Source organism: Erwinia sp. 198 (genome assembly GCF_003937915.1).
Lineage (GTDB): Bacteria > Pseudomonadota > Gammaproteobacteria > Enterobacterales > Enterobacteriaceae > Erwinia > Erwinia aeris.
The window spans coordinates 1-41,913 of the sequence record NZ_RHUM01000005.1 but is presented as its reverse complement, the minus strand read 5'-3'; the positions used below and the strand labels follow the sequence as shown (position 1 = coordinate 41,913).

Below are 41,913 nucleotides of genomic sequence, written 5' to 3'. Positions count from 1 at the left end.
CCGGTCTTGAAAACCGGCGACGGGAAACCGTTCGAGAGTTCGAATCTCTCCTCCTCCGCCATCAAATTTAACGGGTCGGCAATTGCCGGCCCGTTTTGCTTCCTGCTTCCTGAGCCTGTTCTGCCGGACAATTATCAGACTTACGAAAAACATCCCGTTTCTTTTCAATCTCCTGATGCGCCGTAACGGCAAAGACGTTAGTCTGCTATATTCTCAACACGAATAATGCCCGGTCCCGGCCCCATTTTGCCGTGCGGCGGCGAGCTTTCCGACGTCCGCCTTTTGCCGCACGTATCGCTTTGCTGGCCGGGTGATTTACCCTTGGATCAATGGAAAAAACACATGATTAAAAAGTATAGTCTTTGCGCGCTGGCGGTCTGCTCGGCTCTGACCAGCCTCTCCGCTTTCGCCGCCGACGATAACTATCAGCTTGAACAGGTGTTAATGATGAGCCGCCATAATCTTCGGGCGCCGCTGGCCGACAACGGCAGCGTGCTGGCGCAGTCGACGAAGAAGAAGTGGCCGCAGTGGGACGTACCGGGCGGCCAGCTCACGACGAAAGGTGGCGTGCTGGAAGTTTATATGGGACGCTATACCCGCGAATGGCTGGCTCAGCAAGGGTTGATCAAAGAGGACCAGTGTCCGGGCAGCGATGAAATATACGCCTATGCCAATAGCCTGCAGCGTACTGTTGCTACGGCGCAGTACTTTATTACCGGCGCTTTCCCCGGCTGCGACGTCGCGGTTTCCCATCAGGATGAAATGGGAACCATGGATCCCGTCTTCAATCCGATTATTACCGACGGCAGCGAAGCCTTTAACCAGCAGGCGCTGACCGCGATGAACAGCACGGCCGAAAAGCTGACGCTGAAGCCAGCGTTCCAGCGGCTGGAGAAAATCATTGATTACAAAAACTCGCCGGCCTGCGATGGCAAAAAACAGTGCGATCTGAGCAGCACCAACCAGAACAAATTTTTTGCGGAAAACGGTAAAGAGCCAACGGTAAGCGGCCCGTTAAAGGTGGGCAACTCGCTGGTTGACGCCTTTACCCTGCAATATTATGAAGGTCTGCCGACCGACCAGGTCGCCTGGGGACAGATTAAAACCCCTGAGCAGTGGAAAGAGCTGTCGGCGATCAAAAATGGCTATCAGGATACGCTGTTTACCTCGCCGCAGGTGGCGCGCGACGTAGCGGCGCCGCTGGTCGATTATATTCGCAGCCTGCTGGTGGATGAAGATAAAGCCAGCGCGCCGAAGGTCACGCTGATGGTGGGGCACGATTCCAACATCGCCTCGCTGCTGAGCGCGCTGGATTTTAAAGCCTACACGCTGCCAGGCCAGTTCGAACGTACGCCAATCGGCGGCATGATCCAGTTCCAGCGCTGGCACGACAAGAAAAACAATCAGGAGCTGGTGAAGGTGGAATACGTTTACCAGAGCAGCGACCAGCTGCGCGACGCGACGCCGCTTTCTCTGGATACGCCGCCAAAACGCGTGACGCTTGAGATGAACGGCTGTAAGACCGACGCCAACGGCTTTTGCTCATGGGATCAGTTTACTCAGGTATTGAATAAAGCCATTGCCGGTACGCCAATGGCGGCAGCCCAGGCGACAGCCGCCAGTGATAAGGCCGCGGCCGATAAAGCGGCGCAGGCCAAAGTCTCTGCGGATAAAGCGGCAGCGGACAAAGCCGAAGCGGATAAAGCGGCAGCCGAAAAAGTAGCGAAAGAAAAAGCCGCACAGGAGAAAGCCGCCGGCGACAAAGCGACCGCCGATAAGGCCGCCGCCGATAAAGCGGCAGCGGACAAAGCCGCGAAAGCGAAAGCCTCGGCGGAGAAAGCCGCAGCGGATAAAGCGGCCGCCGATAAAGCCGCTGCTGATAAAGCGGCAGCAAAGCAGGCGTCTGACAAAGCTGCAGCGGACAGTGCCGCGGCAAAACAGGCCGCTGAGGAGAAAGCTGCGAACAATAAAGCCGCCGCGGATAAAGCTGATGCGGAAAAGGCGTCAGCCAACGCCGCGCCGGTGGATAACAACGCGGCCGATACCGCCAGCAAGCCTGCGGACGACAAAGCGGCTCCGGCAGCGCAGACGGAAAATAAATCTTCCTGATGGCGGGCGAAAAAAAGACCGGCTGATTGCCGGTCTTATCGTACTCTGTCAAAACAGAATGATTTCAGGCCGACGCTGTCGGCCTTTTTTACGTCTGGCGATCAGCCTTTGCTGACCACCACCAGTTTCTGGTTTACAAACTCTTTGATACCCAGATCGGACAGCTCGCGGCCGTAGCCTGAGCGTTTCACGCCGCCAAAAGGTAATTCTGGCGCGGTATCGCTGGCGGAGTTGATATAAACCATACCGGTTTCAATACGCGAGGCCAGGGTTTTGCCGCGTTCGATGTTGCTGGTAAAGACCGAGCCGCCAAGACCGTAATGCGAATCGTTGGCCAGCTTCACCACTTCCTCATCATCTTTTACGACGTAGATTTGCGCCACCGGGCCAAAAAACTCTTCAAAGTAAGCCGGATTATCGCGGGTAATGCCGGAAAGAATTGTCGGCTCATAGAAACAGCCTTCGCCTTCTACCGCCTTGCCGCCCAGATGCAGCTTCGCGCCTTTAGCTACCGCATTTTCTACCTGCTTAACCAGCGTATCGCGCGCGCTGGCGGAAGAGAGTGGGCCAAGCGTGGTGCTTTTATCCAGCGGATCGCCGATCTTCACTTCGCGGAACGCCTGAGTGAATTTTTCGATAAAGGCATCGGCCACTTTTTCCTGCACGATAAAGCGTTTAGCGGCGGTGCAAACCTGGCCGCAGTTGCTCAGACGCGCGCCGACGCCAGCCTTCACTGCTTTATCCAGATCGCAGTCGTCCAGCACGACGAAGACGTCGTTACCGCCCAGCTCCAGCGTGGTTTTTTTCAGGTATTTACCGGCCTGCTGTGCGACGGCGCTGCCCGCGCGCTCGGAACCGGTCAGGGCCGCACCCTGCACGCGATCGTCAGCAATCAGCGAGGCGATCTGATCGTTGCTGACGAAAAGATTAGTCCAGGCGCCTTTTGGCGCGCCGGCTTCCGTTACCAGCTCTTCAAACAGCGTGGCGCAGTGCGGCACGTTAGCGGCATGTTTCGCCAGCACCGGGTTGCCGGCAGCAAGGTTAGGCGCCAGCACGCGCATCAGCTGGTAGTAAGGGAAGTTCCACGGCTCTACGGCCACCAGCACGCCGATGGGGTGATTTTCCACCCAGGCTTCGCCCAAATCGGTAGGATAAGAAGTTGGGGCAAGGAAACGCTCGGCGTTTTCCGCATAGTAACGAGCAATCTTCGCGCAAAGTTGCACTTCGCCACGGCTTTGCTCAATCAGTTTGCCCATTTCGATACTGGCGGTTTTTGCCAGTTCGTCCACGCGGCTGTCGATCAGGTCGGCCAGCTTCGCCAGCACCTGAAGGCGCGGCTGGATTGGGCCTTTGGACCAGGATGAATGATAAAGGTCGTCGGCGGTTTTCAGCGCGGCTTCCACCTGCCGATCGTCATGCTCCGGCCAGGATTTAATCAGTTCGTTATTGGCAGGATTGATGGTTTTATAGGACATGGTGGCTCCTTCTCAAGGCCGTCAGGCTAAATGGTGAGAATAAGCGTAGTAGAGGATTTATTGATTTAACAAGGCGGAAGGGTGTCAGTTTGTGCTGTGCAACGCGACGAAACAGCAGAATGCACTGCTGTTTCGCCGCAGTGGAGGTTAGACGTTTTTACGCTCGACCGGGACGTTATCCCAGGTCAGCACGTCCTGATCGGTTTTTTCAAACGCGCGCATCAGAACTTCATCATTACCCTGTTGCTCCCAAATTCCCTCGGCGAGCTTCTCATCGTAGTTCGCCACTTCAAAAATGGCTTCGGCAATTTCAGGCGAGGTGGAACGAATACTTGCCCATTCTCCCACTCGATGTTCTTTAGATTGTTGCGTAGCCATACTGTTCTCCTGTGAGTTGAGGTTATCCGTTCAGTTTTACCGCCAGTCCGGCGACATATTCACCCTGATAGCGGGCAATATTCAGTTCATCTTCGCTGGGCTGACGCGAGCCATCACCGCCAGCGAACGTGGTAGCGCCGTAAGGCGTGCCGCCACGAACCTGTGAAATATCAAACAGCTCTTTCGTACCGTACCCAACAGGTACGATAACCATGCCGTGATGAGCAAGTGTAGTCCAGGTTGAGGTAATCGTCTGTTCCTGGCCGCCGCCGGTGCCGGTAGAAGCGAAAACGCTGGCGATTTTGCCGTACAGGGCGCCGGATGCCCAAAGGCCGCCGGTGCGGTCAAGGAAGGTGCGCATTTGTCCGGACATATTGCCAAAGCGTGTCGGCGTGCCGAACAGAATAGCGTCGTACTGCGGTAGCTCATCCGGCGTGGCTTCGACCGCATCCTGATCGGTTTTGCCGCCGACCTGCGCAAAACGCTCAGCGTTCATGGTTTCAGGCACGCGTTTCAGGGTCACTTCCGCGCCGCTGACGCGTCGTGCGCCTTCCGCTACCGCTTTCGCCATAGTTTCCACATGTCCGTACATCGAATGGTAAAGCACTAAAATTTTGGCCATCGTTCACTCCCTGAGTAGGTGGTTTTAAACAGCGTTCGGTAAAAAAGTATAGATGAAGCTGCTGCAGCCTGCCGAAACGCAAAATGCGAGGGATAAAAACCGGTACATTCCAGAAAGTGCTCTAAATAAATATTAGATTTAATAATATGATTTTCAGCAATTTTTAGCCGTAAAAACGCCTGGTAAACCTGCTTTTTGATAAAATAATTCGCGCTTCGCGTCGATAATCTATGCTTAATAACGGGACGGTGAACAGAAAGAACGGCCACCGTTGCCCGGGTGAAGCCACAGGCTCACCGTGTGAATGCAGTATGATGGCTTAACTATTCGGAGGTAAGAAATGGCAGAACATCGTGGTGGATCTGGAAATTTCGCTGAAGACCGTAAAAGAGCATCAGAAGCAGGCCGTAAAGGCGGCAAGGCCAGCGGCGGCAATTTTAAAAATGACCCGCAGCGCGCTTCACAGGCCGGGGAAAAAGGAGGACGCAACAGCCGGGGCAGTCGCGACAAGACCTCCGGTTAGTCCATCCTTACGTCGCCGGGGCGACCCGGCGGCGTGATCGTCGTTTAACTTTTTCTGATTGATTCCGACAGCAACCCTTGCCACACTGCGCCAAAAATTTATACGAGCGCGCTATGTCTTTCCTTTCCCGCTACAAATTTTCCCTCAGCTCGCAGGAGCTGGTGCTGATGCTGATTACCATGGTCTGGGGCGGTACCTTTTTGGCCGTGCACCATGCCATGACCGTCAGCGGCCCTTTCTTTTTCGTTGGCCTGCGTTTTGCCACGGCGGCGGCGCTGTTGGCCCTGGTCGCGCGAAAGTCGCTGCGTGGCCTGACGCTGGCGGAATGCAAGGCCGGAGCGGCCATCGGCGTCGCTATCAGCGGCGGCTACGGCCTGCAAACCTGGGGAATGCAAACCATTGAGAGCAGCCAGTCCGCCTTTATCACCGCCCTGTATGTGCCGCTGGTGCCGCTGCTACAGTGGTTTTTCCTGCGGCGCATGCCGGGCGTGATGGCCTGGATCGGTATCGTGCTGGCGTTTAGCGGTCTGATGCTGCTTGCCGGGCCGAAAAGCGGATCGCTTTCGTTCAGCGCCGGGGAAACGGCGACGCTGCTCAGCACGCTGGCTATCGCAGGCGAGATCATTTTAATCAGCGCCAGCGCGGGCAAAGTCGACGTCAAAAGAGTTACCGTTGTGCAGCTGGCAGCGGCCTCGCTTTGCTCTTTTATGCTGATGGTGCCCAACGGCGAAACGGTACCGCCTTCTTCACCTTATTTATGGTATAGCGCGCTGGGGCTGGGTGCGGCCAGTGCATTGATTCAGGTCACCATGAACTGGGCGCAGCGCAGCGTATCGCCTACCCGGGCGACGGTTATCTATGCGGGCGAACCGGTTTGGGCTGGTATTGTTGGAAGGGTGGCGGGCGAGCGGCTGCCTGGCGTTGCGCTATTCGGCGGCGCGCTGATTGTCGCTGGCGTGTTGATTAGCGAACTCAAGCTAAAAAAGCGGGCGAAGCGGCCTTCACCCACTGAGAGACAAAACTAGCTTTGTTGCCTTGCCACATCGTTCAGCGCGGCGGCGCGGCGGCGGCTGAGTATGGCGTTAAGGATAATCGCGCCGAAGGTCGCCGTGCCGATCCCGCCCATGGTAAAGCTGCCGATCTTCAGCGCAAAATCGCCTGCGCCCAGCACCAGCGTAACGGCAACCATAATCAGATTGCCGTTCTGGCCTAAATCGACGTTATTCTGCACCCAGATACGCGCGCCGGCCACGGCAATCAGGCCGAATACCACGATAGAGGCGCCGCCGATGACGGGCGCGGGAATGGTATGGATCAGCGCGCCGAACTTGGGTGAAAAACCCAGCAGAATGGCGATAACCGCCGCCGCCACAAACACCAACGTCGAATAGACTTTCGTCACCGCCATCACGCCGATATTTTCGGCATAGGTGGTCACGCCGCTGCCGCCCAGGCCACCTGAAAGCATGGTCGCCAGCCCGTCACCGACAAAGGCTCTGCCCATCCACGGATCGAGGTTTTTACCGGTCATACCCGCGACTGCTTTAAGATGCCCCAGGTTTTCCGCTACCAGAATGATCGCCACCGGCGCGATGGTAAACATCGCCTGGCTGTTAAAAATCGGCGCGGTCGTGGTTGGCAGGCCAAACCAGGGCGCGCTGGCAATAAGGCCGAAGTCCACCGGTTTGCCCAGGCCGAAGCCGTTGGTCAGCAGCGCATAAAGTGCCCAGGCCGCCATCAGCCCCACCAGCAGCAGCAGCCGCTGCACCATGCCGCGCGTAAAGACGGCCGTCAGACCAATGCAGATCACGGTCATCACGGCGATCCAGCTGTCGAACATGGAAGAGGAGACGCTGCGAACCGCAATCGGCGCCAGGTTCAGGCCGATCGCCATCACCACCGCGCCCGTCACCACCGGCGGCATGAGTTTTTCAATCCAGCGCGTGCCCGCCTTCATCACCACCACGCCGATAAGCGTATACAGCAGGCCGCAGGCGATAATACCGCCCAGCGCGACGCCAAGATGCTGATTGACACCCTGGCCGTTAAAGCCGGTGACCGCAATCACTACGCCGACAAAAGCCGCGCTGGAGCCAAGATAGCTGGGCACGCGCCCGCCGGTAATCAGAAAGAACAGCAGGGTGCCGACGCCGGACATCATGACCGAAAGATTGGGATCGAGCCCCATCAGCAGCGGCATCAGCACGGTGGCGCCGAACATCGCGACCGCGTGCTGTAGTCCCATAATAATTGTCTGGCCCGGCGGTAGCGTTTCATCAGGGGCCACAAGGCCCGTGGCGGACACCGACTGCCGCCATCGGGGAAACCAGGAATCAGCCATCGTCTTCTCCAGAGAAGTGAATCAGTAGCCGCCGGAGCGGGGATCAGGCATCCCGCCGCGCCAGGTGGTGGTAGCCGCGATCGAACCAGATCAGGCCGTGAGTCTGGTCGTTGCAGACCAGCGCGTGGATTTCACAGATCAACACGTCATGCGTACCGACGCTGGCGACTTGCGTAACGTGACAGTCAAACGATGCCACCGCGCCCGCAAGCACCGGTGAACCCGTGCTCAGCGTTGTCCAGTCGGAAGCCTGAAAGCGCGCCTCCATCGGGGTTTTGCCGCCAAACAGAGCGGAGAGTTCCTCGTGTCCGGCTGCCAGCGTATTGACACAAAGCTGGCGGTTCGCATTGAACACTTCATAAACGGACGCGGCGCGATTCAGACAAACCAGCAGCGTCGGCGGCGAATCGGTCACGCTGCAAACGGCGGAAGCGGTAAAACCGGCGCGTCCCGCAGGGCCGTCGGTGGTAATGATGTTTACCGCCGCGCCCAGGCGCGCCATCGCGTTGCGAAACGACTGTTTTTCCACGCCCGACACGACTTCAGGCATTAACGTATCCACAGACATAACTCCCCCTTATACAAGCGTGCAGGCATCGGCAAAAGACAGCCTTGGCAGCCGCGCATAGACTTTGCTCGCGTCGCCATAGCCAATATTGACTAATAAATTACTTTTCCAGCCGCTGTCGGCGAAGAAGGCGGTATCGACCATCGTCCGGTCAAAGCCGGACATCGGGCCGGTATCCAGGCCAAGCGCGCGGCAGGCGCTAATCAGATAGGCCGCCTGAAGCGAACTGTTGCGAAAGGCCGTCTCTTCCGCCAGCGCCGGGCTGCTGGTAAACCAGGCTTTGGCGTCGGCATGAGGAAACAGCATGGGTAGCTGCTCGTAAAAAGCCGGATCCCAGGCGACGATAGCCGTCACCGGCGCGGTCAGGGTTTTTTCCAGATTGCCGCTGGAAAGAGCAGGCTTCAGCTTCGCTTTGCCTTCCGCGCTACGCACAAAACAGAAGCGGGCCGGGCTGCAGTTGGCCGAGGTTGGCCCCATTCTGATCAAATCATAAATTTCAGCAAGCTGCTGGTCGCTGACGGGACGATCCTGCCAGCCATTGTAAGTGCGCGCGGCGGTGAACAGCGTCGCCAGCGCGGTCGAATTCAGGGCTTCTGCCATAGCGGCTCCGGGGAAAAGTGGGCGGGCGCAGTTTCGTCCAGCCAGGTCAGTAAAAGGGTGTTAAAGGCGGCGCTTTCCGTCACGCTCATGGCATGACCGCCGCCAGGCATCGTCTCCAGCGTGGCGTTCGGCAGCGCCTCGTACAGTTTTTGCGAACAGATTGACGGCACCAGCAGATCATCCTGCGAACAGATCACCAGCGTCGGCTGGGTAATCTGCCCGGCCTGTTGCGTAAAGTCGCAGCTCATCAACGCCTGCAGGCGGCGAAGCAAATTTTCGGTACCCTGAAAATGCGCGTTATGCAGCGCGTCTTCCGCTTCGATACGCGCTTCGTTTTCCGCCAGCCAGGCGGCAGGATAGAGAAACAGCGGCTGTGCGCGAACGTAAGCCTCCACGCCGACGTTCAGCAGCAGATCCTGACGAACCTGAAAACAGCGGCGGGTATGGGCGTCAAGCCGCAGCCAGCCGTTAACGATCGCCAGCCGCGCTACGCGTTCGGGATAGTCGAGCGCCAGCTGCATCGCCACCATGCCGCCCAGCGCGTGACCGATAATATCGAAGCGGACGATGTCACGCGCCGCCAGCGCCGAGAGCAGCTCTTCGGCCATATCGCGCATGCTGTAGCCAGCGGGCAGCGTATCCGGACTGCGCCCGGTGCCGCGCTGATCGTAAGTGACCACGCGGTACGCCTTGCGCAGTTCGGCGAGCTGTGGCTGCCAGAAGCTGCCCAGGCCGCCCAGGCCGGCAGAGAGCACCAGCGTGGGTGCAGAAGGCTGCGTCAGGCCGGAAATTTCAAGATGCATGGCGCCTCCGTTAGCTGCCGATATGCGCGATTGACGCGATTTCCACCAGCGCGTCCGGCTTTACCAGCCCGCACTGAATACAGAAGCGCGCGGGTTTTTCGCCGGGGAAATAGTCGGCGTAAACCCGGTTGATCTCGCCATAGTTGCTCCAGTCGGTCAGGAAGATGGAGTTAAACGTGACGTCAGCCAGGGTGCCGCCCGCGGTTTCGATAACGCTTTTGATCGTCTCCAGCACGTGCCGCGTTTGTGCCGCCGCATCGCCGACGTGCACCACGTTGTTGTCACCATCGAAAGGCAAGGTGCCGGAGACATAGACCACGCCGTCGGCCAGCGTGCCGGGCACGAAAGGCGCAATGGGCACGCCGGTGCCCGGCGGAGTAATAATCGTTTTTGGCATCGTTTTCTCCCGCCTCAGGCCGTTTGTTTTTGCGCAACGCTGGCGGTTTGCAGCGCGGTGCAGAAAGTTTCTACGTTGCTTACCCAGCCAAAAAAGGTTTCGATGTTAAAAATGGCGGCCTGCTGGGCGAAAAGCGGGCCGGCCTGATAGGTGGCGTCTTCCAGCACCACACCGAAATATTCCAGGAAAAACCCATCACGCAGCGTCGATTCCACGCAGACATTCGTGGCAATGCCGCTAAAGATCAGATGGCGAATGCCGCGGCTGCGCAGCATGCTGTCCAGCGGCGTATTAAAGAAGCCGCTGTAGCGCGGTTTCGGCAGCACGATATCGCCGGGCTGCGGCTGAAGCTGGTCGACCAGCTCATAGTCCCAGCTGCCTTTCGCCAGCAGCGTACCCGCCAGCTCGGGCCGGTTGCGCATCGTTTTCAGCGCGTTGGATTTATGCCAGTTTGGCGAGCCAGGGCCGCCTGCCTCCACGTACTGGTCGTCCCAGCCGTTCTGAAACCAGATAATCTGGATCCCGGCATCCCGCGCCGCCTTCACGGCGACGGCGATTTTTTCAATAACCGGCGCGGTGGCGGAAACGTCAAACCCGGCCAGATCCAGATAGCCGCCGGTGGTGGCATAGGCATTTTGCATATCCACCACGATCAGCGCGGTCTGCTCAGGCGGGAAAGCGATGGCTTCCGGACGCGCGGGCAGGGTAACGCTGTTTTTCGTGGCGGCGGTGGTGCAGATCACGGTTTCTTGCAGGCTCATCAGGCTACCTCTTTAGCGGACAGCGCAATATGGCTGCGGCAGGACATCAGCGGCTGAATACGCTCGCCGAAATTTTCAATTCCCTGCAGGAAATCATCGAAGGTCAGCAGCACGCCCTGGGTACCGGGCACGGTAGCCACCTCGTCCAACATGCGCGCCACGTTGGCGTAAGAACCAACCAGCGTGCCCATATTGATATTGACCGCTGAGGTAGGATCGGCCATCTGACGCACGTTGGTATCGCTGCCGGAGCGCTTGTCCTGCTGGCTTTGCGTGGTAAGCCAGGCCAGCGCCTCTTCATCTGCGCCGTCTTTGTAGCGATCCCATTTCTCGCGGGCAGCCTCGTCGGTTTCATCGGCGATGACCATAAACAGCACGTAGGAGCCGACATCGCGACCGGCAAGGTCCGCAGCGCTTTTCATACGGGCGGCGGTTGGGGCAAAGGCAGTCGGCGTATTGACGCCTTTGCCGAAGCAGAAGTTGTAATCGGCATGCTGCGCGGAGAAAGCCATGCCGGCGTCACTCTGGCCTGCGCAAATCACCTTCATCGAGCTTTGCGGCTGCGGGCTGACGCGACAGTCGTTCATGGTAAAGAATTCGCCTTTCAGGTCAGATTTGCCGGTGCCCCATAAATCGCGCAACACGGTGACGTATTCGGTCAGGTAGTCGTAGCGACGCGCGAAGTAGTCATCGCCGGGCCAGATGCCCATCTGCTCATATTCAGGCTTCTGCCAGCCGGTCACCAGATTGACGCCGAAGCGGCCGCCGGAAATCGAATCCACGGTCGCGGCCATTCTTGCTACTATGGCTGGCGGCAGCGTCAGCGTGGCTGCAGTAGCATAAATTTCGATGCGGGAAGTCACGGCGGCCAGGCCAGCCATCAGGGTGAAGGATTCCAGGTTATGATCCCAGAACTCGGTTTTGCCGCCAAAGCCGCGCAGTTTGATCATCGACAGCGCGAAATCAAACTGATAATGCTCCGCCTTGAGAACGATAGCCTTGTTCAGTTCAAAAGTCGGCTTGTACTGCGGAGCCGTGGTAGAGATCAACCAGCCGTTGTTGCCGATAGGGATAAAAACACCAACTTTCATGGGAATACCTCATAGTTAACGGTGACGGTCCGCGCTGCGTTGCTTCCCTGCTCCCTGTTGAGCGGCGCAGGCAAAGAATTGCAAAGGCTGTGCCACTTTACAAAAAAGGCTATGATTCAATCAGTTGGAAAATTTGTGTTAAAGTATTGTGGAGCATTTGGTCCGAAACAGACCATTTGGTAAAAATTTATGCACAAAAAGCAGGCGGACGTGAGCGAAAAAAGTGCACGGTGGCAAGACGCCCGCCGATTAAAGGATGGAGTTACGGTGAATTCTGCAAAATCCCCCGCGCCGACCCGGCGTTCTAAAGCCGTTGCCGCCAAGCGGGCGGCTATCCTGGCGGCGGCGCTTGAGCTGTTTTCTCTTTATGGTCTGCACGGCACTAGTCTGGACAAGGTGGCGGAGGGAGCGGATGTTTCAAAAACCAATCTGCTTTACTACTTTCCTTCAAAAGAAGCGCTCTATATTGCGGTGCTTAAGGAGATCCTGGACGTCTGGCTGGCGCCGCTGCGCGCGCTGCGCAGCGAGCAGGAGCCGCTGGTGGCTATACGTGACTATATCCGGCTGAAGCTGGAAGTCTCGCGTGATCATCCGCAGGCCTCGCGGCTGTTTTGTCTGGAGATGCTACAGGGCGCACCGCTGCTGAAAGCGGAGCTGGAAGGCGACCTGAAAGTGCTGGTAGAGGAGAAATCACAAATCGTGAAAGGCTGGATAGAAGCGGGCAGGCTGGCGGCGGTAGAGCCGCATCATTTGATTTTTATGCTGTGGGCAACCACGCAGCACTATGCGGATTTCGCCAGCCAGGTCGAGGCCGTTACGGGACGCACGCTCAACGACGAGGCTTTTTTCCTGGAAACGGTAGAAAACGTGCAGCGCATGGTGATTGAAGGCATCCGCGTCCGCTAAAAAAAACGGGCCGTAGAGGCCCGTTCTGACTGTTAACGCTGTTTGCGTTGACGTAGCCACCAGCCGATGCCGAGCATCACAAACCACAGCGGCGTTACCATCAGCGCCTGGCGGGTATCTTCCTGTAGCGACAGCAGCACCAGCACAAAGGCGAAGAAGGCCAGACAGACCCAGCACATCACCTTGCCAAGCGGCATCTTATAGACGGATTCGGCATGCAGCTGCGGGCGCTGCTTGCGGTAGGCCAGGTAAGAGCAAAGGATAATTGACCAGACGAACATAAACAGGATTGCGGAGACGGTGGTCACCAGCGTAAAGACCTTCATCACGTTCGGGATCAGGTAAATCAGCGCTACGCCGCCCAGCAGGCAGAAGCAGGAGAAGAAAAGGCCGGTAGTCGGCACCGCGCGTCGCGACAGCTTGCCGAAGCGTGGATGGGCGACGCCCTGCTGCGCCAGACCGTAGAGCATACGGCTGGTGGAGAAAATACCGCTGTTAGCCGAAGAAGCGGCGGAGGTCAGCACCACAAAGTTAACGATGCTGGCTGCCGCCGGCAGGCCAATCAGCATAAACATTTCCACAAACGGACTGCGGTCGGCCACGACCTGCGTCCACGGCGTAACGGCCATGATCACCAGCAGCGCAAAGACATAAAACATAATGATGCGCAGCGGGATAGCGTTAATCGCGCGCGGCAGGACTTTCTTCGGATCGTGTGTTTCCGCAGCGGCCGTGCCTACCAGCTCAATACCGACAAAGGCGAACACCGCAATCTGGAAGCCGGCAAAAAAGCCGCTCATACCTTTCGGAAACAGGCCGCCATGATCCCAGATATTGCTCAGTGCCGCCGTGCCGCCGCCCGGTGAAGGGTAGTGCATAGCGACCAGCACAATGCCGGTAACGATCAGCGCGACAATAGCCACTATCTTGATGATGGCAAACCAGAACTCCAGCTCGCCGAACAGTTTCACCGTGGCGATATTCAGCGTCAGGAAAACGGCGATGCAGAGCAGGGCGCTCATGCCGACCGAGAAGCTGGGGAACCATAGCTGGAAATAAGAGCTGATAGCGACCACGTCCGCAATACCGGTAACCACCCAGCAGAACCAGTAGGTCCAGCCGGTAAAATAACCCGCCCAGGGGCCCAACAGATCGGCGGCAAAATCGCCGAAAGATTTATATTCAAGGTTGGAGAGCAGCAGTTCGCCCATCGCCCGCATCACGAAAAACAGCATAAAGCCGATGATCATATAGACGAAAACAATCGACGGGCCGGCAAGACTGATGGTTTTACCGGAGCCCATAAACAGGCCGGTGCCGATAGCGCCGCCGATTGCAATAAGCTGAATATGCCGGTTATGTAAGTTGCGCCGCAGCTCGCCGGGCGCCTCCTCCTGAAGAGGCTTTTTCAATTGGTCAACCATAACGAGAAGTTATCCTGTAGATGTTGTGTCAGCTCTGAGGGCTGTTATTCAGTCAATATGCGTCGGCAAGCTGTTGTATTACCGCGCTCTTTGAAAAATGCGGCATGAAACCGCCATCGTTTTTCCGTTTAGGGGCGCAAATCTTAACGTAAAAGCGCGTGGCTGGCAGGTAAAGTTATTCACAGTTGGTTCGATCGCACAAAAACGCCGCTACACTCATTATTCGGCAAAATGGGGCCGATGGAGCGGCAAGAAGGGAGGAGATGATGAAAGCACTGATTGGCGCAGGCATCATTATTCTGCTGACGTTGCTGATAACGCCGTGGCTGCAAAAAAATCTGCCGTCGGCCTGGAACCCCTTTACGCCGCTGAACGTCACCGACGCGCCGGGCTGGATCACCCGCTATAAGTTAAAGCGGCTGCAAAACGATCCCGAAGCCTGTATGGCGGCACTACAGCGAGCGAAGGAAGGCGGCTATATCCGTTTCAGCCGTGTCCGGCCCGTTGAGGGAAATTGTCCGCTTGCGGATCCGGTGCGCGTACAGGGTTTCGGCGATGTGCGCCTCAGCGCCTCATTTCTGGCCAGCTGCTCGCTGGCGCTCTCTACCACGATGTTTATCACGGCGGCAAAACCACTGGCGGCTGCGCAGCTCGGCTCACCGCTGACGCGTGTCGATCATGTCGGCAGCTACGCCTGTAGAAATATTTATCACCGTGCCACAGGCAGGCTAAGCGAACATGCCACGGCGGAAGCGCTGGACGTGGCCGGTTTTCGTTTACAGGACGGCAGACAAATTACCGTGCAGAAGACGTGGGGGCAGCAGCGCCCCGAGGCGATATGGCTACGACAAGTTTTTCAGCAAAGCTGCGCCTGGTATGGTAATTCACTGGGCCCGGATTACAACCGCGCCCACGCCTCGCATTTTCATTTGGGTATGCGAGGATTTGGCGTCTGTCGGTGACCGGCCGATGCCGTATTTCCAAATCAGGTAAAAGCACGTTCTCGCCATTTGAGGGCAAAAAAAGACGTACTACAACCGTAATTAATAATTATCCTAAAGACAAATTTCCGTTTTCTATGCTTTAATTTGCTTTAAATCAAAAGGTTATAATAATTATTGCCGCCGTATCAAATTATTTTCCTACAGGCATCTCTTTTAAGCAGTAGATCTTCAGCAGGATTTAAAATCGACCCATAAAAGCGCATGATTGAATATTTCCAGGAAAAATCTTATTCTTGTTTCTTAAAAGAGGCATTGGGCGGGTATAAGGTAACTTTCTGGCTGATGGCTGATGGCTGATGGCTGATGGCTGATGGCTGATGGCTGATGGCTGATGGTGGATGGTGGATAGCTACGGCTGCCGGCGTCACCAGACGCAACTACGCAGCATTTTTTAATTTAAAAGGTTACCGCTATGCCTGCGATTTTCAGACAATCAGGAACACCTTTTCTTGTTATTATCCCGCAACGTAAGCATAAATAGTGGGCATTAATTCTTGCCCTATATGACCTGGTATTCAGAATTGACCCTAAATTTACAGCAGGATGTGGACTGATGCCTCATCCATCCGAGGCAGCAATGGCTACTGGAAACTATTTCAGCTGGTGTAAGGAAACCGAAGCGGCTTTCCTTGAGGTCACAGATACGACTGAAATAATGCGACTGCTTGCCCAACACACGCTGGATCTGGGGCTAAATTTCTATGCGCTATATATACGCCACCCTGTTCCTTTTACTCGCCCTAAAATATTTGTTTTTTCCAACTATCCTGAAAGGTGGGTGCGCAAATGGCAGGAAGAAAATTTTTCGGAAATTGATCCGATCATTCGCTATTGCCAGGTACCGGGCACTTTGCTGCTGTGGAACGATCCGGTGGTCAAGGAAGGACGAAAAGTGTTCGATGCCGCTAAAGAGTTTGGTATTCGTTCCGGGTTTTCCTGCTCCAGGATAGCCAGAAATCGGGTCGTCGGCATTTTGTCGATGGCGTCAGGTAAATCTTTTAAAAAGTCAGCGCTATGCGCTGAAAAACAACTTAAGCTCCAGTTTTTGTCGGACCGGATACTTGATGCTTTACAGCGCGTAAAGGATCGTTCGCTCAGCGTAATGACGATGCCTTTAAGCCAGCGGGAACGAGAAATACTCAAATGGACAGCAGAAGGCAAAACCGCAGCGGAGATCTCACTGATCCTGTCCATTTCAACACATACTGTGAATTTTCATCAAAAAAATATGCAAAGAAAGTTCAATGCGCCAAATAAAACGCAGGTGGCTTCTTACGCCGCCGCGATTGGTCTACTTTAAACGAATCATAGCTACCAATTTTAGTAGTTTCGTATTGCCGGTCGGTTGTCTACCCTGCGCCTGGGGTTGCCAGTCCTGAGCCACATGGAAAGGCATTCAGCGGTGAATGCAACAGAGGATTAATGATGAAGATTATCCAGACCAAGCTAAGGGACATGCCCTCGTCTTTGCTGGCAGAATTAGGAAGTTATCGCTACAGCGTTTTCGCTCGGGGCGAAGGATGGTCGATTCCATCGCGTTTAAGCACGCCTGGCCAGGAGTACGATCGCTTTGACCGCTCGGATGTGGTCTGGTTAATCGCCTGGACCGCACAGCAGGGTATTTGCGGCTGCGCTCGCCTGATGGAATGGAAGGACAGGGAAAACGGCGAGAAGCGCCAGCAGGCTATCTGGGAAATGTCGCGTTTTTCCGCCCGTCTGGATGTTGACCCTGAGCTACCCTTGAGCATTCTCTGGCACAGCGTGCAGCTGGCCGAACAGTCGGGCGTTGAATACCTTTATAGCGCGGCTACGCCAATGCTGGAAAGAATGTTCGAGCAGCATCTGGTGATCTATGAACCCTTAACGGCAGGCGTCATTCAGTCTGAAGATAATCTTTTCGCCGTTCGGATCCCGGTAAACCAGCCTAATCTGGCGGAAAAATTCCGTGGCGCGCGTCGTTTCAGCCCTGAAGAGGTGCTGCCGACGCTGGGCGTATCCGTCAGCTGGAGCGGAAGAGGGCGTCAGGCTTAAGCCTGACTGCGCGCCCACAGCGTAATCAGCAGCCACGCGGCCAGACACCAGCACCCCACGGCGCCGCCAAGCGCCAGGGGAAGCCGCATCATGCCGACAAAATACCAGAGCGTCAGCAGATAGATAAAATAGGGAATGATGGCCCACATACCAAAGATAATGGTAGTGCGCAGGGCCTCAATGCCGCGTTCGCTGGCTACGATATAATGGGCAATCAGAGCGAAAGTAGGGAAGAGCGGCAGCAGGCCGGCCAGATAATAGCTGCGCGTTTTAGATAAAATACCGATCAAAACGACAACCAGCGCGCCTAAAACAGCTTTAAGAATTAAGCCCATTGTTCCCTTAAGTCACTGGTGAGTTAAACGAGCCCCACGCTGACGGGCAAACAATGGGCTACATTGCCGCAGGCAATTATTGGCGGTAAGCCTGCTTAATTTGACTAATCGTGCTACTGAATACGTCCGCCTGCTGGCGATCCGTCAGCTGAGCAATATATTTTTCCATGTTAATAATTACCTTACCGGCATCGGCTTGGCCCATACCTTTCAACATAAATGTAACCAGCGCTTTCATGCAGGCCATCTCTTCGGCCAAAGTTTGCGTATCTTTACTGGTTGAAAAATCAGTGTCGCTCATGTTTTCTCCTGGTTTTTTTATTAACGGATCGGCTGCGCGATTTTTGGTGTTGATAATACATTTAAGTAACGAGTATATCATATTTACCCCATCTATACAGGCACCTGGCGACCACGGCGCGGAATATGACCCGGGGGTACAGGCGTTTATTTATGTTCTAACGGCAATCAAAAAGAGGTAAAATCGACCATCTGTAACTGATTCATTCCCCGGTTAATACCCATTTGGAGAGGCCTTTTGATACGCGTTCTTCTTGTTGACGACCATGAGCTGGTGCGGGCTGGTATTCGGCGCATACTGGAAGACATCAAAGGTTTCCAGGTCGTTGGCGAAGCCTGCTGCGGCGAGGAAGCAGTGAAATGGTGCCGCAGCAATGATGTTGACGTCGTTCTGATGGATATGAACATGCCCGGTATTGGCGGGCTTGAGGCAACGCGAAAAATTGTGCGCTACAGCCCGGATGTGAAAATCATTATGCTGACCATTCATACCGAAAACCCGCTGCCCGCCAGGGTAATGCAGGCGGGGGCGGCCGGCTATCTCAGCAAGGGCGCTGCGCCGCAGGAAGTGGTCAGCGCGATACGGCAGGTTAACGCCGGACAACGCTATATCGCCTCGGATATCGCCCAGCAGATGGCCCTCAGCCAGATCGAGCCGCAAAAAACGGAGTCGCCTTTTGATTGTTTGTCGGAACGCGAATTACAGATTATGCTGATGATCACCAGGGGCCAGAAAGTGGCAGATATTTCCGAACAGCTTAGCCTGAGTCCGAAGACCGTTAACAGCTATCGCTACCGTATGTTCAGCAAGCTGAACATCAGCGGCGACGTCGAGTTAACGCATCTGGCTATCCGGCACGGGCTGTTCAATGCGGAGTCGTTAACCAGTAGTGAATGATGTTTTTGATGCCAAATCTTTCCTGAAAACGGTCACCAGCCAGCCAGGCGTCTATCGCATGTATGATGCTGGCGGCACGGTTATCTACGTCGGTAAAGCCAAAGATTTAAAAAAACGCCTGTCCAGCTACTTTCGCGGCAATCTGGGCAGCCGAAAAACCGAAGCGCTGGTCGCCAGCATTCATCAGATAGACGTGACGGTCACCCATACCGAAACCGAAGCGCTGCTGCTTGAACATAACTACATCAAGCTGTATCAGCCGCGCTATAACGTCCTGCTGCGTGATGACAAATCCTATCCCTATATTTTCCTCAGCGCGGATGAACATCCTCGGCTGGCCAGCCATCGCGGCGCCAAGCACGCCAAAGGCGAATATTTTGGGCCTTTCCCTAACGGCTATGCGGTGCGGGAAACGCTGTCGCTGCTGCAGAAAATATTCCCGATCCGCCAGTGCGAAAACAGCGTATATCGCAACCGCTCCCGTCCGTGCCTGCAATATCAGATCGGGCGCTGCCTTGGGCCGTGCGTGGCGGGGTTGGTTAGCGAAGAAGAGTATGCGCAACAGACCGACTATGTACGGCTGTTCCTCTCCGGCAAAGACGATCAGGTGCTTAAACAGCTGATTAGCCGTATGGAGGACGCCAGCCAGGCGCTGAAATTTGAGGAAGCAGGGCGGCTGCGCGACCAGATCCAGGCGGTACGGCGCGTAACCGAACGGCAGTTCGTTTCCAATAACGGCGACGATCTGGATGTTATTGGCGTCGCTTTCGATGCCGGGATGGCCTGTCTGCACGTACTGTTTATCCGCCAGGGCAAAGTGCTGGGCAGCCGCAGCTACTTCCCTAAAGTGCCGGGCGGTACCGATATCGCCGAAGTGGTGCAGACGTTTGTCGGGCAGTTCTACCTACAGGGCAGCCAGGCGCGCACGCTGCCTGCTGATATTCTGCTGGACTTCGCGCTGCCGGAAAAAGATCTGTTAGCGGCATCGCTGAGCGAAATGGCCGGCAGAAAAGTTTCTATTCAGAGTAATCCGCGCGGCGATCGCGCTCGCTACCTGAAGCTGGCAAGAACTAATGCCAGCTCCGCGCTGGTTAGCCGTCTTTCGCAGCAGTCCACTATTCACCAGCGCTTACAGGCGTTAAGCGAAGTACTGGATCTGCCGGAGATCAAACGGATGGAATGCTTTGATATCAGCCATACCATGGGTGAGCAGACGGTCGCTTCCTGTGTGGTTTTCGACAGCAATGGCCCGCTACGCTCTGAATATCGGCGCTATAACATCACCGGCATTACGCCGGGCGATGATTATGCGGCCATGAATCAGGTGCTGCGCCGTCGCTATGGCAAAGAGCTGGAAGAGAGTAAAATTCCAGACCTGATCCTGATCGATGGCGGTAAAGGCCAGCTGGCGCAGGCGAAAGCCGTGTTTGCGGAACTGGAGGTCGGCTGGGATAAAGATCGGCCGATCCTGCTGGGCGTGGCCAAAGGCAGCGATCGCAAAGCCGGGCTGGAAACGCTGTTCTTCGAGCCGGAAGGGGAGGGGTTCTCTCTGCCGCCCGACTCGCCAGCGCTGCATGTCATCCAGCATATTCGTGACGACTCTCACAATCATGCAATTACCGGTCATCGCAATAAACGGGCGAAAGTTAAAAATACCAGCGCGCTGGAAAGCATTGAGGGCATAGGGCCTAAACGTCGTCAAATGCTGCTTAAATACATGGGCGGTCTGCAGCCGCTGATGAACGCTTCGGTCGAGGAGATTGCTCGGGTGCCTGGCATTTCGCAGGCGCTGGCGGAGAAAATCTTTTATTCGCTGAAACACTAAGCATTGCGTTGGCTAAGGCATTGTAGGAACATAGGGACAAATTCTACTCTGCCCAGACAGTTAGCGTACCTATGCATTTTAATATTCCGACCTTACTTACTCTGCTTCGTGTCGCGTTGATCCCTTTCTTTGTATTGGCTTTTTATCTGCCGTTTGAATGGGCGCCGCTGGTTTGCGCACTGATCTTTATCGTGGCGGCGATCACCGACTGGTTCGACGGCTGGCTGGCGCGTCGCTGGAAACAAACCACGCGTTTTGGCGCGTTTCTCGATCCGGTTGCGGACAAAGTGATGGTGGCTATTGCGCTGGTTCTGGTGGCCGGGCATTTCCATGAATGGTGGATTACGCTACCGGCGGCTACGATGATCGCGCGGGAAATTATTATCTCGGCGCTGCGCGAGTGGATGGCGGAAATCGGCAAACGCAGCAGCGTGGCCGTCTCGTGGATCGGCAAAGTGAAAACGACGGCGCAGATGCTGGCGCTTTTTGCGCTGCTGTGGCGTCCGGATCGCGTGGTAGAAGGCATCGGCGTGGCGGCGCTCTACGTAGCCGCCGTCCTCACTTTCTGGTCGATGTATCAGTATTTGAGCGCGGCACGCGGCGATCTGCTCGAACGGTGATCAATGCGATTTAAAAAGCAGCAAACGAGAAAAAAGTGCGGATATTTGTGTTGACTCATTTCGTCCAGTCAGTAGAATGCAACGCATCGAAAGGCAGCTGAGTCGCCAGAAGATAAAGTAAATCAGCAAGTTCTGTTAAGAACGCTGAAAAATGCGGGAATAGCTCAGTTGGTAGAGCACGACCTTGCCAAGGTCGGGGTCGCGAGTTCGAGTCTCGTTTCCCGCTCCAGATTTAGCAGCCAGCGTAGCGCTGGCAGCAAAGCAGAATAAAGGCGCGTTGGCAGAGTGGCCATGCAGCGGATTGCAAATCCGCCTACCTCGGTTCGACTCCGGGACGCGCCTCCACTTTACACCCATGCCCGGGTGGTGAAATCGGTAGACACAAGGGATTTAAAATCCCTCGGCTTATGGCTGTGCGGGTTCAAGTCCCGCCCCGGGCACCACGCTTTGACTACCGATTAAAACAAATAAAAACAAGCACTTTGTGCAATGTCGTGAAGCCGCCGCAAGGCGGTTTTTTTGTGCCTGAAAAACTCGCCTGGCATCATTTTTTGTGGGTGAATGGCTATTTATTTTTCCCGATCCCCCGGCACGTTACTATTCGCGTTTTTCTGTCATAGCGGTCGGTCCGGGTGATTTATCTCCTTGCCATGCTGATTTTTTCCTGGCGATTTCATCCCATCGCGACAAGCAGACGGCTTGCCGTGCGGGCGTAGCGCCTGTTTTGCGATAATTTTCCCATGACCACGGCAAACCGCTTTCTGTCGACTATGATCCTTGATTATAATCATGCTCTGTTTTTTGTTAGCAACCTAATTATCAGGCTTCTATATATTGAATATTCAGGATCTCACCTTTTCCCGGCTGCTTCACCTGACCGCTCAGGCCTGGCGGCAGGCCATCGATCGTCGCGTGAAAGAAGATGGTTTAACCACCAGCAGCTGGATGGCGATAGCGACGCTGGCGACGCAAACTGCGCCCGTCAGCCAAAAAGAGCTGGCGCTGGCGCTGGGCCTGGAAGAGGCGACAATTGTTCCGCTGGTCGATCGGCTGGTTAAACAACAGCTGGTGGTGCGAACGCAGCCGCCGGAAGATCGCCGCAAACGTCTGGTCGCCATTACACCAGCGGGAACGACCCTGCATCAGCAGCTGGCGGGCGAGATAGAAAAGCTGCGTAACGAGCTGCTGGCGACCATCAGCCGCGACGAATTAATTGTCGCACAGCGAGTGCTGCAAAAACTGTTGAAAGCGACCGAGGCGAAATAGCGTGCGCGGTAACCGTCCCGATCCTTTCGCTCCGCGCGAATGGGCGCCAGGCGAAAAGCCGATGCTGCCCGGATCGCCCTCAACGCCTCTCCATCCCACGCCAAAACGTATCGCTTTTGGTCTGATCGGACTGCTGATTTCCGTTACCGGCGCCCTGAGTAATGCGCTGGTAACGGCGAACCTGAGCAATTTACAGGGCGTGTTCGGCGCCTACAGCAATGAAATAGCCTGGCTGCCTTCGGTTTACGTGATGGGCAATATTTCCATTAACCTGTTGCTGGTGAAATTCCGCCAGCAGTATGGCCTGCGCGCCTTTACCGAAGCCTTTCTGGTGCTATACGCGCTGGTGTCTTTTTTCCATCTACTGGTTAACGATCTCAGCTCGGCGATTATTGTGCGCGCCGCCCATGGCATGGTAGGCGCGGCCCTTAGCTCGCTGGGCATTTATTATCAGGTGCAGGCCTGGCCGGCAAAGCATCGCTTAAAAGCGATGGCTATCGGCCTGGGCGCTTCACAGCTGGCTATCCCGCTGGCGCGCCTCTTTTCCAGCGAGCTGCTGCAGCTGGAACAGTGGCGTGGTCTTTACCTGTTTGAGCTGGGACTGGCGATGATCTGCCTGGGGGCGGTGCTGATCCTGAAGCTGCCGCCTGGCGATCGTATGAAGGTATTTGAAAAGAAGGATTTTTTGACGTTTATGCTGATGGCACCGGGTATGGCGCTGTTTTGCGCGGTGCTGTCGCTGGGGCGCATTGAGTGGTGGACCAGCACGCCGTGGCTGGGCGTGTGTCTTGCGCTCGGACTGGTGCTGGTGATTGCCGCCGTGGTGCTTGAACATAATCGGAGCAATCCCTTAATCAATACGCGCTGGCTACGTACCGGCGCCATTTTCCGTCTTGGCATCGTGATGGTAATGCTGCGCGTGACGCTGGCTGAGCAGAATACCGGCGCTATTGGCTATTTACAGCAGATCGGTCTGCTGAACGATCAGATGCAGGGCCTGGCGCTGGCTATCCTGCTGGGGGTGATTGCCGGGATCGTCACCAGCGCGCTGACCATCAATGTTAAGCATCTTAGCTGGCCGATCGTGGTGTCGCTGCTGTTGATTATCGTAGCTTCGTTGATGGACGCACAGTCCAGCCCTTTGACCCGCGGCAACAATATGTATTTCAGCCAGTTCCTGCTGGGCTTCAGCAGCACCTTCTTTATTGCGCCGGCGCTGCTGCTGAATATCGGCAGCGTAGTGACCCAGCCGAAAAACCTGGTCAGTCTGGTGGTGCTGTTCGGCATGAGCCAAAATCTGGGCGGCCTGATCGGATCGGCGCTGCTGGGAACGTTTCAGGTATGGCGGGAAAAATATCATTCCAGCCTGCTGGGCGATCGGCTCTCCCTGCTGGATCCCAACGTCACCGAGCGGCTGTCGCAATATTCAGGGTTATTCAACAGCCTGATCGGCGATCCCGTTCAGCTCAGCGCGCAGGGCACGGCGCAGCTACAGACGGTAGCTACGCTGCAGGCAAACGTGCTGGCTTACAACGATACCTATCTTCTTACGGCCGGTATGGCCTTTGTCACATTAATCTGGGTACTGTGGCGTCTGTCGCGGCTGCGCTATCTCAACTGGCAGCAGGCCAAACGCGAAGCGGAAGCGGAAAGGCAGATGTTGCAGGCTAATAAAATGATGAGGAATGAATGAGTCAGCAGGAACAGAGCCAGCTCGCCGAGCGTGAACGCAATAACAGGCTACGGATCATCTCTATAGTGACGGGCGCTGGTATTGCTCTGGTCGGGGTACTGGCGATCCTTTATGCCTGGCAGCTGCCGCCTTTCACCAGCTCAGTTCAGTCTACGGAAAACGCCTACGTGCGCGGCCAGGTCACCTTTATCAGTCCGCAGGTCAGCGGCTACGTCACTGCCGTCAACGTGCTGGATTATCAGCCGGTGCGTAAGGGCGAGGTGATGATGACCATTGACGATCGTATTTACCGGCAGCGGGTGCATCAGGCGCAGGCGCAGCTGGCGATCAAAAAGGCGGCGCTGGAGAACAACGTTCAGCAGCGTCGCAGCGCGCAGGCGGTGATCGCCCGTAACCAGGCCGCGTTGGAAAACGCCAAAGCTCAGGCGCTTAAAAGCGGGCTGGATTTAAAGCGCGTCGAGAATCTGGTGTCTGACGGCTCGCTGTCCGTTCGCGAGCGCGATGCCTCCCGCGCCAGCAATGCCCAGACGCTGGCCGAAGTACAGCAGGCGAAAGCCACGCTGGAAGTTTCCCGTCAGGATCTGCAAACCGCGATTGTTAACCATGCCTCAATGGAGGCGGACCTGGCGAACGCGCAGGCGGCACTGGAGCTGGCGCAGATCGATCTGGACAACACCCGCATTATCGCGCCGCGCGACGGTCAGCTGGGACAGATAGCCGTTCGCCTGGGCGCTTACGTGGCGGCAGGCACCCGGCTTACCTCGCTGGTGCCGCCGCAGATGTGGGTAGTCGCCAATATGAAAGAGACGCAGATGGCGCATATCCGGCCTGGCCTGCCCGTGACCTTTACCGTCGACGCGCTGAACGGCGAAACGTATCAGGGCAAAGTCGAATATATTTCGCCTGCGGCCGGTTCGGAGTTCAGCGCGATTTCGCCGGATAACGCCACCGGTAATTTTGTCAAAATCGCCCAGCGTATTCCGGTACGGATAGCCATTACCAGCGAAAAAGTAGAGCGTCTGCGTCCCGGCATGTCTGTGGAGGTGAATATCGATACCGCTGCCGGAGAGTCGAAATGAGGCCTGAGGCGCTGGCGCTGCTGATCGTTATCCTGCTGCCCGTCGGCTGCGCCACCAAAGTCGAAAAGGCGCCGGGAGCGCTGCCCGTTCCGACGCAGTGGCGCCATCAGGCCGGACCTTCCTCGCCCGTAGAAGCCGGATGGTGGCGCGCCTTTGGCGATCGCCATCTGAACGTGCTGGTTGAGCAGGCGCTGAAGCATAATCTGGATATCCTTACCGCTCGCTCCCGCGTCGATCAGTACCGTGCTGAGCTGCGGGCGGCCGAGGGGGATAGCTTTCCCACGCTGAGCGCAGGCGGCTCCGCCAGCCACGCCAGAGCGCTCTCGTCGGTCAGCGGCCAGCCCCATGAATCCGCCGTATTTCAAGGGTTGCTTCAGGCCAATTATGAGGTGGATTTGTGGGGGGCGCGCAGCAGTAACATTGCGGCCGCTGAGTCCTCGCTGGCGGCTATCCAGGCCGCGTCTTCCGCCGCAGAGTTGACCGTAGCCAGCTCGGTGGCATCAGGCTATATGACGCTGCTGGCGCTGGATGAACAGCTGCGCGTAACGGAGGCGACGCTCGCCACGCGTGAGAATTCGCTGCGGCTGGCGCAACGGCAGTTTGAAACCGGCTATACCTCCAGACTGGAATGGGTGCAGTCGCAGTCGGAATACCAGACGGCAAAAGCGCAGATCCCGGTGCTGCGGCATCAGATTGCGCAGCAGGAGAATGCGCTCAGCATTCTGGTGGGGATGAATCCTCGCGAAATCGCCCGACAGGGGCGCTTTAAGCAGGTTGCCCCGCAGCAGCTGCCTTCTCTGCTGCCTTCCGAACTTTTACAGCGGCGTCCGGATATTGTTCAGGCCCAGCGCCTGCTGCTGGCGGCTGACGCCACGCTGGCCTCCTCGAAAGCGCGCCTGCTGCCTTCGCTGAATTTGACGGCCAGCGGCACGCTGCAAAGTGCCGAGGTGCATCAGCTGGCGGATAATCCGTTCCGGCTCTGGAGCATCGGCGGCAGCGTGCTGGCGCCCATCCTCAACCGCGAGGCGCTGACGGCGCAGGTCGATGTCTCTATGGCGGCCCGCAATCAGGCGCTGTTTAACTATGAGAAGGTTGTGCGCAACGCTTTCAGCGAGGTGAATAACGATCTGGATGCTATCGCTCGCTATCAGGAGCAGCTGGCGGAGCTGCAAACCCAGGAGCAGATAGTGAGCGAGGCGCTGCATATTGCCAATAATCGTTATCAGAACGGTTACGCATCCTATCTGGAGGCGCTGGACGCGCAGCGAACGCTGTTCAGCACCCAGCTGAACCTGGTGCAGGTAAAAAATAATTTGCTGCAGGCGCAGATAGATCTTTATCGGGCGCTGGGCGGCGGCTGGCAGGCAGGAGAAACCGGCAGCGGATAAAACCCGGCGCAACGGGTTACTATTCTGACGGTGGCGGTAAGAGTGGCGCTTATCGCTTGTTTTCCCGGCAGGCATAAAGATAATCGCCATCCGAATGATAATGGTTATCAGTCAGGTTGCTGTCATGGAACCGCCAGCCCATACAGGCCGGTTTCACCGTTACTTCAGTCATACGCTGGTGCGACGTTTGTCGCGTCTGCCGGCGCACCAGCTATGTCGGCAGAAACGCCTGCCGTCGCAAAAACGCATTCCGGGTCGCACTATGCCCACGCCCCCATGCCCAAAAGCTGAACAGCTACACCACGCCGGACGCAGGGCTGCGCTGGCGCATAAGCGTGCAGCAGAACGCAATGACCTGGCGTCCGGGCGTGGGAAACGTACCAACAGGAAGTACTGGTCGGGCGTGGAAAGCTATGGCTCTTATATCTGTCAGGGAAACCCCCGGCAGCTTAAGCTTTCAATGGCCTACGATTTCTGATTATTTCCTGCTAAATCCGCGAATCGTTCGTTGTAAAAAAGGGACGAGAGTCTCGCCTTAAACCGTCTCAATTTTTGCCGGCAGTCCGGCTAAATTTTCCAGATTAATCTGTAATTTATTGTTCTTACTGGTAATATTAAGAAACATTACTCTACATTTACATTTGTCTAACAAAGGTACGTTAAGCTTTAGTCAGGCTGAATAATCATCAGGCTCCGTAACGTCTTTTAGCGCCATATAAAGCTAAAGCTTGTTCTGTTTTACTGTCAGGACCCTACGTTATCTCTTTTCCTTCCACGCAACTCAATGGTGAACAATGTGCTGATTAAGAAAAAGAAGGTCAGGTCCCACACGGAAGACCGTTACCTGGCATTAGTATTGGCCACCACGGCAGGGATTTTGAACGCTATGGCGCTGGGCGCGTTTGGTTTTTTCCCCTCGCATATGACAGGAAATACCTCGCAGATCTCCTCAGAGGTTTTCAGCGCCGATACGCAAGGCCTGATTTTTCTGGCGGTGCTGATCGCGGCTTTTGTCATTGGCTCCGTCTGTGCACGATTTATGGTATTGGCGGGTCTAAAAAAGAATCTCAGAACCATTTTCTGTCTGATTATCCTGGCTGAAAGCGTGGTGCTCTCTCTGATATCCGTCTTTGAGCTGGCTTTCTATTCGCCTGGCAATAACAAGGAAATATCGGTGCTGCTGGGCTTCCTGATGGGTATCCATAACTCGACGTCCACGCAGCTTTCCAACGGGCGGGTCAGGGCGACGCACATTACCGGCACGCTGACGGATGCGGGTATCGCCTTAGGCTCGTTCGTCTCTTCCTTTATCAGCCATGTATCCTACAGCGAGCGCCGTTTTCAGCAGAAGCAGCTTTATACCCATCTGACGACCGTCTTTTCCTTTTTGACCGGCTGTATCGTCGGCCTGCTGCTGTTCAGGTTCGCCGGCTTTGTGGCGATGCTGGGGCTGGGCGTGTTTCTGGCGGCCGTGGCGCTTTGGGCAATCGCCGCCACGCTGCACAGAGCTAAAAAAAACGTTTACGGACTAAATAAGATACGTCTGTCTTAAACTTTATTCTTTGGCCGGCAGGGAGGCCGGCCCTCCTCATTTTAAACGCCCGTCTTATTTCCTTTCTGTTTTGCTTAAGATTATTCTTAGCTTTTCATGCGGCAATACTTTATTATCCTTTATGAGTCTACGCTGTTGCTCTGAGAGGTAAAACATGACTTTAATAAGGGGTTCCGTCCTGAAAAAAGCCGTGCAGGATGGAGTGCTCCATCGCGGTACGCTAAGGATATGTCACTTTAGTAGATCACTGGATAATGACATTGATGTCTCGCCTGCGGGCGGATTTATTGATTTTCTTAAGGGTATGGATGTAATAAAAGAAGAGTATGCAAAGAAAGGATTTGTTAAAAAAAACCGCGCGCTTTTTCTTTATAATGAAGGACTGGTTGATAAAAATAGTACGCTATTGCTCGCTCGTAAAGGCGATCGGGTGTTGGGCACGATCGGCGTTCTCAGAGAGAAGAATAATAAACTGCCGTGCAGTAAGCTTTTTGCCGAAGAGCTGCTGGCGCTCGATCTTCAGCATCGAAAGGTGACGGAAATCGGCGCGCTCTCTATTAAGAGCGATGCGGGCACGGAAAACCTGGTCTTTATGCTTTATCTGAAGACAATGATGTACGCTATTTTTGTGGATAAAGTAGACGACATCGTGGTGCAGGTCAGAGAAAAAATGGCCGCTTTTTATATCAGAAACTTGCTGTTTGAACAGATTGGCGCAACGAAAATTCATCCTGAATACGGCAATATACATACCTGTCTTCTGCGGGTTGATGTTAAGGCCATCCGGGAAAAAATTTACGAAAAGCCGCGATACGGTACCAGAGGCTGGATAAGGATATTACACGAGCTGGGCCTGCTGGCCGAATACAAGAAAACCTGCCATCAGAGCTGGCTGTGTAACAAATTTACCCTGGATAAAAAGGACGCTGAGCTTTATCACTACCTTTGCCATCTATAAATTATTCCAGTAGTAATGAATTTGCAATAATAGCTACGTATCCGCTATGCGTTTGCATTTATGGCGCTGTTGCCACTCAGGGAAAATATAGGCTCTGTTTGTTAATACGCATTGTCGCTGCTATTAATTTCTATTAAAAATAAACTCAGGTCTCAATGCTTTTAACGGCGACATATCGCGTGCCTGCTATTGTTAAAAGATCATAAAACTATCGTACGGATTGCATTATAAGCGAGCTTAATTATCGATAAATAAAAATCGAGATTTAAAATTGAGACGGCAGTAGCATTAAATAAGGCGGGTTATCTTTGCATTTCCAGGCAGGGAGTATGATACACTCCTTTTTTATGCGCGGCAGATGTACGATACCTGAAGGAATCAGCGACGCTAAAGCGTAAATTTTATTTATGCGCTGCCTTGTCAGAACGATAACGCTTTGCCCGGAGTGCCTTGCGTATTTAACAGAGCAGGGCTGGCAGCGTGTCAGGCCAGCCGACAGTGATTAACATGACAGAACCAACGCAAGAAAGTCTTTCCGGCGAGTCGCGTCACCAGCTTGACGATGCTCATTTTGCTATCGTGGTGCTTGCAGTCGCTTCCTTTACGCTGATAATCTTTGTCCTGCTGGTTACGTTATTAATGACGTAATGGTTGCCAGAACGGAGGTAAAAGAGTATGGACACTCGCGAAGATCGCCTGCTGGCGCTCACAGGATTGCTGGCCGCCGGGCTGATCGCCGTGGCGGTTATCTTTGTGCTCACCTGGCTGTCAGACGTGCGGCGCACGCCGGTGCCTTATCCGCTGCAGGAGTGCGCGCCACCCTCGTCCGTCATCCCCCTAAAGACTTCATCCTGATATGCTGGCTGCGCAGCTCCAGCGCATAGGGCTCGCAAACCGTACGGTTGCCATTGGCATCAGGCAGGCCAAACAGCCCGCCCGGCGAGCGCCGATCGTCGGCCCATGAAGGGTAGTCCACCACCGGAAAAATCGAAACGCCCTCCACATCTGCGCCCTGTTCCCTGGCCTGCATGACCTGTTCTACGACGGTTCGCAGCCAGGGCGCGCGCTTATCGCCTTCCGCGCCCGTTTCCGCTATCAGCAGCGGACGTTGATATCGCTGCCAGACTTCCAGCAGCAGGCTGGACAGCTCGCGGTATTCAGCCCGTTCGGGCGTAAGCGGATCGCCGTTTAAATACCACTGGTTATCGGGATAGTAATTAAGGCCAATAATATCCAGCAGCGAAGGATCCCCGCCCAGCTCGGGCATCAGCCGCCCGCTTAGCATATCCCAGGCCTCAAACTGCGCGTCGTGCTGGCGCAGAGCCTCTTCGCGAGCGGCCGCTGACGTTTCCTGCGTGGCGATATGTACCAACGGATCGGTCAGCACAAATCTTGCGCCCGGCAGCTCTTCGCGGATCGCGCGCATCGCGGCAAGCGAAGCCCTGACCAGCTGTTGCTTCAGCGCCTTGCCACGGCCCGTCACGCCAGGATTAAACAGCGCGGCTTCGGCGCCTGCCCATGCCCAGAACGAGATCTGGTTAACCGGGGTGAAAAAAGGTGTCTCGTAGCCTTCATCCCGCATCAGACAAGCCATAGCGCGGGCAAAGGCGGCAAAGCGTTCGACAAAGGCTGGCTGCCAGATGTCCAGGCCGTCGGGCCAGCCAAAGTGCGCCAGCTCCCAGATAATTTCCAGCCCGTTGTTTTCCGCGGCGTGCAGCATAGGTAGAAAGGTCGACCAGTCATAGTGGCCCGGCGTCTTTTCAATCAAATACCAGCGGGCGCTGTCGCGCGCCGTGAGCAGCTGGTTAGCCGCCAGCTGCGCATAGTCTTTCTCCAGCAGCATATCGTGGCCGCTGTTGATCACCAGATCCACTCTTTTTCCCTCGCCTCGACAGGCGGTGGAGCAGGCGAAACTGCCCTGGAAAAAGCTTTTGAACAGCGGCTGGTCGCGCCTCTGAGACGGCAGCGGATGCGTTACTCTCATGACGTTTTCCTCATAGCAAAACCTGCGCGATATGCGCTAAGTCTAGACCAATTGGTATTAACGACTATGTTTATCACTGCTGCCGCACCGCTATCAGAACAGTCGCATGACAATCTGCCATAACTGGAACAATAATAGAGAGTGCCTGGATTGTTTCTCACCGCCTGTATATCGGTAAGTTAAAATAAGGAAGAACCGTGGTTGAAGCTTTTGCGCCAGAAGATGAGCCAGCCGCACGCGCGTCGCTGACGAGTGCCGTTTCCTCTCTGGTAGAGAGTCACCCTGAACACAGCGGCATTTATCCGCTGGAAGAGGGCCTGGACGCCTTTGCTGCCCGCTATCAGCTGATGGCTAACGCCGAACGCACGCTGGATATTCAGTACTATATCTGGCAGGACGATATGTCCGGCCGCCTGCTGTTCAGCGCCGTGTTGGCGGCGGCAGATCGCGGCGTGCAGGTGCGACTGCTGCTGGATGACAACAACACGATGGGGCTGGACCACACGCTAAGCGAGCTGAGCCGCCATAAAAATATTCAGGTCCGGCTGTTTAATGCTTTCTCATTTCGTACGCTGCGCGCGCTGGGCTATCTCACCGATTTCGCCCGGCTTAACCGACGTATGCACAACAAAAGTTTTACCGTCGATCGGGAAGTTACTATTGTGGGTGGCCGTAACGTAGGCGATGAATACTTCGGCGCAGGCGACGAACCGCTTTTTTCCGATCTGGATGTGATGGCTATCGGCCCGGTAGTGAACGAGGTGACGGATGATTTTGAACGTTACTGGCAAAGCCATGCCGTGCAGCCCTTCAGTAAAGTGGTGGATGTTGAGCATGAAGCTGAACGCGCGGCGGCATCGCTGCCCGCCGAGTGGCTGAACAACCCGCAGGTGAAACGCTATTTGCAACGCATTAAAGCCTCCTCCTTTACCACGCAGCTGGCTGCGGGCGATCTGCCGCTTACCTGGGCCAAAACGCGCCTGCTTAGCGACGATCCTCGTAAGGGACTGGGCCGTGCCAAACAGTCAACGCTGCTGCCGCAGCGTATGTTAGAAGTGATCGGCCAGCCCCAGCGGCAGTTCGATATTATCTCCGCCTACTTTGTGCCTACTCGCGCGGGCGTGGCGCAGCTGTTGGGGCTGGTCAGAAAAGGCGTGAAAATAGCGATTTTGACCAATTCGCTGGCGGCAAACGATGTGTCGGTGGTGCATGCAGGCTATGCCAAGTGGCGCAAAAAGCTGCTGCGGCACGGCATCACGCTTTATGAGCTGAAACCTAACACCGGGCTACGTGAAAAGCCGCACGATCGCGGTCTGACCGGGAACTCCGGTTCCAGCCTGCACGCCAAAACTTTTAGCGTCGACAGTGAAAAAGTGTTTATCGGCTCGTTTAATTTCGATCCGCGCTCGGCCATGCTCAATACCGAAATGGGTTTTGTGATTGAAAGCAAACCGTTAGCCACCAGCATCCATCAGCGTTTTATCAGCCGGATGCGCGATCGCGCCTGGACACTGAGACTGGATAAATGGGGCAGGGTAAACTGGGTGGAATATCCCGGAGAAGGCGATAAAGAGATCGTTCATCGTCACGAGCCGGGCACGCGTTTTATTCAGCGGCTGCTGGTGCGGCTGGTCTGGCGTTTGCCTATAGAGTGGCTGTTATAAAAGGCCCGGCGTCGCCGGGCCAGTTTTCAGGCGTTATTTTTGCGGCAGCTTGCCCGAAAAGAGGAAGCGCAGCAGCGGGATGCGCAAATGGATCTCGTAAAGCATAAACGCGATACCGAAGACGAACACCAGACCGGCGAAAAAGCCCAGCGTATTGCTGCCGATATGCGGCACCAGGAAAATACCGTAAAGGATAGTCAGCGGGTGGTGCACCAGGTAGATAAACAGCGAGGCGTTTACCAGATAGGTCACGCGAGGCGAATGGCTGTTCAGCAGGCGATGCCCCAACGAAAACACCACGTTAACCATCCACAGACCCATCATCATTGATACCACGGCGTCAATCTCATAGAGCCAGCCTTCGCCTTTACTCCATGTCTGATTAGCAATATAGGCGACAAACGCGAGCGCGGAACCGATAAACGTCCAGGGCACAGGTTTAATTAAAAGGGCCTTAATCGCCGGATATTTCCACGCCATCGCGCCCAATATAAAGAAGGGCAGGAAGAACAAGGTTTGCATAACCACAAAATTAAACAGGGCATTGCTTAACAGCTGTGGCTCAAAAATAAACAGCAATCGCCGGATCGCTCCCCAGATGACGCTGCAAAGCAGGATCGCCAGGGTAAGACGTGTCCAGTTCAGCTCGGAATAGTCCGTTAATTGCCTGCCGTCACGCAGTTTTTTAAACAGCCATGCGCCGGTTATGGTCAGCATAACCAACACCAGCAAAAACCACAGATGCGAGATAAGATCCCAGCTAAGCGCATTAAATTTTTGATAAAACGTTAGCTGGCTCCAGTCGCCAATTTTCGCGGTCCAGGCCTTCAGCATAAAAAACTGCGGCAGCGTCAGCAGCGGTACGGCCGCCAGCATCGGAATGCCTACACGCTCCAGACGCACCTTCAGCCAGTACTGCGGGCTGTAGCGTAAAAAGAGCATATAAGAGAAATAACCTGAAATAACGAAGAACACCTGCATCCTGAAAGCATGAATAAAATCATTCAGCAGCGTAAGCCATTCGGAAGCGTGCGGACTATTTACTGACCAGCTTTGGCTGGAATAAATCAACGAGACGTGAAAAGGTACGCCTAAAAGCATCAGGTAGGCTCTTATCGAGTCAAAAAAATATTCTCGCTGCCCGGATTGTTTTGTCATATTCGTCCCATATTCAACACGTTACAGCGTTTGCTCACCCTGAGCCACGCTAAAGCTTACCGCTTACTCTAGTGGAGAAAACACAGGTATACTATCAGGGGAATCCGTATCCGCTAAGCAGTTGAGAACAGGGCGCTAAAAGCAACAAATGCGAGGAACAAAAATGTTGTTGAGCTGTCGGAATTGCGAATTATCCATTAAGATGGATGGGATTGATTTAAGCACACGAAAGGGGGGGGATGTGCTGATTAAAATGAAAAATAAGCCAAAACTGATGAAATTGCGTTTGATTGGCGCAACGGTTTTGCTGTCAATGTATGCCAGCTCCGGCTGGGCTTTCAGCATTGATGATGTAGCAAAACAGGCGAAAGATTTGGCCGGGAAAGGGTATGAAGCGCCCAAAAGCAATTTACCTTCCCAACTGCGCGAGATGAAATATGCTGACTATCAGCAGATCCAGTTCAATCGCGATAAAGCCTGGTGGAGCAAGCTGAAAACCCCGTTCAAGCTGGAGTTCTATCACCAGGGCATGTACTTCGACACGCCGGTGCAAATTAATGAAGTGACGGCGTCTACCGTTCACGAGATTAAATATTCACCGGACTATTTTAATTTCGGCAATGTTAAGCACGATCCTGAAACCGTCAAAAACCTCGGATTCGCCGGATTCAAAGTGCTTTATCCGCTTAACAGTAAAAATAAAAAAGACGATGAGATCACCAGTTTCCTGGGCGCCAGCTATTTCCGCGTTATTGGCGCTGGTCAGGTTTACGGTCTTTCGTCGCGCGGGCTGGCTATTGATACCGCGCTGCCTTCCGGTGAGGAATTCCCGCGTTTTAAAACGTTTTGGGTAGAACGGCCAAAACCGACCGACAAGCATCTGGTGATCTACGCGCTGCTTGATTCGCCACGCGCGACCGGCGCCTATCGCTTCCTTATCACGCCAGGTAAAGAGACCACTGTCGACGTACAGTCGAAAGTTTATCTGCGCGATAAAGTCGGCAAGCTGGGCGTAGCGCCGCTGACCAGTATGTATCTGTTCGGAGCTAACCAGCCTTCTTCGCAGGTTAACTATCGTCCTGCTCTGCATGATTCTGACGGCCTGTCGATCCATGCCGGCAACGGCGAATGGATCTGGCGCCCGCTGAATAACCCTAAACACCTCGCGGTCAGCACCTTCACCGTAGAGAATCCAAAAGGCTTCGGCCTGCTGCAGCGCGGCCGCGATTTCTCTCAGTATCAGGATCTGGACGACCGTTACGATCTGCGCCCAAGCGGCTGGATTGAACCGCAGGGCGACTGGGGTAAAGGACGTGTGGAACTGGTAGAGATCCCGACGGCCGATGAAACCAACGACAACGTCGTGGCCTACTGGACGCCGGAAAGCCTGCCGGAACCGGGCAAAGAGATGAACTTCAAGTATCGTCTGCACTTTACCCGCGACGAAAGCCAGCTGCACTCGCCAGATATGGCGTTTGTAAAAGATACGCTGCGCTCAACCGGCGATGTGAAGCAGTCTAACCTTGTTCGTCAGCCGGACGGCACGGTCGCCTTTATCGTTGACTTTGCCGGTCAGGATATGAGCAAGCTGCCGGCTGATACGCCAGTGGCGCCTCAGGTCAGCATCGGTAATAACGGCGAGCTGGTGGAAAACAGCGTTCGCTACAATCCGGTCACCAAAGGCTGGCGTCTGGTGATCCGTCTACGCGTTAAGGACAACAAACAGCCTACAGAGATGCGTGCTGCGCTGGTTAACGGTGACAAGACGCTGACCGAAACCTGGAGCTATCAGTTGCCTGCCAATGAATAAGACTAACGCTGATTATATTGATGCGCTGCCTCTGCCCGCGGAGCGGAAAGAGGCGCTGCTGAACGCGCTGCCCGAACAGTCTGATGCGGCTTTTAGCCAGCTGCATCAGACGCTGGGCGAGCCGCCAATGCCGGAGCGCGCGGACGACGCGCCGCTGGCTTCGGTGAAATCGCGGATTGAGATGACGTGGCCGGATGCCGTGGGTAAAGGCGAGCAGTTTGCCGAAGATGCATTGCATCGCACCACGCTGAAGGCGATGCCGCCCCATACGCGTTCTTCTATGTATCCGGAAGCCTGGCGTACTAACCCGGTGTCACGCGCCTGGGATTCTCTGCGCGGGCATAAAACCAAGCCGCGCTATGCCAATGCCGAAGAGCAGCGTGCAGAAGATAAATGGCGTCATGTCGGATCGATTCGCCGCTATATTCTGCTGCTGCTGACCATCGCGCAAACGGTGATCGCCACCTGGTATATGAAAACCATTCTGCCTTATCAGGGCTGGGCGCTGATCGATCCTATGGAGATGATCAACCAGAACTGGCAGCAGTCGGTGCTGCAAATTCTGCCGTACGTGCTGCAAACCGGGATCCTGTTCCTGTTTGCCGTGCTGTTCTGCTGGGTTTCCGCCGGCTTCTGGACGGCGCTGATGGGCTTTTTACAGCTGCTGATCGGCAAAGACAAATACAGTATCTCGTACAACAGCAACGATAACGATCCCATTAACCCGGAGCATCGTACCGCGCTGATTATGCCGATCTGTAATGAGGACGTGGAACGCGTTTTCGCTGGCCTGCGGGCTACCTGGGAGTCCGTGGTCAGAACGGGCGAACAGCAGCATTTCGATGTTTATATCCTCAGCGACAGCTACAACCCGGACATCGCGATGGCCGAGCAGAAAGCGTGGATGGAGCTGGTACGCGACGTGGGTGGGGAAGGACGCATTTTTTATCGCCGCCGCCGCCGCCGCGTTAAGCGTAAAAGCGGCAACATCGACGACTTCTGCCGTCGCTGGGGCAGCCAGTACAGCTACATGGTGGTACTGGATGCGGACAGCGTCATGAGCGGTGAATGTCTGACCGGCCTGGTGCGTATGATGGAGGCTAACCCGAACGCGGGTATCATCCAGTCTTCGCCGAAAGCTTCCGGCATGGACACGCTCTATGCACGCTGCCAGCAGTTCGCTACGCGCGTCTACGGGCCGCTATTCACTGCCGGTCTGCACTTCTGGCAGCTGGGCGAGTCGCATTATTGGGGCCATAACGCCATTATCCGCGTAAAGCCGTTTATCGAGCATTGCGCGCTGGCACCGCTGCCTGGCGAAGGCTCATTTGCCGGTTCTATCCTGTCGCATGACTTTGTGGAAGCCGCGCTGATGCGCCGTGCCGGCTGGGGCGTGTGGATTGCTTACGATCTGCCCGGCTCCTATGAGGAGCTGCCGCCAAACCTGCTGGACGAGCTGAAGCGCGATCGCCGCTGGTGTCACGGCAACCTGATGAACTTCCGCCTGTTCCTGGTTAAAGGGATGCATCCGGTACACCGTGCGGTGTTCCTGACTGGCGTCATGTCCTATCTGTCGGCTCCGCTGTGGTTCCTGTTCCTGGCGTTGTCAACGGCGCTTCAGGTGGTGCATACGCTGATGGAGCCGCAGTACTTCCTGCAGCCAAGACAGCTTTTTCCGGTCTGGCCGCAGTGGCGTCCCGAACTGGCGATAGCGCTGTTCTCCACCACTATGGTGCTCTTGTTCCTGCCAAAGCTGCTCAGTATTATCCTGGTGTGGTTCAAGGGAGCGAAGCCTTATGGCGGCGTGGTGCGCGTAACCGTTTCGCTGTTCCTGGAAGTGCTGTTCTCCGTCCTGCTGGCGCCGGTGCGTATGCTGTTCCATACGGTGTTCGTGGTCAGCGCCTTCCTGGGCTGGGAAGTGGTCTGGAACTCGCCGCAGCGCGATGACGACGCGACCCCATGGAGCGAGGCGTTTAAACGTCACGGTTCACAGATGGCGCTTGGCATCGTCTGGGCGGCAGGAATGGGCTGGCTGGATCTGAACTTCCTGTGGTGGCTGGCACCGATCGTCTTCTCGCTGATCCTCTCGCCTTTCGTGTCGGTGTATTCAAGCCGATCTACGACCGGACTGGCGTCGAAACGCGCTAATCTGTTCCTGATCCCGGAAGAGTTTGAGCCGCCGAGAGAGCTGGTCGACACCGATCGCTACAACGCGCTGAACCGTGAACGTGCGCTGAAAGATGGCTTTATGCACGCGCTGTTCAACCCGTCGTTCAACGCGCTGGCCAGCGCGATGGCTACTTCGCGCCACCTGAAAAGCGATATTCTGGAATTCGCCCGCGACCGCCGTGTCGAGCAGGCGCTAAGCGAGTCTCCGGCGAAGCTGGATCGCGACCGTCGTCTGGCGCTGATCAGCGACCCGGTCACGCTTTCCAGAATGCACTATCGTCTGTGGCAGAACGCCGATAAGTATCACGACTGGTTCGATTACTATCAGTCGCTGCGCATAAATCCGCTGGCTATTCAGCCGACGAAAATCTGAGGCAGGCATAAATAAAAAATCCGGGAACGCAGGTTCCCGGATTTTTTTTGCCTTAAGGAAAAGGCGTTACTTTTTCGCTTCTACGCCCGGTGCGGCGTCGCGCGTCATAAACTGCTCGGTGACGTCCGGCAGATGATTCAGCGCCCAGTCGGCCATTGCCACTTCCTGCTCGCGGATCTGCGCGAAAATTCTTGCGCCTTCGGTATCGCCAACCAGTTCAGCCGCCGCAATCAGCGAGGTATAGCTGGCAATTTCCAGGTTCTCGAATACATAGCTGCTGATTGCGCCTTTCACGACTTCATCATCCGCCATCATGCCGCCCATCGCCTGACCAAAAGCGGTCAGTTTGCCCATGGTATCTTTAAAAACGGAATTTGAAGTATCGTAGCGGTCAATAACCGACTGTACCAGCGCCTGCTGCTGACGAGTTTCTTCAATATGCTGCACGATGCGGGCTTTCAGATCGGGATAGTGCTCAAGACGTTCTGCCTGTTTTTCCAGCATGCTTTCCGCCTGTTTTTCCATCGCGTGCGCATCTTTTACCCAGGCTAAATAGTTCTCTTCATGCGTTGTCATGGTGTACCTCTTGATTGAGTCGTTTTCCGGGGCCAGCTTCTGGCGTTACTGCTGCTCGGCGATGACGGTAAGTTTCTCGTCGGTGGCCTTCTCTTCTTCCAGCGTCTCGCCCAGCAGGCGGGCAGCCTCTTTATAGCCCAGCTTTAACGCCAGCGCGCGCAGCGTGCCGTAAGTGGCGATCTCATAGTGCTCGACTTTTTGTGCCGCGCCGATCAGGCCAGCGTCACGAACCGGGCCAGCCTCCACGGAATCAATAATTTCCTGTGCTTCTTCTACCAGGCCTTCAAGCGCGTGGCATTTCATTCGCTTAATGCGTACGCCATCGGTGCTTTCCACCAGCTGGTCCAGACGCTCTATCTGGCCCTGAGTCTCTTCAAGATGCTGTTTGAAAGCGGCTACCAGTTTTTCATCGGTAGCGGCACGTGCCATTTTGGGCAGGGCGCGAGAGATTTGTTTTTCTGCGCTATACACATCCGACAGGTCATGAATAAATAAATCTTCCAGCGTCTTGATGGTCATATTTCACTCCGTTTCAATAACAGGAAAGAAAGTGTAAATTCACACTCTGTAAAGCTACAGGAATAAGGTTAGCCTGGTCTCAGTATTTCGGGAGACAAGAAGGGGAGAATTTCCTTTTCAAGGAGTATTCTGAGATAACTATCACAGACAGACGATAAAAATTTTTATTAACAATAAGTTAACTTTCAGTCGCGAGGGGGCGGTGCGTACGGGTGAGCGGCTAAAAGCTCCCCGGGGGTAAAGCGTTTGGAAACTTCAGGTTTCTAAAGATAGCGGCGGTGGTTTACGCACGGCCGGTTCGTTTTGCCCGCCAACAAATACTGTGGCGGGCTAAAGATGACTTAGAGCGTAGCCTGCGCGCTGGCCATTCCCGGCACCAGGATGATCTTACGACAGTCTTCCTGACGCTTTTCAAAGATCTCATAGCCGCGTGCCGCCTCTTCCAGCGGCATATGGTGGGTAACGATCTCCTCAGGTTTCAGATGTCCCTGCTCGATCAGTTTCAACAGATCGGGAAGGTAAGCGTGAACGTGTGTCTGACCCATTTTAAAGGTCAGCCCTTTATCAAAAGCGTCGCCAAACAGGAAGCCATGAATAAAGCCCGCATAAACGCCCGGTACGCTGACAATGCCGCCACGGCGCACGGCCGCGATGCACTGGCGTAGCGCTTTGCCGCTGCTGCCTTCCAGCTTCAGGTTACTGAGCACGGTTTCCGTCAGGCTACCTTTAGCCTCAAAACCTACTGCATCGATCACCGCATCCACACCGCGGTGGCCTTTGGTATTTTCAATAATCCAGGCGGCCGGATCGTCATTTTCATCAAAATTGATGGGGATAACGCCATAGCGCTCGCGCGCAAAGGCCAGCCGGTAATTATGATGGTCAATCATAAAAATTTGCTCGGCGCCCGCCAGCCTGGCGCAGGCGGCGCTGAGTAAGCCAACCGGGCCGGCACCAAAGATAGCCACGCTGGAACCCTGTTTGACTTCCGCGTTCTGTACCGCCTGCCAGGCCGTGGGCAGAATATCGGAAAGAAACAGCACTTTTTCATCCGACAGCGTATCCGGCACTTTAAAAGGGCCGGCATTGGCTTTCGGTACGCGCACGTATTCCGCCTGTCCGCCGGGAATGCCGCCATAAAGGTGGCTGAAGCCGAACAGAGCGGCGGGCGGCGTGATTTTTTTCGGGTTCAGAATGGCACCGCGACCGCTGTTAGTGGTTTCACAGGCGGCATACTGATGCAGATGACAGAAAAAACAATCGCCGCAGGCAATTACAAAGGGGATCACCACCCGATCGCCTTTCGCGACTTTAGTCACGGCGCTGCCTGCTTCCACCACTTCGCCCATAAACTCGTGGCCAAAAATGTCGCCATGCTCGGTGCTGGGAATTTTTCCGCGGTAAAGATGCAGATCGGAACCACAGATAGCGGTGGCCGTTACGCGCAGAATAATATCGTCTGCGGCTTCGATTGTTGGGTCGGGCATGTTATCAACGCTGACCCGATGCGGGCCGTGGTAGGTAAGGGCTCTCATAGTCTCTGCTCCGGTATTTTTTTCAGTCTCACGTCAAGGCAAAAAAATTTGCGTTTACCAAGCATAGAACATGAAAAACGAACGCAGGACGTGCGGCGAGCCGAAAGGTTAAACATCGGACAAAGAGAAGGCTAAACTTAAGGCGTATTTTACGGATATTTTGCGATGCGCAGGCTTACTGCCCTTAACCGTTCCTGTACAATGGCGCGTTTTTTATACGGATTGGGAAAGTTAATGACCACAGTGTTACGTGCTTTATTGCTGGCATGCTGTCTGGCGATGCTGACCGGCTGCGGCAGCATCATCAGTCGAACCCTGCCCGGACAGGGGCACGGCAATCAATACTATCCTGGCGTGCAGTGGGACGTCCGTGATACGCCCTGGCGCTTTCTGACGATTATCGATTTGCCGCTGTCGCTGGTGCTCGATACGTTGCTGCTGCCGGTGGACGCGCACCACGGACCTTACGAGTAAAATTACTCCCAGCGGTCTGCGCGGTCGGAATCGCTGTTATCGTCTTCCCACTCATCCGCCGCTGCTTTGCCTTCTTCAGTATCGCCTGGCGGCTCCAGCTGAAATTCGCCTTCATCCCACTCGTGCAGCGTATTTTCCGGCAGCCATTCCTGACGCAGTTCGATCTCGTCAAAATCGCCGTCGAAAATGGCCTGCGCCGCTTCACCGCTGCGCAGCGCCAGCACCTCTCCCTCTTCGATATCATCCGCCAAAAACTCCGCCTGCCACATGATATCGCCATCCTGCATCACATATTTTTGCAGGTTGAACTGGCTGACCGCGGCGTCGTCCTCTTCCATCTCCGGATTGGCGGCTAAAAACTCTTCACGCGCAGCGTCGATAGCCTCTTCCAGGGTTGCATACATGCTCATTGGGTATCTCCATAACGAAAAATGCAGGTTTTAAAGAAGGATAGTAGAAGATTGGCTGCGGTAAACCCGGGAAAGGAAAAAAATAAATGAGAATTTATATTAATTAATCAAAGAGTTAATGCTATGGCGTCTGCCGGCATCAGGCGAGCATCCGGGCGACTGGTGAGATAAGGCAGGAAATATGGAGCGGGCAGAGTTTGCTGCGCTGCCATAAAACAAAAAAACCCGGCCTGAGCCGGGTTTTGTCCTGTAGCGTAAGACTTACTGCAGCAGAGACAGCACGCCCTGTGGAAC

42 protein-coding genes and 3 tRNA genes are annotated in these 41,913 nt (G+C 55.2%); 26 read left to right on the top strand and 19 right to left on the bottom strand.

Going from position 1 to position 41,913, the window contains the following annotated elements; translation table 11 throughout:
• On the top strand, positions 1-186 hold a 186-nt coding region (locus EGK14_RS21575), incomplete at its 5' end, for a hypothetical protein (protein WP_233598463.1).
• A 156-nt stretch (positions 187-342) separates the two neighbouring features.
• Positions 343-2,109: a bifunctional glucose-1-phosphatase/inositol phosphatase gene (agp, locus tag EGK14_RS08565; RefSeq protein WP_125288674.1), complete on the top strand. Its 1,767-nt coding sequence runs from the start codon at positions 343-345 to the stop codon at positions 2,107-2,109.
• A gap of 101 nt (positions 2,110-2,210) precedes the next feature.
• On the opposite strand, the gene EGK14_RS08560 is transcribed toward agp, so the two are convergent.
• The 3 genes from EGK14_RS08560 to wrbA form a co-directional block, all read right to left on the bottom strand.
• A complete protein-coding gene (locus EGK14_RS08560) occupies positions 2,211-3,584 on the bottom strand; it encodes an NAD-dependent succinate-semialdehyde dehydrogenase (protein ID WP_125288673.1) in 1,374 nt (457 codons plus the stop codon).
• A gap of 147 nt (positions 3,585-3,731) precedes the next feature.
• Entirely contained in the window at positions 3,732-3,962 is a 231-nt protein-coding gene (locus EGK14_RS08555; protein ID WP_125288672.1) for a YccJ family protein, read from the bottom strand.
• 22 nt (positions 3,963-3,984) lie between these two features.
• Entirely contained in the window at positions 3,985-4,584 is a 600-nt protein-coding gene (wrbA, locus tag EGK14_RS08550) for an NAD(P)H:quinone oxidoreductase (protein ID WP_125288671.1), read from the bottom strand.
• A gap of 340 nt (positions 4,585-4,924) precedes the next feature.
• Between wrbA and EGK14_RS08545 the strand changes: the two genes are divergently transcribed.
• Together EGK14_RS08545 and EGK14_RS08540 are read left to right on the top strand one after the other, a co-directional pair.
• Positions 4,925-5,107, top strand: coding sequence for a general stress protein (locus EGK14_RS08545; RefSeq protein ID WP_125288670.1), 183 nt, complete (start codon positions 4,925-4,927; stop codon positions 5,105-5,107).
• Between the two features lie 113 nt (positions 5,108-5,220).
• Entirely contained in the window at positions 5,221-6,132 is a 912-nt protein-coding gene (locus EGK14_RS08540) for a DMT family transporter (RefSeq protein ID WP_125288669.1), read from the top strand.
• Here EGK14_RS08540 and rutG read toward each other — a convergent pair.
• The 7 genes from rutG to rutA are packed head-to-tail and all read right to left on the bottom strand — an operon-like array spanning position 6,129 to position 11,668.
• The gene (rutG, locus tag EGK14_RS08535; RefSeq protein WP_125288668.1) at positions 6,129-7,448 is read right to left on the bottom strand and encodes a pyrimidine utilization transport protein G; all 1,320 of its coding nucleotides are present in this window, start codon (positions 7,446-7,448) and stop codon (positions 6,129-6,131) included. The two genes, EGK14_RS08540 and rutG, sit on opposite strands and share 4 nt — an antisense overlap.
• Positions 7,449-7,491: 43 nt before the next feature.
• Complete coding sequence (rutF, locus tag EGK14_RS08530; protein WP_125288667.1) at positions 7,492-8,016, bottom strand: NADH-dependent FMN reductase RutF; 525 nt, start codon at positions 8,014-8,016, stop codon at positions 7,492-7,494.
• Between the two features lie 9 nt (positions 8,017-8,025).
• On the bottom strand, positions 8,026-8,616 hold the full coding sequence (locus tag EGK14_RS08525; RefSeq protein WP_125288666.1) for a malonic semialdehyde reductase: 591 nt from the start codon (positions 8,614-8,616) through the stop codon (positions 8,026-8,028).
• On the bottom strand, positions 8,601-9,419 hold the full coding sequence (gene rutD, locus EGK14_RS08520; RefSeq protein ID WP_125288665.1) for a pyrimidine utilization protein D: 819 nt from the start codon (positions 9,417-9,419) through the stop codon (positions 8,601-8,603). The genes EGK14_RS08525 and rutD overlap by 16 nt, the downstream gene beginning before the upstream one ends.
• A gap of 10 nt (positions 9,420-9,429) precedes the next feature.
• On the bottom strand, positions 9,430-9,816 hold the full coding sequence (rutC, locus tag EGK14_RS08515; RefSeq protein ID WP_125288664.1) for a pyrimidine utilization protein C: 387 nt from the start codon (positions 9,814-9,816) through the stop codon (positions 9,430-9,432).
• Between the two features lie 14 nt (positions 9,817-9,830).
• Positions 9,831-10,577, bottom strand: coding sequence for a pyrimidine utilization protein B (gene rutB / locus EGK14_RS08510; RefSeq protein ID WP_125288663.1), 747 nt, complete (start codon positions 10,575-10,577; stop codon positions 9,831-9,833).
• Positions 10,577-11,668 carry a pyrimidine utilization protein A gene (gene rutA / locus EGK14_RS08505; RefSeq protein ID WP_125288662.1) on the bottom strand — a complete coding sequence of 364 codons (1,092 nt, stop codon included), beginning with the start codon at positions 11,666-11,668 and terminating at the stop codon, positions 10,577-10,579. The genes rutB and rutA overlap by 1 nt, the downstream gene beginning before the upstream one ends.
• Positions 11,669-11,935: 267 nt before the next feature.
• On the opposite strand from rutA, the gene rutR reads away from it, so the two are divergent.
• A complete protein-coding gene (gene rutR / locus EGK14_RS08500; protein WP_233598462.1) occupies positions 11,936-12,574 on the top strand; it encodes an HTH-type transcriptional regulator RutR in 639 nt (212 codons plus the stop codon).
• Between the two features lie 32 nt (positions 12,575-12,606).
• Here the strand turns inward: rutR and cycA are convergent, their stop codons facing one another.
• The gene (cycA, locus tag EGK14_RS08495; protein WP_125288660.1) at positions 12,607-13,998 is read right to left on the bottom strand and encodes a D-serine/D-alanine/glycine transporter; all 1,392 of its coding nucleotides are present in this window, start codon (positions 13,996-13,998) and stop codon (positions 12,607-12,609) included.
• A gap of 263 nt (positions 13,999-14,261) precedes the next feature.
• On the opposite strand from cycA, the gene EGK14_RS08490 reads away from it, so the two are divergent.
• From EGK14_RS08490 to EGK14_RS08480, 3 genes are all read left to right on the top strand, one after another.
• A complete protein-coding gene (locus EGK14_RS08490; protein ID WP_370256155.1) occupies positions 14,262-14,960 on the top strand; it encodes an extensin family protein in 699 nt (232 codons plus the stop codon).
• Positions 14,961-15,555: 595 nt separating this feature from the next.
• On the top strand, positions 15,556-16,302 hold the full coding sequence (gene sdiA / locus EGK14_RS08485) for a transcriptional regulator SdiA (RefSeq protein ID WP_233598461.1): 747 nt from the start codon (positions 15,556-15,558) through the stop codon (positions 16,300-16,302).
• Between the two features lie 125 nt (positions 16,303-16,427).
• Positions 16,428-17,033 (top strand): autoinducer synthase, encoded by a 606-nt coding sequence (locus EGK14_RS08480; protein WP_125288884.1) that lies wholly within the window; start codon positions 16,428-16,430, stop codon positions 17,031-17,033.
• Here EGK14_RS08480 and EGK14_RS08475 read toward each other — a convergent pair.
• Together EGK14_RS08475 and EGK14_RS08470 are read right to left on the bottom strand one after the other, a co-directional pair.
• On the bottom strand, positions 17,030-17,368 hold the full coding sequence (locus EGK14_RS08475; RefSeq protein ID WP_125288659.1) for a GlpM family protein: 339 nt from the start codon (positions 17,366-17,368) through the stop codon (positions 17,030-17,032). The two genes, EGK14_RS08480 and EGK14_RS08475, sit on opposite strands and share 4 nt — an antisense overlap.
• Positions 17,369-17,444: 76 nt before the next feature.
• Positions 17,445-17,669 carry a DUF2594 family protein gene (locus EGK14_RS08470; protein ID WP_125288658.1) on the bottom strand — a complete coding sequence of 75 codons (225 nt, stop codon included), beginning with the start codon at positions 17,667-17,669 and terminating at the stop codon, positions 17,445-17,447.
• Positions 17,670-17,906: 237 nt separating this feature from the next.
• Here EGK14_RS08470 and uvrY point away from each other — a divergent pair, with 237 nt between their 5' ends.
• The 14 genes from uvrY (at position 17,907) to EGK14_RS08405 (ending at position 29,802) form a co-directional block, all read left to right on the top strand.
• Positions 17,907-18,566: a UvrY/SirA/GacA family response regulator transcription factor gene (gene uvrY, locus EGK14_RS08465; protein ID WP_125288657.1), complete on the top strand. Its 660-nt coding sequence runs from the start codon at positions 17,907-17,909 to the stop codon at positions 18,564-18,566.
• The gene (gene uvrC, locus EGK14_RS08460; RefSeq protein ID WP_125288656.1) at positions 18,559-20,391 is read left to right on the top strand and encodes an excinuclease ABC subunit UvrC; all 1,833 of its coding nucleotides are present in this window, start codon (positions 18,559-18,561) and stop codon (positions 20,389-20,391) included. Before uvrY ends, uvrC begins: the two co-directional genes overlap by 8 nt.
• A gap of 71 nt (positions 20,392-20,462) precedes the next feature.
• Positions 20,463-21,011 (top strand): CDP-diacylglycerol--glycerol-3-phosphate 3-phosphatidyltransferase, encoded by a 549-nt coding sequence (pgsA, locus tag EGK14_RS08455; protein ID WP_125288655.1) that lies wholly within the window; start codon positions 20,463-20,465, stop codon positions 21,009-21,011.
• 153 nt (positions 21,012-21,164) lie between these two features.
• Positions 21,165-21,240, top strand: a tRNA-Gly gene (locus EGK14_RS08450).
• A gap of 42 nt (positions 21,241-21,282) precedes the next feature.
• Positions 21,283-21,356: transfer RNA gene (locus EGK14_RS08445), tRNA-Cys, on the top strand.
• 12 nt (positions 21,357-21,368) lie between these two features.
• A tRNA-Leu gene (locus EGK14_RS08440) sits at positions 21,369-21,454 on the top strand.
• Between the two features lie 391 nt (positions 21,455-21,845).
• Entirely contained in the window at positions 21,846-22,277 is a 432-nt protein-coding gene (locus EGK14_RS08435; RefSeq protein WP_125288654.1) for a MarR family winged helix-turn-helix transcriptional regulator, read from the top strand.
• Positions 22,278-22,338: 61 nt separating this feature from the next.
• Positions 22,339-23,970: an MFS transporter gene (locus tag EGK14_RS08430; RefSeq protein ID WP_370256228.1), complete on the top strand. Its 1,632-nt coding sequence runs from the start codon at positions 22,339-22,341 to the stop codon at positions 23,968-23,970.
• Positions 23,967-25,049, top strand: a complete 1,083-nt coding sequence (locus EGK14_RS08425) for an HlyD family secretion protein (RefSeq protein ID WP_125288652.1) — start codon at positions 23,967-23,969, stop codon at positions 25,047-25,049. The genes EGK14_RS08430 and EGK14_RS08425 overlap by 4 nt, the downstream gene beginning before the upstream one ends.
• The gene (locus tag EGK14_RS08420; RefSeq protein WP_125288651.1) at positions 25,046-26,437 is read left to right on the top strand and encodes an efflux transporter outer membrane subunit; all 1,392 of its coding nucleotides are present in this window, start codon (positions 25,046-25,048) and stop codon (positions 26,435-26,437) included. Before EGK14_RS08425 ends, EGK14_RS08420 begins: the two co-directional genes overlap by 4 nt.
• Before the next feature lie 796 nt (positions 26,438-27,233).
• Positions 27,234-27,989 carry a YoaK family protein gene (locus EGK14_RS08415; RefSeq protein ID WP_125288650.1) on the top strand — a complete coding sequence of 252 codons (756 nt, stop codon included), beginning with the start codon at positions 27,234-27,236 and terminating at the stop codon, positions 27,987-27,989.
• Between the two features lie 304 nt (positions 27,990-28,293).
• The gene (locus EGK14_RS08410; RefSeq protein WP_125288649.1) at positions 28,294-28,947 is read left to right on the top strand and encodes a hypothetical protein; all 654 of its coding nucleotides are present in this window, start codon (positions 28,294-28,296) and stop codon (positions 28,945-28,947) included.
• A 507-nt stretch (positions 28,948-29,454) separates the two neighbouring features.
• Complete coding sequence (locus EGK14_RS21410; RefSeq protein WP_199746402.1) at positions 29,455-29,595, top strand: hypothetical protein; 141 nt, start codon at positions 29,455-29,457, stop codon at positions 29,593-29,595.
• 27 nt (positions 29,596-29,622) lie between these two features.
• Positions 29,623-29,802, top strand: a complete 180-nt coding sequence (locus tag EGK14_RS08405; RefSeq protein WP_125288648.1) for a hypothetical protein — start codon at positions 29,623-29,625, stop codon at positions 29,800-29,802.
• Here the strand turns inward: EGK14_RS08405 and EGK14_RS08400 are convergent.
• On the bottom strand, positions 29,777-30,931 hold the full coding sequence (locus EGK14_RS08400; RefSeq protein WP_125288647.1) for a beta-glucosidase: 1,155 nt from the start codon (positions 30,929-30,931) through the stop codon (positions 29,777-29,779). The genes EGK14_RS08405 and EGK14_RS08400 overlap by 26 nt on opposite strands.
• Before the next feature lie 197 nt (positions 30,932-31,128).
• Here EGK14_RS08400 and EGK14_RS08395 point away from each other — a divergent pair, with 197 nt between their 5' ends.
• Positions 31,129-32,595, top strand: coding sequence for a phospholipase D family protein (locus EGK14_RS08395; protein WP_125288646.1), 1,467 nt, complete (start codon positions 31,129-31,131; stop codon positions 32,593-32,595).
• Positions 32,596-32,628: 33 nt separating this feature from the next.
• Here the strand turns inward: EGK14_RS08395 and mdoC are convergent, their stop codons facing one another.
• Positions 32,629-33,753: a glucans biosynthesis protein MdoC gene (gene mdoC / locus EGK14_RS08390; protein ID WP_125288645.1), complete on the bottom strand. Its 1,125-nt coding sequence runs from the start codon at positions 33,751-33,753 to the stop codon at positions 32,629-32,631.
• Between the two features lie 271 nt (positions 33,754-34,024).
• On the opposite strand from mdoC, the gene EGK14_RS08385 reads away from it, so the two are divergent.
• Together EGK14_RS08385 and mdoH are read left to right on the top strand one after the other, a co-directional pair.
• The gene (locus tag EGK14_RS08385; protein WP_199746404.1) at positions 34,025-35,563 is read left to right on the top strand and encodes a glucan biosynthesis protein G; all 1,539 of its coding nucleotides are present in this window, start codon (positions 34,025-34,027) and stop codon (positions 35,561-35,563) included.
• On the top strand, positions 35,556-38,105 hold the full coding sequence (gene mdoH / locus EGK14_RS08380) for a glucans biosynthesis glucosyltransferase MdoH (RefSeq protein ID WP_125288644.1): 2,550 nt from the start codon (positions 35,556-35,558) through the stop codon (positions 38,103-38,105). Before EGK14_RS08385 ends, mdoH begins: the two co-directional genes overlap by 8 nt.
• Positions 38,106-38,171: 66 nt before the next feature.
• Here the strand turns inward: mdoH and EGK14_RS08375 are convergent, their stop codons facing one another.
• The 3 genes from EGK14_RS08375 to EGK14_RS08365 form a co-directional block, all read right to left on the bottom strand.
• The gene (locus EGK14_RS08375) at positions 38,172-38,681 is read right to left on the bottom strand and encodes a ferritin-like domain-containing protein (protein WP_125288643.1); all 510 of its coding nucleotides are present in this window, start codon (positions 38,679-38,681) and stop codon (positions 38,172-38,174) included.
• Between the two features lie 45 nt (positions 38,682-38,726).
• Entirely contained in the window at positions 38,727-39,200 is a 474-nt protein-coding gene (locus EGK14_RS08370) for a ferritin-like domain-containing protein (RefSeq protein WP_125288642.1), read from the bottom strand.
• 341 nt (positions 39,201-39,541) lie between these two features.
• A complete protein-coding gene (locus tag EGK14_RS08365) occupies positions 39,542-40,735 on the bottom strand; it encodes a zinc-dependent alcohol dehydrogenase (protein WP_125288641.1) in 1,194 nt (397 codons plus the stop codon).
• 234 nt (positions 40,736-40,969) lie between these two features.
• Here EGK14_RS08365 and EGK14_RS08360 point away from each other — a divergent pair, with 234 nt between their 5' ends.
• Positions 40,970-41,209 carry a YceK/YidQ family lipoprotein gene (locus EGK14_RS08360; RefSeq protein ID WP_125288640.1) on the top strand — a complete coding sequence of 80 codons (240 nt, stop codon included), beginning with the start codon at positions 40,970-40,972 and terminating at the stop codon, positions 41,207-41,209.
• Between the two features lie 2 nt (positions 41,210-41,211).
• On the opposite strand, the gene EGK14_RS08355 is transcribed toward EGK14_RS08360, so the two are convergent.
• Positions 41,212-41,619: a MysB family protein gene (locus tag EGK14_RS08355; protein ID WP_125288639.1), complete on the bottom strand. Its 408-nt coding sequence runs from the start codon at positions 41,617-41,619 to the stop codon at positions 41,212-41,214.
• Positions 41,620-41,913: the final 294 nt, after the last annotated feature.

Excerpts from the sequence above, each read along its gene's own strand:
- agp (WP_125288674.1), top strand. The coding sequence starts at position 343 with ATGATTAAAAAGTATAGTCTTTGCGCGCTGGCGGTCTGCTCGGCTCTG.
- EGK14_RS08560 (WP_125288673.1), bottom strand. The coding sequence starts at position 3,584 with ATGTCCTATAAAACCATCAATCCTGCCAATAACGAACTGATTAAATCC.
- EGK14_RS08555 (WP_125288672.1), bottom strand. The coding sequence starts at position 3,962 with ATGGCTACGCAACAATCTAAAGAACATCGAGTGGGAGAATGGGCAAGT.
- wrbA (WP_125288671.1), bottom strand. The coding sequence starts at position 4,584 with ATGGCCAAAATTTTAGTGCTTTACCATTCGATGTACGGACATGTGGAA.
- EGK14_RS08545 (WP_125288670.1), top strand. The coding sequence starts at position 4,925 with ATGGCAGAACATCGTGGTGGATCTGGAAATTTCGCTGAAGACCGTAAA.
- EGK14_RS08540 (WP_125288669.1), top strand. The coding sequence starts at position 5,221 with ATGTCTTTCCTTTCCCGCTACAAATTTTCCCTCAGCTCGCAGGAGCTG.
- rutG (WP_125288668.1), bottom strand. The coding sequence starts at position 7,448 with ATGGCTGATTCCTGGTTTCCCCGATGGCGGCAGTCGGTGTCCGCCACG.
- rutF (WP_125288667.1), bottom strand. The coding sequence starts at position 8,016 with ATGTCTGTGGATACGTTAATGCCTGAAGTCGTGTCGGGCGTGGAAAAA.
- EGK14_RS08525 (WP_125288666.1), bottom strand. The coding sequence starts at position 8,616 with ATGGCAGAAGCCCTGAATTCGACCGCGCTGGCGACGCTGTTCACCGCC.
- rutD (WP_125288665.1), bottom strand. The coding sequence starts at position 9,419 with ATGCATCTTGAAATTTCCGGCCTGACGCAGCCTTCTGCACCCACGCTG.
- rutC (WP_125288664.1), bottom strand. The coding sequence starts at position 9,816 with ATGCCAAAAACGATTATTACTCCGCCGGGCACCGGCGTGCCCATTGCG.
- rutB (WP_125288663.1), bottom strand. The coding sequence starts at position 10,577 with ATGAGCCTGCAAGAAACCGTGATCTGCACCACCGCCGCCACGAAAAAC.
- rutA (WP_125288662.1), bottom strand. The coding sequence starts at position 11,668 with ATGAAAGTTGGTGTTTTTATCCCTATCGGCAACAACGGCTGGTTGATC.
- cycA (WP_125288660.1), bottom strand. The coding sequence starts at position 13,998 with ATGGTTGACCAATTGAAAAAGCCTCTTCAGGAGGAGGCGCCCGGCGAG.
- EGK14_RS08490 (WP_370256155.1), top strand. The coding sequence starts at position 14,262 with ATGATGAAAGCACTGATTGGCGCAGGCATCATTATTCTGCTGACGTTG.
- sdiA (WP_233598461.1), top strand. The coding sequence starts at position 15,556 with ATGCCTCATCCATCCGAGGCAGCAATGGCTACTGGAAACTATTTCAGC.
- EGK14_RS08480 (WP_125288884.1), top strand. The coding sequence starts at position 16,428 with ATGAAGATTATCCAGACCAAGCTAAGGGACATGCCCTCGTCTTTGCTG.
- EGK14_RS08475 (WP_125288659.1), bottom strand. The coding sequence starts at position 17,368 with ATGGGCTTAATTCTTAAAGCTGTTTTAGGCGCGCTGGTTGTCGTTTTG.
- EGK14_RS08470 (WP_125288658.1), bottom strand. The coding sequence starts at position 17,669 with ATGAGCGACACTGATTTTTCAACCAGTAAAGATACGCAAACTTTGGCC.
- pgsA (WP_125288655.1), top strand. The coding sequence starts at position 20,463 with ATGCATTTTAATATTCCGACCTTACTTACTCTGCTTCGTGTCGCGTTG.
- EGK14_RS08430 (WP_370256228.1), top strand. The coding sequence starts at position 22,339 with ATGCTGCCCGGATCGCCCTCAACGCCTCTCCATCCCACGCCAAAACGT.
- EGK14_RS08425 (WP_125288652.1), top strand. The coding sequence starts at position 23,967 with ATGAGTCAGCAGGAACAGAGCCAGCTCGCCGAGCGTGAACGCAATAAC.
- EGK14_RS08420 (WP_125288651.1), top strand. The coding sequence starts at position 25,046 with ATGAGGCCTGAGGCGCTGGCGCTGCTGATCGTTATCCTGCTGCCCGTC.
- EGK14_RS08410 (WP_125288649.1), top strand. The coding sequence starts at position 28,294 with ATGGATGTAATAAAAGAAGAGTATGCAAAGAAAGGATTTGTTAAAAAA.
- EGK14_RS21410 (WP_199746402.1), top strand. The coding sequence starts at position 29,455 with ATGACAGAACCAACGCAAGAAAGTCTTTCCGGCGAGTCGCGTCACCAG.
- EGK14_RS08405 (WP_125288648.1), top strand. The coding sequence starts at position 29,623 with ATGGACACTCGCGAAGATCGCCTGCTGGCGCTCACAGGATTGCTGGCC.
- EGK14_RS08400 (WP_125288647.1), bottom strand. The coding sequence starts at position 30,931 with ATGAGAGTAACGCATCCGCTGCCGTCTCAGAGGCGCGACCAGCCGCTG.
- mdoC (WP_125288645.1), bottom strand. The coding sequence starts at position 33,753 with ATGACAAAACAATCCGGGCAGCGAGAATATTTTTTTGACTCGATAAGA.
- mdoH (WP_125288644.1), top strand. The coding sequence starts at position 35,556 with ATGAATAAGACTAACGCTGATTATATTGATGCGCTGCCTCTGCCCGCG.
- EGK14_RS08375 (WP_125288643.1), bottom strand. The coding sequence starts at position 38,681 with ATGACAACGCATGAAGAGAACTATTTAGCCTGGGTAAAAGATGCGCAC.
- EGK14_RS08370 (WP_125288642.1), bottom strand. The coding sequence starts at position 39,200 with ATGACCATCAAGACGCTGGAAGATTTATTTATTCATGACCTGTCGGAT.
- EGK14_RS08365 (WP_125288641.1), bottom strand. The coding sequence starts at position 40,735 with ATGAGAGCCCTTACCTACCACGGCCCGCATCGGGTCAGCGTTGATAAC.
- EGK14_RS08360 (WP_125288640.1), top strand. The coding sequence starts at position 40,970 with ATGACCACAGTGTTACGTGCTTTATTGCTGGCATGCTGTCTGGCGATG.
- EGK14_RS08355 (WP_125288639.1), bottom strand. The coding sequence starts at position 41,619 with ATGAGCATGTATGCAACCCTGGAAGAGGCTATCGACGCTGCGCGTGAA.